Source organism: Achromobacter sp. MFA1 R4, assembly GCF_900156745.1.
Taxonomy (GTDB): Bacteria; Pseudomonadota; Gammaproteobacteria; order Burkholderiales; family Burkholderiaceae_B; genus Achromobacter.
The window spans coordinates 451,833-508,114 of sequence record NZ_LT707065.1 but is presented as its reverse complement, the minus strand read 5'-3'; the positions used below and the strand labels follow the sequence as shown (position 1 = coordinate 508,114).

Genomic DNA, 56,282 nt, shown 5'->3' with positions numbered 1-56,282 from the left:
TGCTGGGCGGCATGTCGGTCGTCGTGTTCGGCCTGATCGCCATCGCCGGGGCCCGCATCTGGGTGGTCAACCAGGTCGATTTCACCGACAACCGCAACCTCATCGTGGCCGCGGTCACCCTGGTGCTGGGCGCGGGAGACTTCACCGTCAAGCTGGGCGACTTCACGCTGGGCGGCATCGGCACCGCCACCTTTGGCGCCATCATCCTGTACGCGCTCCTGCGCCGCAAGACGTAGCGGCGCGCAAGCCCCGGGTTTTCGCCGCTTCGCTTTCGCGTGACCAAATAACGGGTTTACGCGGGTTACAGCGGTGAAATCCGCCGAAAAGGCCGTTTTCTCCGGTGGCTTGCAATTCCCGTTGAGTTTGACCACAATAGGGTCTTGATTGCCCCGGTTCCGACCCGAGCCGGGGTTTTGTTTTGGTCGCCCGCGCCGCTTGCCCGTTGTTCACGTATCAGACGGCACGCGCGCCGGTCCTGCGACCTTCACCGAGAACGCTCCTTCGGGGCGTTTTTCTACTTTTGTTTGGGAAACGACATGTCTGCCATTCCTTTGACCGTGCGCGGGGCCGAGCGCTTGCAAGAAGAGCTCCAGCGGCTGAAAACCGTGGAACGTCCTGCCGTGATTAACGCAATCGCCGAAGCTCGCGCGCAGGGTGATCTGTCGGAAAATGCCGAATACGACGCAGCTCGCGAGCGCCAGGGTTTTATCGAGGGCCGGATTGCCGAGCTTGAAGGCACGCTTTCCAATGCCCACATCATCGATCCGTCGGCGCTAGAGGCCGAAGGCCGCGCTGTGTTTGGCGCGACCGTCGACATCGAAGACCTGGATTCGGGCGACCGCGTCACCTACCAGATCGTCGGCGACGTCGAGGCCGATATCAAGTCGAACCTGATTTCCGTGTCCAGCCCCGTGGCGCGCGCACTGATCGGAAAGAGCGAAGGCGACGTCGTCGAGGTCATGGCCCCGGCTGGCGTGCGCGAATATGAAGTCCTGGGCGTGCGTTACATCTGACGCAAACGTCACTAGCAGTAAAAAGTCAAACCACCTAGGCCCGGACGCAACGTTCGTCTGAATTCCGCGGTACATTGCGGATCGCTATGGTGGACCGGGCGCGCGTAGCGCCCGTTTTTGTGCCTGGATCTACCTTTTGGGCGTCCTGCGGCTGGTGCCGCTGCGAGCGCCGGCGCGCAGGCTGAGCGCGCTGCCAGTACGGCGCGGAATGCCGGAGCCTGCGGCAGCGGGGCGCTTGTTGGAGGGGCGCATGGGCTTGCCCTTCTTGTTGAGTTCGTCCTGGGGGACGTAACGCTTCTTGGCGGGCTGGGGCTCTTCGGTTTCGGAGCGGCGCGGACGCTTGGCAAGGGTGCGGCCCTCTGCGGCCAGCTTCTTGGGCGTGTACGGCTCCGAAGCGCGGCGCTTGGGCGCCGGCTGGGGTTCCTGGGCGGCCAGCGCGGCGGGCTTGATGTTGCCAGGCAGCGGACGGAACAGAATCAGGGTCTTGCCCAAGTGATGCACGGGGGCGCAGGACAGCGTGTCGCAGATCGTCGCCAGCATGGCGTCGCGGGCTTCACGGTCGTCGCCGCCGGCGCGCACCTTGATCAGGCCATGCGAAGTCAGCGCCAGGTCGATTTCCTTGAGCACGGCGTCGGTCAGGCCGTTGTCGCCGATCAGGACGACAGGGCGCAGAGGGTGAGCGGCGGACCGCAGGTCGCTGCGCTCACGAGAGGTAAGTTCTAATATAGGCATGCGTGGAATTGTACGGTAATGGCCAAGAATAAATTCTCTAAAGACTGGATTCACCAGCACATCAACGATCCCTATGTGAAGCTGGCGCAACAGAAGGGCTACCGCGCCCGCGCCGCCTTCAAACTGATCGAGATTCTCGACACCGAAAAGCTGATGCGCCGGGGGGATCTGGTCGTCGACCTGGGGTCCGCCCCGGGCAGCTGGTCGCAGGTGGCGCGCGAACGGCTCGCGGGGCCAGGCGGCGTCGTGGACGGCCGCATCATCGCGCTGGACATCCTGCCGATGGAGCCGGTGGCGGGGGTGGAATTCATCCAGGGCGACTTCCGCGAAGAAGAAGTTCTGAAACAATTGGAAGACATGGTCGGATCCCGCGCGGTGGACCTTGTTATTTCCGACATGGCCCCCAACTTGTCAGGCGTGGGTATTGCCGATTCCGCGCGCATCCAGCATGTTTGCGAACTGGCAATGGAATTTTCCTGCGCCCATTTGAAGCCCAACGGGGCGCTGATCGTCAAGGCTTTCCATGGCACCGGTTTTTCGCAGATCGTGGAATCCTTCAAGAAGCGCTTCAAGCGGGTGGTCGAACGCAAACCGAAGGCGTCTCGGGATAAATCCTCAGAAACCTTTCTGGTGGCGCGCGATCTGAAGTAACAACATCCGCATTCCACATCCGGGGCGCGCGCCCCGGCCAAGAAAACTCCGTCCCGCCGAGACAACGACCAGAAAACTCAAGAATCAAATGTAATTAAATGGGCCCCACGGCTGCCAGGACGCAACCTCGTCCGTCAGGGTAGAATGGGCTATTGACATACTTGTGACTGTGCCATACGCGGGTGCACAGTCGCCGGTCGGAATCGAAAGCAGGAGATCGACCTTGAACAATTCATTTTCCAAAGTCGCTGTCTGGATGGTGATAGCCCTGGTGCTGTTCACCGTCTTCAAACAGTTCGACGGACGCGCCCAGACGCAGGACGGCGTGACCTACACCCAGTTCATGGACGACGCCAAGGCGGGACGTATCCGCAAGGTCGACGTCCAGGGTGATGTGCTGTACGTCACGCCTGACGCGGGTCGCGCCTACACGCTGACTTCCCCCGGCGATCTCTGGATGGTCTCCGATCTGCTGAAGTACGGCGTGCAGGTCTCGGGCAAGCCGCGTGAAGAGCAGTCGCTCCTGATGAGCATCTTCGTGTCGTGGTTCCCCATGCTGCTCCTGATCGGCGTCTGGGTGTTCTTCATGCGCCAGATGCAGGGCGGGGGCAGGGGCGGCGCATTCAGCTTCGGCAAGTCGCGCGCCCGGATGCTCGACGAGAACACCAACCAGATCACCTTCGCCGACGTCGCGGGCTGCGACGAAGCCAAGGAAGACGTCCAGGAACTGGTCGACTTCCTGCGCGACCCCAGCAAGTTCCAGAAGCTGGGCGGCCGCATTCCGCGCGGCGTGCTGATGGTGGGCTCGCCCGGTACCGGCAAGACGCTGCTGGCCAAGGCCATCGCCGGCGAAGCCAAGGTGCCGTTCTTCAGCATCTCCGGCTCGGACTTCGTTGAAATGTTCGTCGGCGTGGGCGCGGCCCGTGTCCGCGACATGTTCGAAAACGCCAAGAAGCACGCCCCCTGCATCATCTTCATCGACGAAATCGATGCGGTCGGCCGCCAGCGCGGTGCCGGCCTGGGCGGCGGCAACGACGAACGCGAACAGACCCTGAACCAGATGCTGGTTGAAATGGACGGCTTCGAATCCGGCCAGGGCGTCATCGTGATCGCTGCGACCAACCGTCCCGACGTGCTGGATCCGGCGCTGCTGCGTCCGGGCCGCTTCGACCGCCAAGTGGTCGTGCCGCTGCCCGATATCCGCGGCCGCGAGCAGATCCTGAAGGTCCACATGCGCAAGGTGCCGCTGTCGCCCAACGTCGACGCGACCATCCTGGCGCGCGGTTGCCCGGGCTTCTCCGGCGCTGACCTCGCCAACCTGGTCAACGAAGCCGCGCTGTTCGCCGCGCGCCGCAACGGCCGCACGGTGGATATGTCCGACTTCGAAAAGGCGAAGGACAAGATCATCATGGGCGCGGAACGCCGCTCCATCGTGATGCCCGAAGAAGAACGCAAGAACACCGCGTACCACGAATCCGGCCACGCGATCGTCGCGCGCATGCTGCCCAAGACCGATCCGGTCCACAAGGTCACCATCATCCCGCGCGGCCGCGCGCTGGGCGTGACGATGCAGTTGCCGGAAACCGACCGCTACAGCATGGACAAGGGCCGTCTGCTGTCCACGATCGCCGTGCTGTTCGGCGGTCGCATCGCCGAAGAGATCTTCATGGACCAGATGACGACGGGCGCCTCGAACGACTTCGAACGCGCCACCGCCATCGCCCGCGACATCGTCACGCGCTACGGCATGACCGACGAACTGGGCCCCATGGTCTACGCCGAGAACGAAGGCGAAGTCTTCCTGGGCCGCAGCGTCACCAAGACCACGCACATGTCGGAAGCCACCATGCAGAAGGTGGACACCGAGATCCGCCGCATCATCGATGAGCAGTACGGTGTTGCGCGCAAGATCCTGGAAGACAATCGCGACAAGGTCGAAGTCATGACTTCCGCGCTGCTCGAATGGGAAACCATCGACGCCGACCAGATCAACGACATCATGGAAGGCCGCCCGCCGCGTCCTCCGAAGACGCCGCAAGGCCCGTCGGACACGTCCGACACGCCGCCGACCGGCCTGGCTGCAGGTGGTAACACGGCAGCCGCAGTCTGAGGTTCGTCGTTCTGGTTTATGGCAAATAACTTCCTTTGCGGGCGCTTCGAGTTCGAACTCGAGCGCCCGCTTGTCATGGGCATCGTCAATGTCACACCGGATTCGTTTTCCGATGGCGGCCAGCACGACGATACCGATTCCGCCGTGGCGCATGCGCGCCAGTTGATCAGCGAAGGCGCCCAGATCCTGGATCTGGGGGGCGAATCCACCCGGCCGGGGGCCGACCCCGTTTCTGTCGCCGATGAATTGGACCGCCTGCTGCCGGTCGTGGAGGCATTGCGCGACTGCGGCGTGCCGCTGTCCATCGACACCTTCAAGCCCGAAGTCATGCGGGCAACGCTGGATGCCGGCGCGGACATGATCAATGACATCTACGGCTTCAGGCAGCCCGGCGCGATCGAGGCCGTGTCGCAATCGCGCTGCGGCCTGTGTGTCATGCACATGAAGGGCGAGCCCCGCACCATGCAGGCCTCGCCGCCCGAGTACACCGACCTGATCGGTGAAATCGGCCTGTTCCTGGGGGCGCGCGCGCAAAAGCTGCGCGCGGCCTGGATCGATCCTCGCCGCATCGTGCTGGACCCGGGCTTCGGGTTCGGCAAGACGGCAGACCAGAACTTTCAACTGCTGCGCCGGCTGTCCAGCCTGCGCAGCACCGGTTATCCATTGCTGATCGGCCTGTCGCGCAAGAACATGATCGGCCAGGCCACCGGCCGGCCCGTCGGCGACCGGCTGCCCGGCAGCATTGCCGCCGCGCTTGCCTGCGTCGCGCGTGGCGCCTCCATCGTGCGCGTGCACGATGTTGCGGCCACGGTGGATGCGCTTAAGGTATGGCAGGCGGCTGAACAAGGAGCAATCAGTTCATGATTCGACGTAAATATTTCGGTACCGATGGCGTGCGCGGCGAAGTCGGCGGCCCGGTGATCAACGCCGAGTTCGCGCTGCGGTTGGGCTACGCGGCTGGCCGCGTGCTGGCGCGCGAGCACGCCGTGCGTGGCGCGAGCCGTCCCCAGGTCGTCATCGGCAAGGACACTCGCATTTCCGGCTACATGCTGGAATCCGCCCTGGAAGCGGGCCTGTCCGCCGCCGGCATCGACGTGCTGCTGGCCGGCCCGATCCCCACGCCTGCCGTGGCGTACCTGACGCGCGCCCTGCGCCTGGTGGCCGGCATCGTGATCAGCGCATCGCATAATCCCTACCAGGACAACGGCATCAAGTTCTTCTCGGCGCAGGGCATGAAGCTGCCCGACGACATCGAGGCCGACATCGAGGCCGCGCTGGACGAACCCCTGGGTTGCGTCAGCTCGGAAGGACTGGGGCGCGCGCGCCGCATGGGCGACGCCCAGGGCCGTTACATCGAGTTCTGCAAGAGCACGTTCCCCAACGACCTGGACCTGAACGGCATGACGATCGTGGTCGACGCCGCCCACGGCGCCGCCTACAACATCGCCCCGCACGTCTTCCGCGAACTGGGCGCCGAGGTCCACGCGATCGGCGTGCATCCCGACGGCTTCAACATCAACAAGGGCGTGGGCGCGCTGCACCCGGAACTGCTGGCCAAGGAAGTGAAGGCCCGTGGCGCCCAGCTGGGCATCGCGCTGGACGGCGACGCCGACCGCCTGCAGATGGTGGACGGCGAGGGCCGCATCTACAACGGCGACGAGCTCATGTACGCCATCGTGCGCGAGCGCATGCAGCGCGGCAAGGTCGAAGGCGTGGTTGGCACCCTGATGACCAACTTCGGCTTCGAGCGCGAAATGAAGCGCCTGGGCGTGGGTTTTGACCGCGCCAACGTGGGCGACCGCTACGTGCTGGAACAGATGCAGTCCCGCGGCTGGCTGTACGGCGGCGAAAGCTCCGGCCACCTGCTGTGCCTGGACTGCCACTCCACCGGCGACGGCATCGTGGCCGCCCTGCAGGTGCTGACGGCGCTGCGCCGCAATTCGGTCAAGCTGGCCGACTGGGTCAGCGACCTGCGCATGTATCCGCAGAAGATGATCAACGTGCCGCTGACGCCGGGCCTGGACTGGAAGACCCACGCCGGCCTGACCGCGGCGCGCCAGTCCGTCGAAGCCGAACTGGATGGCCGGGGCCGGATCCTGATCCGCGCATCGGGCACCGAACCCAAGCTGCGCCTCATGGTGGAAGCCGAGGATGAGGCCCTGGCGAACGTTTCCGCGGAGAAGCTTGCGGCAAGCCTGGGGTAAACCCTGAGTTTTCGTTTTAATATGTGGGCCACGCGTCGTTAACGATGCGTGGCCTTCGTTTTTTGGCGGTGTCCAGAATTTGTTTGTTGAGACGGGCTTGCGTCGGCGGAATTAGAAAAATTTCCGGTCCGCCCTAAGCTTCATAGTCACGTAACATATCGGTCAAGTCTTTGACATACAGGGCGTCCACACTGGCTGGACTCTCTAGGAGCTTCGCGCAATGCTGGAACTAGCACGCATCAATCCGAGCCGTAATGCCGCAGAACCCTGGACGGGGGGCGCCCCGAAGGTCCTGGCGGTCGGCCTGGCGCGCACCACGGAAGAGATAGAGCAGATACAACGTCTGCGCTATGACGTCTTCACCGAGGATATGGGCGCGGTCTTCCCGGACGCGCACGATGGCATCGAACAGGACCGCTTCGATCCCTTTTGCGAACATCTCATGGTCCGGGAAATCGACACCGACCGGGTCGTCGGCACCTACCGGATCCTGACCCCGGAAAAAGCGCGCGAAGCGGGCGGCTATTACTCGCAGTCCGAGTTCGACCTGTCCGGCCTGGGCGCCATCCGCGACGAAATCGTCGAGGTCGGCCGCTCGTGCACGCACGCGGACTACCGCGGGGGCGCGGTCATCATGTTGCTGTGGTCCGGCCTGGCCGAATACCTGCGCCGCGGCGGCCACGAATACGTGCTCGGTTGCGCCAGCGTGAGCCTGCGCGACGACGGCGTCACGGCGGCCGAAGTGTGGCGCACCGTGGCCAAGTACATGCCGCAAGGCGACGATCCGCGCGTCACGCCCTTGCACCGTTACCCCGTCGAAAAGCTCAACAGCACCTTGCCGGCGCGGGTTCCGCCCTTGATCAAGGGCTACCTGAAGCTGGGCGCCAAGGTCTGCGGCGAACCGGCATGGGATCCGGACTTCAATGCCGCGGATTTCCCGGTGCTCTTGAAGATGGAGCGCATGGACGAGCGCTACCGCCGCCACTTCGGCCTGGACCAGCCGGTCGTCGTGAATACCCAGCGTTAGAGCCAGAGACCATGCGCCGCCTATTCCGCCGGATGACGATCAGACTGATACGGCGGGCCACCCGGCCGCTGCGCATGGAACTGCGGCGACTCGATCGCGAAACCGATCTGTCGCCCTTTTGAACGGCCGGGCGGCCGCGCCGCCCCGGCCTTTCAGAACTCCAGCAGTTCGAACGAAAACCCGACCTTGTTCCACTCGGCTTCTTCCGCGCGCAGCGTGAAGTCGCTCAAGGGGTGTTCGGCCAGCCATTCGCGGTTGACCCGCACCACGATGGAGTTGTCGCGCACCGAGGCCGTCAGCGGCAGGGGCTCGATTTCGCCACGGCGGCGGAACAGCAGCACGGCCAGGCGCAGCGCAAGAATGGCTTTCCATTGCGGGCGCGTGCGCACCAGCGGCTCCACCTTGCCGAGCTTGCCCTGGTGTCCCAGCGCCAGCAGGGCCAGCAATTGCTGGTCGGCGCGCGAAAAACCCGGCATGTCGGCGTTTTCCAGCACGTAGGCAGTGTGCTTGTGATACGCGTTGTGGGCGATCGACAGGCCCACTTCGTGCAGGTCGGCCGCCCACCCCAGCGCGGGCCGCAGTTCGGCACGCTCCGGGCCCTCGGGGAACATCGCGTCGAACAGGTTCAGGGCGGCGTTGCGCACGCGGCGCGCCTGGTTCACATCGACGTGGTAACGCTTCATGAACTGGCGCACCGATTCATCGCGCTTGTCGTGTTCGTCGTCGCGGCCCAGCAGGTCGTACAGCACGCCCAGGCGCAGTGCGCCGTCGCCCGTGTGCATGACGTCGATGCCCAGTTCGTCAAAGAGCGCGCTCATGATGGCCAGGCCGCCAGGCAGCACGTCGGCCCGCTCGATCTTGATGCCGGGCAGTTCGGACGGAATGACGCGGCCCGAACGCACGATGCGGTCCTTCAGCTTGGTCAGGCCCGCCCGCGTTATGCCGCGGTCGGAATAGCCGCCCTCGGTCAGGATGGCAAACAGCGCCTTGGCGGTGCCCGACGAGCCATAAGCCTCTTTCCAGCCCGTCTTGCGGTATTGCTTGGAGATGACTTCGATTTCGCGGCGGGCGGCCAGTTCGGCCTGCTTCATCTGGTGCGCGTCCACCACGCCGTCCGAAAAGAACTGGCGGCTGTAGCTGACGCAGCCCATGTAAAGCGAGGACATCAGGCCCGGTTCATGGCTCTTGCCGATGATGACTTCGGTGGAACCGCCGCCGATGTCGATGACCAGGCGCTTGTTGGGGGAGGGGGGCAGGGTGTGAACGACGCCCGTGAAGATCAGGCGTGCCTCTTCGCGTCCGGCAATGACTTCGATCGGGAAGCCCAGTGCGGCTTCCGCCCGGGGCAGGAAATCGCGGGTGTTGCGGGCGACGCGGAACGTGTTGGTCGCCACCGCGCGAACGCGGTTGGGATGGAAACTGCGCAGTCGTTCGCCGAACCGCTCCAGGACGGCGATGGCGCGGTCGATGGCGTCGTCGCCAAGCCGCTTGTCCGCGTCCAGGCCAGCGGCGAGTCGGACGGTTTCCTTGAGGCGGTCGATTTGATAGATCTGGGGCGTACCGTCCTGCTGAACGATGCGTCCGATGGAAAGGCGAAAGCTGTTGGACCCGAGGTCCACCGCGGCCAGAAGTTGATCCATGCGGCTCGTAAATATTGGCTGTAAGGTGGACCGATTATAGAGATCCCATGTGACAACGCCTTCGGTTCAGCGTTTTCGCTTACGTAACAAGGGTTTGGGAGCATTGCGGTGGTGTGCCATACGTCCCGCATTTGGCGTACGCTAACGATTTGCATTGTCATGGAAGCGTCACGATTTTGCAGTAAAACTGCACGCTCCTCTTTCCCATGGAATCCGGTATGCCCTCACGCCCGCCTGGCGAGCCTCTGCTCATGAATCGCGAATTGTCGCTGCTCAAGTTCAATGAACGGGTGCTGGCGATGGCGGAAAACCCCAAGACGCCGCTGCTGGAAAGGCTGCGCTACGTGTGCATCGTCAGTTCCAACCTGGACGAATTCTTCGAAATCCGGATTTCCAGCCTCAAGGAACAGCAGCTTCAGTCGCCCAACCTGGTCGGCCCGGACGGCATGACGCCGGACCAGGCATTCGACTGTGTGCAGCAGGCCGTGCACGAGCTGGTCGGCCGCCAGTACAACCTGCTCAACGACGAGATCCTGCCGGCCATGCATGCCGAGGGGATCGCCCTGCATCATGCTTCCGAGTGGAATCCGCAGCAGCAGGAGTGGGCGCGCGAGGTCTTTCACCGCGACGTGATGCCGCTCCTGACCCCGATCGGCCTGGATCCCGCGCACCCGTTTCCCCGGGTCTACAACAAGAGCCTGAATTTCATCGTGTCGTTGTCCGGGGCCGACGCTTTCGGCCGCCAGGCCTCCATCGCCATCGTCCAGGCGCCCCGCGCGCTGCCGCGCCTGATCAAGATGCCCCAAGAGCTTTCCGGCCAGCCGGAAGGCTACATCCTGCTCACCTCCCTGTTGCGGGCCTTCGTTGGCGAGCTGTTCCCGGGCCTGGAAATGCTGGGGTGCTATCAGTGGCGCGTCACGCGCAACAGCGACCTCTTCGTGGACGAGGAAGAAGTCACCAACCTGCGCCACGCGCTGCAGGGGGAATTGTCGCAGCGCAACTTCGGCGCGGCGGTGCGGCTGGAGATCGACAAGCTGACGCCGGTCGAGCTGGAAAACTTCCTGCAGCGCGAATTCTCGCTCAAGCCGGACGACACCTACCGCGTGCCCGGCCCGGTGAACCTGTCGCGGCTGATGCAGCTCTGCAATTCGGCAGCCCGGCCGGACCTGCTGTTTCCCGAGTATCGCGCGCCCGTTCCGGCCCCCTTCGACAAGGTGGGCGACAAGCCTGCCGAGCTTTTCGAGGCGGTGGCCGAGCGCGACCGGCTGCTGCATCACCCTTACCAGTCATTCCAGCCGGTCATCGACTTCCTGACCGCCGCGGCGCTGGACCCCGACGTGATGGCCATCAAGCAGACCATCTACCGTACCGGCGAGGACTCCGAACTGATGAAGATCCTGCTGGCCGCGGCGCGGGCCGGCAAGGAAGTGACGGTGGTCGTGGAGCTGATGGCGCGCTTTGACGAGCAGACCAACATCAACTGGGCCTCCAAGCTGGAAGAGGTGGGGGCGCACGTGGTCTACGGCGTGGTGGCGCACAAGACGCACGCCAAGATGGCCGTCGTGCTGCGCCGGGAAAAAGGCCGTTTGCGGCGCTATGCCCACCTCGGCACGGGCAACTACCACCCGCGGACGGCGCGCCTCTATACCGATTTCGGGCTGCTGACCGCGGATCCCAAGCTGTGCGAGGACATGGACATGGTGTTCGCGCAGCTCACGGGGCTGGGCGCGCGCCGTGCGCTCAAGTCGCTGATGCAGTCCCCGTTTACCCTGCACGAAGGCATGGTCGCGCTGATCCGCGCGGAGGCGCGCGCCGCCAAGGCCGGCAAGCGTGCGCGCATCATGGCCAAGATGAACTCCCTGCTCGAAGAGCAGATCATCGAGGAACTCTACAAGGCCAGCCAGGCGGGCGTGAAGATCGACCTGATCGTGCGCGGCGTCTGCGCGCTGCGCGCCGGCGTCCCGGGGTTGTCCGAGAACATCCGCGTGCGCTCCATCGTGGGCCGCTTCCTGGAGCACTCCCGCGTCTTCTACTTCTATGCCGACGGGGAAGAGACGGTATACCTGTCATCCGCCGACTGGATGGACCGCAACTTCTTCCGCCGGGTCGAGATCGCGTTTCCCGTCTATGACAAGACGCTCAAGAAGCGCGTCATCGACGAAGCCTTCACCTACGCGCTGCGCGACAATCAGCTCGCCTGGCAGCAGCAGCCCGACGGCGACTACGCCCGCGTCAAGAGCCGCGGCCAGCCCTATAACCTGCACCAGTTCCTGATGCAGAAGCTGGGGGTCTGACCCTTCGCCTCGTAAAAAGGGGTTTGTCCCTGGATTGACACGGCCGCCTGGCAGATGCCCGGCGGCCGTGTCATTTTCGCGGCAATCGCGACGCTTCATGAACAGTATGTGACTGTCATGGTCTTGTCACGTTGGGCTCCTAAGATGCGAGGGTCGCTGAAAGACAGGCAGTACCAAAGCCTGCCAGACTCCTCCAACGAGCACAGAAGGAACCCAGATGTTCAAACGTGTCTTCAAGCAAGTTTCCGTCGGTGTCGCCCTGAGCGCCGCCGTGTTTGCCGTCCAGGCCGCCAACGTCACCGGCGCCGGCGCATCGTTCCCGTACCCGGTCTACGCCAAGTGGGCGTCCGACTACAAGGCTGCGACCAACAACGCGGTCAACTACCAGTCCATCGGTTCGGGCGGCGGCCAGCAGCAAATCATTGCCAAGACCGTCGACTTTGGCGCCTCGGATGATCCGATGAAGGCTGCCGACCTGGAAAAGCATGGCCTGCTGCAGTTCCCCGCCGTAATCGGCGGCACCGTGGCTGTCGTCAACGTCGACGGCATCAAGCCGGGCCAACTGAAGCTGTCGGGCAAGGTCCTGGCCGACATCTTCCTGGGCAAGATCAAGAAGTGGGACGACGCCGCCATCAAGGCGCTGAACCCCGACGTCAAGCTGCCGGCCGCCGACATCATCGTCGTGCACCGTTCGGACGGCTCGGGCACCACCTTCGGCTGGACGAACTACCTGTCCAAGGTGTCGCCGGAGTGGAAGTCGCAAGTCGGTGAAGGCAAGGCCGTCAAGTGGCCCACCGGCCAGGGCGGCAAGGGTAACGAAGGCGTCGCCGCCTACGTCGGCCAGCTGAAGAACTCGATCGGCTACGTCGAATACGCCTACGCCAAGCAGAACAAGCTGGCCTGGACCCAACTGCAGAACAAGGACGGCAAGTTTGTCCAACCCGAGCAGAAGGCGTTTGCCGCCGCGGCCGCCAACGCTGACTGGAAGAGCGCGCCGGGCATGGGCGTGGTCCTGACCGACGAGCCGGGCGCCGATTCGTGGCCCGTCACCGCCGCCACCTTCATCCTGGTCCACAAGTCGCAAGACAAGCCGGCCCAGGGCAAGGCTGTGCTGGACTTCTTCGACTGGGCGTTCAAGAACGGCGCCAAGTCGGCTGAAGCCATGGACTACGTGCCGCTGCCGGAAGCCGTGACCAAGGAAATCCGCGCCGCCTGGGGCGAAGTGAAGTCCGCGGACGGCAAGGCTGTCTGGAAGTAAAGCAGTAACGCGCGGCCCCGACGCCCCTGAGGCGGGCGGGGCCGCCGCCTGTCAGCAAGCCGATCTACCTGCTGTTCCTCCCCCCCAGGTTTCCTAAGGAAAGTCCATCCATGAGCGCGGTAATGGATAATAGTGTGCCGCTTCCGCCCAGCGTGGCGGATTCCGTGACTACCGGCACGCCTTCGCCTATGAAGCAAACAAAAAACGCGCTGATGGATGCGCTGTTCAAGAATCTGACCCGCCTGTTCGCCTTCCTGGTGTTCATCCTGCTGGCGGCGATCCTGATTTCCCTGATCTACGGCAGCCGCGAGTCGCTGGCCAAGTATGGCCTGTCGTTCCTGTGGCTCAATGACTGGGATCCGGTCAACTCCAACTATGGCGCCGTGGTGCCGATCATCGGCACGCTGCTCACTTCCGCGATCGCGCTGATCATCGCCGTGCCGGTGTCCTTCGGCATCGCCATCTTCCTGACCGAACTCTCGCCGACCTGGCTGCGCCGTCCGCTGGGCACCGCCATCGAAATGCTGGCGGCCATCCCGTCCATCATCTATGGCATGTGGGGCCTGTTCGTCTTCGTGCCCGTGTTCCAGCAGTACGTGCAGCCCTTCCTGATCGCCACGCTCGGCAGCCTGCCCGTCATTGGGGGACTGTTCGCCGGCCCGCCCTTCGGCATCGGCATCTTCACGGCCGGCCTGATCCTGTCGATCATGATCATCCCGTTCATCGCGGCCGTCATGCGCGACGTGTTCGAACTGGTGCCCGCGATGCTCAAGGAATCGGCCTACGGCCTGGGCAGCACGACCTGGGAAGTGATGTGGCGCGTGGTGCTGCCCTTCACCAAGTCGGGCGTCATCGGCGGCATCATGCTCGGCCTGGGCCGGGCCCTCGGTGAGACCATGGCCGTCACGTTCGTCATCGGCAACGCGTTCAAGTGGTCGGGCTCGCTGTTCTCGCCGGGCAACTCCATCGCCTCGGCGCTCGCCAACGAATTCAACGAGGCGGGCGGCATTCAAAAGGCCGCGTTGCTGGAACTGGGCCTGATCCTGTTCCTCATCACGACCATCGTGCTGGCCCTGGCCAAGGCGTTGCTGGTTCGCCTGTCCGCGGGCGAAGGCAAGAAAACCTGACACGCCCGGAGCACAAGGAAAAAAACATGGCTGAATCCGTACTCAACATGCAGAACGGCATCTATCGCCGGCGCCGCGTCGTCAACCGCGTCATGCTCGCCGTGTCGATGACGACGCTGGTGTTCGGGCTGTTCTGGCTGTTCTGGATCATCATGACGCTGCTGTTGAAGGGAGCGCCCGCGCTGTCCTACACGCTCTTCACCGAGATCACGCCGCCGCCGGGCCAATCGGGCGGCCTGCTCAACGCGATCCTGGGCAGCGTGATGATGGCGGGCGTGGGCACGCTGATCGGCACGCCGGTCGGCATCCTGGCCGGCACCTACCTCGCCGAATACGGCCAGCGCGGCTGGCTGGCGCCCGCCACGCGGTTCCTGAACGACGTGCTGCTGTCCGCGCCGTCCATCATCATCGGCCTCTTCATCTACGCCGTGTACGTGGCGCAGGTCGGGCATTACTCGGGTTGGGCCGGCGCCGTCGCGCTGTCCATCCTGGTGATTCCCGTCGTGGTCCGCACCACCGACAACATGCTGCTGCTGGTGCCCAACAGCCTGCGCGAAGCCACCGCCGCGCTGGGTTGCCCCAAGTGGCGCATGATCACCATGGTGTGCTATCGCGCCGCCAAGTCCGGCATCATCACCGGCGTGCTGCTCGCCATCGCCCGCATCTCCGGCGAAACCGCGCCGCTCTTGTTCACCGCGCTGTCCAACCAGTTCATGTCGCTGAACATGAACGGCCCGATGGCCAACCTGCCGGTCGTCATCTACCAATACGCCGCCAGCCCCTTCAAGGACTGGAACAACCTGGCCTGGGCCGGCGCCACGCTGATCACGCTGCTGGTGCTGGGCATCAACATCATCGCCCGCAACATGTTCCGCAAGTAAAGATCGCTTTGCCGGCGCGCTGGTCGCGCCGCAGCCTAGGGAAACCCAATGGAAAACACCGCTACCGCAGTCAAGAACAAGCTCGAGGTCAAGGACCTGAACTTCTACTACGGCAAGTTCCACGCGATTCGCAACGTGAACATGTCGATCCAGGAAAAGAAGGTCACCGCCTTCATCGGTCCGTCGGGCTGCGGCAAATCGACGCTGCTGCGCACCTTCAACCGCATGTTCGAGCTGTACCCCGGCCAGCGCGCCGAGGGCGAAATCCTCCTGGACGGCGAAAACCTGCTGACGGCCAAGACCGACATCTCGCTGATCCGCGCCAAGATCGGCATGGTCTTCCAGAAGCCCACGCCGTTCCCCATGAGCATCTACGACAACATCGCCTTCGGCGTGCGCCTGTTCGAACGCCTTTCCAAAGGCGAAATGGACGAGCGCGTGGAGTGGGCGCTGAGCAAGGCCGCCCTGTGGAACGAGGTCAAGGACAAACTGCACCAGAGCGGCAACAGCCTGTCCGGCGGCCAGCAGCAGCGCCTGTGCATCGCGCGCGGCGTCGCCATCAAGCCGGAAGTCCTGCTCCTGGACGAACCGTGCTCGGCGCTGGATCCCATTTCCACCGCCAAGATCGAAGAGCTGATCGCCGAGCTGAAGAACGACTACACCGTCGTGATCGTGACGCACAACATGCAGCAGGCCGCGCGGTGTTCGGATTACACGGCCTACATGTACCTGGGCGAGCTCATGGAATTCGGCCAGACCGACCAGATCTTCGTGAAGCCCTCGCGCAAGGAAACGGAAGACTACATCACGGGCCGCTTCGGCTGATCCGTCGCCTTTGTGCATTGAGCCCGTTTCGGCGGGGCATTGTTACGGCGCTAACAGCCAGCGCGCGTCCGTAAAAGAGCGGTTTCTGTTATAGTTGCCACCCTTCGGGGCGTAGCGCAGCCTGGTAGCGCATCTGCTTTGGGAGCAGAGGGTCGTGAGTTCGAATCCCACCGCCCCGACCAATAAAATCAAAGGGTTAGCTCAATGTTGTTGAGCTAACCCTTTTTCTTTGCTTGGCTTATGGGACAACATATGGGACAACAAAGCCAAAGCTGAGTGGAGCCGCAATTCAGACGCGCTCCAGGCGCGACGTTGTGCCACCTAGGAGACTCGCGCGGCGAAGCGTTTCGCTTGTTGCTGGAGATGGGCGCGAAAGGGCAGGGATGAAGGAATTCGACGAAAAAAAGCCGAGCATAGTGCTCGGCTTTTTGTGCTGTTCGAAGAATGGTGCAGCTACGTCGGCTGGCTTCGAAAATACTGGGTGCCTACTGATCCGCTGATGCGCGCATCCAGACGCCGGGACTATGCGTGCTGCACACTCCGGTTGTAGCTGAGGGGGCGTTCCCTGGGGGCGGCAGTGGTGCGGGCATTCTTTTGTTCGCGGACCCACGCCTGGACCTCCGATGCGGGCCATCGCGATGCGCGCCCCACCTTCGCAGGCGCCGGGAACGTCCCGTCCTTGATTCCCTCGTAAATCTTGGTCTTTTTGATGCCCGTGGCCTTGATGACCGCTGGCAATTCTAGAAGTTGCTCGCTCGGTTCCTGAGCGAATTCGTTGGTGTCGATCTCGCGCGCATCCATATGCCGTCCTTTGCTTCTGCCCGAGGTAAGAGAGGCGAGTTCGTCGCCTCCGACGCGGCGACGTGTGGCGTCGACCCGGCTAGTAGGTTGGCATAAAGATAAGTGGTGCTTTATTAAGTGTCAAGTGTTGATTAAATTTCGGAGGTCATGCGAGTCGCTCGGCCCAGGTGAAAGGAACGCGTGCGACCACCTGAACGAAATCATCCAGGTCCTGAACTGGCACATCGATCGGGGCGACCTTTGTGCTCTCGGTAGATAGCCGAAGCCCCCCGCCTGGAAGACGTTGGACGAAGCGAAGGTCAACCTGCTCTCCCTGCCGGATGAGATACAGGCCGTCCGCATTGACTTCCTTCACATCGCTTTGCACGAACGCGATATCGCCCTGACGGAACGTAGGTTCCATGAACGCCCCTTCTATGTACACAAACCCCACATTAGTTAGGTTCGCGTCCAGAGGAAGGCGACCGTTGAGCCAGGCCCGGCTAACCCGCAGGTGTCGGATTGCGCATGCCGTTGGCGGCAACATAGTTCCGTAATGCAGCCGCGCTCCAAGGAAAGGAATGTCGATGGTCTCTGCGTCCGATCCCGCGAGGGCCGAAAGGTCAGTAGGGGCGGCGACGGGAATCTCGGGAGAGAGCCAATAAGCGATGGAGGTACCAAAGACTTGGGCTAGAGCCACCGCATGTTCGCGGTCGAACCGGCCATTGTTTCTCCATCCATAGACGGCAGGCGTGCTGACGCCTAGCCGTTCGGCTAATGCGGCGGCTGAGACGCCATTCGACTGCATCTGAAAATCCAGCTTTGCGACAAAGTCGCGTTGCATCTGTGACAGCTGCGGAGACGTGGAGCCTTCAGGCCTCTTTGTCTTTTGTGTCATCGGGGTTTACCTTCCATAAAGTATCGCTTAATATTCGCAAACCTTTACTTAACCGAATTCGCGCCCATGGCTACTTCCAATAAGCTCGCGACCTCGACAAGAGCAACAATAGTCGAAGCCGACCGAATCAACTCTTCCGTCGCTATCGGCGGGCGGACGGCTGGCATAGTCGCAGCGCTGGCGCGGCTTGCTGAGGTAACCCCGCCCCAATCCAGCCTTTGGTTAAAGGGAGACACGGCGATGCCTCTTCGGCGAGGCATTTTAGTGGAGATAAATAGCGAGAGTCGCGTTTCTTTGGAGGGGCTCATTCAGGAAGGCCTCATCTCAGAGCGTGACGCGCTCATCGTCCGATACATTCAAAACCCGGCTGAGTTCGCCGGCGCGGAGCGACGAGCCGCGCTACTCGACGCGCTGCGTGCTCGCCCATGAAATGCCATCTTCTGCAATCCGTGCCGCTCAATGTCTGACCGGACAAGACTGCGATGCACTTCTACCCCCATAACATCGGCGACCACGTCAAGGACACGCGGCACCTGACTCTTTTGGAAGAAGGGGCGTACCGCCGTTTGCTTGACCACTACTACACCATCGAGAAGGCGCTGCCTTTAGACGAGGCCGACCTCTGCCGCAAACTGCTCGCGCGGAGTGACGACGAGCGCAAGGCCGTGGGTGTGGTGCTGAGGGAGTTTTTCGTTCAGACGGAAAGCGGGTGGTGGCACAAGCGCTGCGAGGAAGAGATCGCCGCGGGCAATAAGCGGCGACAGCAGTCCCGCGAGAACGGGAAAAAGGGTGGCCGTCCGCGAAAGTCGGTGCCGCCTCAGGAGCTACCTGGAGGCGACGGAAGACCCGATACGGGAAACCCGGACGAAACCCAGCGGGTTATTGGCGGGTTAGCGCTAGGTTCTGGCTCTCGTCCGGGCGATGGCTTGGAATCTGCGCAGGTTGAGGGACTGCCGCCGTGCCCCCACGAGCGGCTCGTAGAGATCTATCACGACCGAATGCCCCTCAACCCCAGGATCAAAGTGCTTGATGACAGTCGCCGAAAGCTCCTCGCAGCACGCTGGAAGCAGGCTGCGAGGCTGGACGTGCCTCCGTTTGGCTATCACACAATGCAGCAGGGCCTGGACGCATGGCACACATTCTTCGAGATATGCAGCGAGTCCGATTTCTTGACGGGGCAGGCGCCACCGTCAGATCCGGGACGACCACCATTCGTCGCCAGTCTGGACTTTCTCATCTCCCCCGACGGATTTCGGAAGTGCGTCGAAAACCACTATCACCGCGAGTAGATTTTACAAAACGGCGCCAAATTTGTTACGACGGCAATGTTTGGCCACGAAGTTACACACATAGCAAGAAATAATTACGAAACTTTGTCACCTTCTGCAATAAAGCAGCGGGTCAGCAAAGGAGATCAAGTGATGTTGTCTAACGAGCTGCGGCGCCTGTTGTTTCAGGGTGAAAGTGGCCAGAAGCACGATGCAGAGCCGCTTCCATGCCTATCCGGCGACGAGGTGCTGGCGAAGGCGCACGTACCCACAAGGTACAAGTCTTGCACCTTCGATACCTTTCACGCGTACAGCGAAGAACATAAAGCGAGAAAACTGGCTTGCGAGAGTTACAGCAAGCATTTCAACGTCGCGCGCTACGACGGCGTTTCCATGGTGTTGGGGGGGCCTCAGAAGGGCAAAACGCACCTGGCGACGGCGATGCTGTTTGCGGTTATCGCAAGCGGTAGCACCGGCCGGCTTATACGCGCCCGTCGGGCTATCGCTGCCGTCGTCGAGTACGGGGAGGATGCCCTCGCCGAACTAGCCAATCCCGACCTACTCGTGTTGGATGGGCTGCTCTCGCACCCCTGGGATGAGGCGGGTCGACATGCGATCTTTGAACTCATCGAACGCCGCTTCGAAGAGGTAAAGCCCACAGTCATCACCACTCACCTTAGAAAAGCCACTTTTTTGCGTGCCGTCGGCGATCGTATTGCGTCGCGGCTGCGTGAGAACGGCGGCAAGTTTGTTTCGTTCGAGTAGTTCCAGAAGAAATGCGCCGCACAATTCCGGAGGGTGATAGCCCACTGCACGCTCGGGCTGGCACGGCGGAGCGAGCTTTGCTCGGAGCCCTGCTTGTTAACAATGACACCTTCGACCGCATCGCGCCGGTGAGGATTGGCGCTTCGCACTTTGGCGCCCATGGCAATGCCCTGATCTTCAGTGCAATCGCTTCCCTGATTTGTCGGGGGCAATTGGCTGACGTGATCACCGTGCACGATCTCTTGTGCGAGCGCAACGAAGCACCCCGCGCCGGCGGGCTACCCTATCTCAACTCGCTTGCCGCGGAGTGCGCCAGCGCCACAAACGCAATTCGGTACGCCGAGATTGTGGTCGAACAGGCCCTGCTCCGACAGCTGATCTTCGTGACGTCGGAGATCCAAGCTTCTGTATCCGAACCAGCTGGCCGGAACGTTCACCAACTCCTCGACCATGCACAGAAATTGATCGGCGGTCTGGGGGAGCAAACGGTCAAGCGGGACGCTGTGCCCATCGCTGCCGCAGCGGCACGCTTCATTGAACAGCTGGACCAGAGAATTTCGGGAGGCATAGCCCGAGACGTCGTCTCTACAGGGCTGACCGATCTGGACAAGGCGCTGCACGGCGGACTGTTGCCGGGGCGGTTGTACGTCCTGGGCGGTCGCCCGGCAATGGGGAAATCGGCATTGGCCGGCACGGTTGGAAGTCACCTGGCTGCCGAGCAAGTCCCGACGGCGTATCTGTCGCAAGAAATGCCCGAAGAGGAGCTCACCGGGCGTACCTTGGCTCAATGGTCCGATATTTCGATCGATGCGCTCCAGGCGGACAATCCAGAAGCAGTGCAAAGTGACTTCTGGGCGAGACTCGTCACAGCGGGACAGCTTGCGGCCACAGCCACGCTGTTCATCGACGAAACCTCAGGCTTGACGCTTCTCGATGTAGCGTCCAAGGCGAGAACTTTGAAGCGCAAATCAGGCCTGCGCGTCTTGATCGTCGATTACCTCCAGCTTATGGTCGGGGCTGAAGAGAAGCGCCACAGCCAGATTGAAACTATCACGCGCGGTCTCAAGAGCCTCGCAAAGGAGCTTGGCATATCTATCTTGCTCCTGTCCCAGTTGAACCGCGAAATCGATCGAAGAACCAACAAACGTCCACTGCTCGCCGACTTTAAGGACTCAGGTTCCATCGAGGCGGATGCTGACGTTGTGATGGGGATATACAGACCCGAGCAAGATGACCCGGATACTCCGTATCCGGGTTGTGCAGAGCTCCATATCCTGAAGCATAGAGGCGGAAAGCTGGCAAAGGTGCTGCTGGCTTACAAGGGGATGGCGACGAAGTTTCACGATTACCACGGTGCGCCGCCCCTAGATTCTGCCGTTGAATCCCGCGGGCAGCGTGCGCGGAAAGGCTTCGACAGGCTGCCTCACAGGCATGCAGACACATAGGACGCAAAAAAGCCAACCACAAACCAAAAAATATACATTGTTAGGTATGAAATAAAAAGCGCCATAAATATAATCCAAGCATAGACAATGGAGATGTCATGCTATTCAAGGCGTTTTTCGGCACCGCCGTATTTCTCGGGACAATCGCTTGGCTGGGCTACTCGCTGGTGGCGACCGAGCCGTGCGAGCGGATGGACCGGCTAGCACTACCGATTCGGGTGACGATGGACGCGACGCGCTTTATCGCCAGCAACCTGTTTGCTGGACCGGAGCACACCGAGCTTCGTCTATCGCTCCTGGAGCTGAGCATAAAGGTGGACTCCGGCGCGCAAACCTACGCAAGCGCCGTGCTCTACGGGCCCAGTCTTACGTGCAAGAACTTCCTATAAGGCGGACGAAGCGATGAGTAGACTCGGCCGTCAGCGCGATCAATTTATCTACATGGGCCCGGAAGACAAGCCGGCCGCCGACTTCCTGAACGAACTCTTTCGTCGAGCGGCATTGGAGGGCATGACCGACATCCAACTTCGCTTCGTCCATGGCGCCATGCGCCCGGTTGAAGTTGCTGACTCGGGGGTTCGTCTAATCAGCTGGCTTGAGCCGGAGTACGAAGGAGATCTTGTCAAGCATGTCGAGGAAAAGCTTCGCGCACGTGCAAGCATGGACTTGTCCGAACAGTTCATACCGATGGATGGCGCGATTCATCTTCGCTATCCGGAAGATGGGCTCAAACTGAGTCTCCGTGCCAGCTTCCTTCACACCATCGTCGGCTCAACAGCCGTATTTCGGCTCGCTCGGGAACAAGCACAACGGCTTGCCTACCGTGACATATACATGCCCTTAGCAGTCCGACGCGTAATCGACCAGGCACTCGCGGTACGCGCGGGAACGGTAGTGGTGTCGGGCCCCATGGGAAGCGGCAAAACGACGCAGCTCATGGCATACATGGTCGAGTTGCGCGACAGGGGAGAGAACGTCAAGACGGCAGAAGAACCTGTGGAGATACCTACGCCTGGGATAGACCAATGTGAGCTGGTGCCGGGAAAGGTCACGTATCCCATGCTAGCCAGGGCATTCCTTCGACAGCGTGCCCACCGCATCATGATCGGTGAGACTCGGGACGAAGAGACCGCTGAGGCGTTGGGCCGTAACGCGAACACCGGGTGCCAGCTCTGGACAACCACGCATTCGGATACGAGTGCGCTGGTGATTGAGCGTTTGCTCGAACTGAAGATGCCCCGGGACTTGATTGCGAAGACGCTGCGACTCATTATTGCGCCTCGCCTCGTTAGGACCATCCCCGCCGAGGCGACGGTCGAATGGGTTGCACCCAACGAATCCAGCAAAGCGTGGTTGAAGGCCGTCGGAGCCTATCACCCGGACGACAAGTTTCCGGTCATTGTGAGCGACCACGACATGTCGGAAACCAAGATGCCGATCTTTGAGGTTATCCAGATCGATGATCGCGTGCGACGGGTGATTCTGGCCGGCGGAGACGCCAAAGAACTGTACGAAGCGGCGAGCTATCAACCTCAATTCGAAACTCTCGCGGAGGCGGGCGTCCGGCTCGCGCGGGAAGGGAAAACCACGCTCAGCGCCATTCAGTCCCTCCTGAACCCGGCGCTGTGGCCTACGTTTGAGCGGCAGAGGCTCGACAAGAGATTGATCGCTTCCGGTGTGATAACTCCCGCGCAGGCGTATCAAGCTGTGGAGACGATGGCTCGCGCGGCCATTGAAGAACATCGCATCCTTGAACTGTGGGAAGCGCTCATTTCGACTGGAGCGGCGACGCGCCTCCAGGTCATCGAATGCTTAGGCCGAACAAAGGAAGCGGTGGACCTCCTCGGATACTTCATAGACAACGGGATCCTGGCAGAACAACCAGTACAACAGGTGATCGAAGAGTGGAAACGAGGCGAGCGACGGCAATCCCTTTTCGCTATGTGCATTGACCAAGGACTACTAAGCAATGAGCAAATTCAAGATGAGGCGTTCCTGCATTACCGCCGTGCTGGCATTAGCCACAACTAGCGCCCTGCACGTGGTGGCGAAGGCTCAACCCTCCATGGCAATGGGTGGTGACGGAAAGGGACAGCCATATACCCCGCCAATGCCATACCGAGAGGTTGCCGAGGTTGAGGCGGACCAGCGAGTGGTGCGCATCTTTTTCTCATTTAGCTGCCCCTTTTGCCGCACATTCCACACGCCACTGCGTCAGTGGGCCAAGAGTCTCCCAGCCCCTTGGCGATATGAGTTCGTACCGATTCTGCTTGCCGATGGCACGGGAATTCATGAAGCCGCAGGGTATTTGGCCGCGCAAAAGGCGTTGGGGCCTGCGGTCGCGAGATTCGAAGATGCAGCCTACCGCGCGATCCAAGGCGAAGGCCGCTCGCCGCGAGCTCCTGAGACCTGGCGTGGCATCGTGAACGCGGCGGGGGGGAGCGTGCTGGCGTTCGAGGAGGCCTGGGAGAGTCTGTCGCCGGCGGAGGTCGCAGAGCTTCCCCGGTCGATGATCGCATACGCCGTGGACGCAACGCCAACAGTCGCTATCGCCGGGAAGTTCGTTCTGACGCCTGACGGAGTGCAAGGCGACGAAGCCTTGTTTCTCCAACTGTGCAGCGGACTGGTGTCGCGGGCGATGGGGCACGCATGAGAACCGCGGCCTCGCTATTGCTATTGTCATTGATGGTCGTCTCGCCGACCTCGATGTCGAGCCCAATTGCGAAGGGCACGCTTTGCTTTCGAGAGGCAGCGGAACGCTACGGGGTCAGTGAAATCATGTTGCGTGCGATAGCGTGGCATGAGTCAAGGTGGAAAGCGAACGCCTTGAACGACACCTTGAACCGAGACGGCAGCGAAGACGTCGGGGTGATGCAAATAAACAGCTGGTGGATCGAGAAACGGCTGCCTCGCTACGGAATCACGCGTGAGCACCTTTGGGAGCCATGCTTGAACATCCACATTGGCGCGTGGATCTACGCAGACGAAATTGCACGCCATGGCAACACATGGAAGGCTGTCGGCCACTATGGGTCCCCCAATGAGAAAGGCCAACAGTGGTACATCGCTAGGGTCAAGAAGGCGCTGGAAGAGGTGCTCGCTGGAGAACCGGAATCCACCCGAAGGAAAGCGGCGATGCTACGGCCAAGTGGAGCGCTGACGGCAAAGCAGATTGTCATTCACATACAGAACTGAGGGAGAGAATTATGCGAAACGAACACGCCTTGGAGGATCGTATCAAGCGGGTGAACCGACAGCTCGACGATCTGCGAGCTCAGAAGCGGGCCGTGGTTATCCGCCAGATTCTGGCCCAACTCAAAAAAAACGGGATCACCCTGAAGGACCTGAAGGAAGCGCGCGCAGCCGGCATTAAGTCACAGTCCAAGTCGGCTCCGGGCAAAAGAATGGTGGCGCCCAAGTATCGCCACCCTGACACTGGTGAAACCTGGTCGGGGCGAGGGCGGGCTCCGCGCTGGCTCGTCGCCGCCGAACTCGGCGGTGCCTCTCGAAACGACTACCTCATTCCCGCCTGAGGTTCTCGCGCTCAATAAAATAGGCCCGTACAGGGCCTTTTCTTCGTCGCTCTCGCCGTAGCACCACGTCCGCCGGGCACGCAGCCCACCTCTGACGATCGTTCGACAACTAGTCGTCACCATGGGAAAAGATCGGACCAGCTGCTGTCCCGCCTTCCTTTTGCCGAGGGGTTGCGTCCGGTGAGATACCAGTTGTCTCCCTGTTGGGATGCGAGAGAAGCCTCATCGAGCCTTTCAAGTGCGGCGCACTCGTCCTGATCTCGCACGGCGTCCAACGTCATAATGCCCGGCTGCTGCCATATCCGCTCAGCCACGTTCACTGCGGCGCGGCCGCCGCGCATGCGAATGGAGTCTGCAACCTCCTCCGGCAAAGAAAATAGACCAAGTTGAATAGGCTCTGAAAATACGTGCCACCGCTTCCACAGTTCGAATTGCAGACGTAGCTGTACGACGCCCGGTCGGGCCCCGTGAACGCGGCAGCAGTTCTCGAACGAGAGAGGACCATCATCGAATCCCAGGAGCCAACGGCCGGCGTTCATGATGTCCCGATCTTTCGCACGACTGTTCAACAGAAGCTGTACGGCCGTTTTGATTGCCAGAAGCGCCCATCGTTCCGGACCTTCCTCAAAGTCATCGACCGTCAGCTTGGCTATGACTTCTCGACTGGGTGCTTCCTTCTTGCAGATAGGGAAGGGAAGATCGCGGAGTGTGGCTTCAGCAAATTCTGGATGATCACCCAATGGTCCAGCCAAATTGTCTTGAGCAAGTAGGCGATCCAAAGTAGAACTGGCTTCGCCACCGCCGTCAGGCCAGGTGATACCAGATCCGTAAACAGGTAGATCAAAATCGCCCTCGTCCAGCTCGCCAGAAGTAGGCCAAGCACTATCACGAGAGCTATCAAGCCCCAAAATTGAATTTGTTCGACCATAACCTTTGTTGTCCATAGCGTGCATAGCGGTGATAGAGGTTCGGGCGTGCTTCAAGCTCTGGCAGCCTTTGCTGCGGTCAGATACCGGTCCGCATTCTTGAAATAGTCGCAGCCTTTTACTTGTTTACGTTTGGTGCGATTGACGCGGATAGGAACTGCCTTGGACGATAGCCATTTCGAGATCGTGATGTTTGGTATCCGCAGGTTGAATAGCTCGCACCCTTGATAGAGCATGATGCACTCACCACGGTCGACCTTCTTCAGGTCATCTTCAGTGACGCGGTACTGCTCCTCCTCTGACTCTGCGATCGCGTATCCCGCATCAGTGCTGAGCCCGCCTTCCGGCGCGGGCGTGATTTTTGGCGTCGACTCGGACGCACGGCTGGTGGCGCTGATGGTCGTCTTGGAGAATGTCCCTTTGCCGATCATCTTGGCTGCCTCCTCAGTTGTCTTCGGGCTCGCGAGCTTGAAGAACAGCTTTGTATCGGTGTTTTCTTCCAGCATGTCGCGAAAATCTGGTGACACGGCATCGAGGTTGGCGATACTTTGGAACATCGCCCACACCGAGATTCCGGCACTTCTTGCCTGCTCAAATACTCGATTCATCGCCATCAGCGCGTAGGCGCCGAACTCGTCCAGCAGGGCGAGATATGGGATACGCGATCGGTGCGACTTCGGTAGCTGCTGTATCCGCGCGATAGCGGATCGAAGATCTGCCAGGAGCATCTTCGCAAAATTTCGGGCGGATTCGTCCTTCCCCATCGTTGGCAAAGAGACGTATGTAATCTTGTTCGACATCATGCTGTCGAACAGACGCACGTCCGGGCTGTACGACGACCCGACTTCGCCGAAGGTCCCAGTGCCGAACGCATGCAACCGCCCGGCGATGCCGCCTAGGGTCTCTTTCAGACGCTTCATGTTGATCCTGGCTGAGGCCGGTCCCGTGTCGTTCCCGAAACCACCTCGGTACTGCTCAATCCAAAGCGAAAGATTCTTCGTTGCGGGATGGTGAGGCAGCACGGAGCGAAGGCGCTCCTCTAGCTCGGATAGTGCGCGCTCGTTGTGTAGCAGTATGGAGAGATCAATGCAGTTGTATGCCAGTCCAAGCGCCTGGACTCCTCCGACGATCGCCCCGAGTGCCTGCTTTGCGGACTGACGATAGTGCTCCGCGGCCGGGGCCACTTCTGGAGCGGGGAGGCTCGTCAATATTCTGTCGGCGACCTCGTCCGGGTCGCCTTCAAGAACGGAGTTGTAGCTGTTGCTGTTGGCGGGATCTCCGAGGTTTATGAACTGCATGTCTTGGTATCGTCCGGCCCAGCGGGCGACTTGCGCAACCCACGACATGTCGTCGCTGTCGAGCTTGGCGTCGATCATGAGCAACCCGCCACCTCGGATGATCTGTTGCAGCATCATCAGCCGGGCAAAAGTCGTTTTTCCATAGCCGCTTCGACCCGCGACCATGCCGTGGTACGGCAGCGCTTCGTCTGGGAGCCGAACGGCACGCCCGCGATCAGTCGTATACCCGATCAGCATGCCATCGTTTGAGAGCAGGTCGCTGGAACGGATATTGAGCTTTGAGCGGAATAGATGCATGCCAGCCAAGCCGTGCATGCAGCGTCCGGCCACCCATGCAGCACCTAGCCCAGCAAGAGCGTATGAGGGCACAGTAGGCAGGCCGCTGAAGAACGGGGACGTGGTCAACACTGACGACGAAATTGCCGCTAAGGCTAGGGTGTCGGCCGCCCCGCCCAAGCGATTTCCAAAAAAGCCTATTCCTTTCATTTCCTCCTAGCTCCCTGGGGCGCGTGGCCCGACGCCCAAAAAATCAACATTCACAGGTTGAGATATAAACATTCATCGCTAAAATACCACGCAATGCAAATAGTGGGAGGCGTCCGAATGCGGCGTTTTATTGGCTTGGTAGGAAGTGCTCTTGTTGTGACGTCGAGCATGGCGGCTGCACCTGAGGGCCAGGGTCAGTTCGATATGCGCGAGTGGATCGTGCCCGAGACGTCCGCCCTCGTAACCGTCCCTGAGCACTCTGAGCATGCGGTCGCGACACCGAAACGGGTGGGACCAGAGAAGCTCAAACCGGTGTGGTCGGTTCAAGGGCCGTCTACGTACCGTCCCGGAACGTGGATCGATACGAGTTACCGGAAGGATCCGAGACTCATATTGAGCCAAGTCGTTCGATTCGATTTCGATTTGTCGGAGTCGGCGTCCACGAACGCTGCGGCGCTGGTTGCCGCGCAAGTTGCAGGGCAGGGCGTCTCGTATCTGGTGGTGGGGCATGCGGACGAGCGTGGTACCGACGCCTACAACCTCGCCCTGTCGAAGCGCAGGGCGGAGGGGGTGAAACGCGCGCTGGAGGTCGCTGGTGTGCCCGCCAAATCAATCGAAGCGCGCTGGTACGGAAAGAGGCTACCGGTGAGCTTCGCGGATCAGAGTCTGAACCGCCGGGTGGAGATCTTGGTCAGCGGCGATCGTCCGGCTCAACTTAGGCGCGGAGCTAAGGCGGTGGGAGCTACGCCGCGTAGCAATCCGGGCATCGCGGAATCCGCGGCCCGTCAACCACAACCATCCCCTGGGGCCGTCTCGCCAGGATCTGCCGCATGCCACGTGCCTGGAGCGCAAGTCGTGGGCGGAAGGATTGTTCCTGCTTCGAACAACAAGGAGTGCAACCAATGATCGACGAAATTGATATTCCTGCGCACACGGACGACATGCCTTCATTTCTTCTATGGGAAATGGACGAGTTCCTGGTCTTGATGCTGTGCTTCCTGGGCGGCTACATCGCTCGCGGCATGTGGCCGTTCGTTGGCGCCGCCATCGGACTTTGGTTCACGGCGCGGATGCGCCGCTGGAAGCAGAACGAGATGATGGGAGCTATCCCACACATCGTATTTGCAGCAGGTTGGGCGGGTATCAACAAGCTGTATCGGAACGCGAAGCATGGGGTGCTGTGGTCATGAAGCTCAACTTTCTGACGAAGTCCTGGCGAAGCGCCGAGCGAAGCGTCCAGTTTTTGCTCGTGATTCTTCTGATTGAGAGCGTGGTCACCTTGGGAGCGCTGTACGGCTGGCTGAAGAAGGACGTCGTGACTCGCCTGGTGCCGCCTCGCATGACAGTAGAGGCAGAGATCAGTGCGGATAGTGCGTCCAAGGACTACCTGATCAGCGTTGCATTAACTGCGGCGACCCTTACGGGGAACGTGAGCCCCAAGAACGTGACGTTTGTGGCAGACGCGATGGGGCTCATCACGTCGCCGGCGATTTATCCGGAAGTCAGGCGCCGACTCTTCGCGCTTGCGATGGATCCTGTGTTCAAGGACCGCGGAGGCAGCGTGACGTTCACTGCGACCGGAATGGACTACGAGGCGCGCACCAAGACGGTATTCATCAAGGGCGAGCTCCAGTCTACGACTACGGCCGGCCCGATCGGGAAAGGAACTCCGTACGTTTACGAAATCCAAGTCGCCATCGAGAACGGCTGGCCGCAGATCTCCAAGTTCGATCACTACCCAGGCAAGCAAGAGAAAAGCCAGCATTGGCAATCAAGAAACCGTCGCGCGTTGGAGCGCGAGGCGGCTGAGCACGCGGCGGATCAACGTGCGGAAGACGCCGCAAAGGATCCTTGGTTCGACGACGCTGTTCGCTTCGGCGCGGCCGGCGGCAGCGTCGAAACCAGAGATCTGATGAGCGACGAGCGGCGTCAGAACAATGAGCAAGGAGAGAGTAAGTGAAGCGAGTCGTTTATAGCCTACTTCTGGCGTCATGCGCCGCGTCGAACGCCTTCGCGGTGGACCAGTACAAGTTGCCCCCCCCAGGACAGACTCCCGTGCAACGCCAGGCGATGCCTGGTGTCGGCACCATGCCTGGCGAAGCCGTCCAGCGGAGCAACGTGGTCCCTGTGACGGGGGAGGAGACCGTGCCTGTCGACATCTCGGCCACGTACATGAACCGCATCGCGACGCCTTTTGCGCGAGCGAAGGTAATCGACGCTACGAGCGGCGAAGACAAAAAGCCTCAACTTGGGGAGATGGTTATCACGGCCAACGGCTCGTCTGTGTACGTGCACGCCAATGGTGCGACTGATGCGCAGGCGATTTACATCACGGGCGACCAGCCGGGGGATCCCGTCATCTCGCTTCTCCTCATTCCGAAATCGATACCCAACCAGGTGATTCCTCTTCAGTTGAACGGCGGGTCTAACGCTGGTGGTTCATCGACGTCCGGATTCGATGCGCGTGCAAAGTCTGATGTGTACACCGATCAACTTGTCTACGCGTTGCGGACCCTTGCGTCGGGAGGGCGATTGCAGGGCTACGCTGAGGGATACATGCCTTCTGCGGTTGCAGCTATCGGTGAGGTGAGCATCCGGCCCCTGTCGCGGCATTCTGGGGCGCACTACGACATCTACCGGTACCGGGTATCTGGACCGGCTGATCGGACGGTGGAGTTGCAAGAGCCCTCCTTCTGGGCGGAAGGTGTTCGCGGGGTTGCATTCTTCCCAACCTCCGTCGTGGGAGGTGGAGCGGAGACCGATCTCTTCGTGGTCGCGGACAAGTCCGCCACGGGGCAGGGAGGAGCGCAATGAGCGAGAAGAAAGGTCTGAAGGACTGGTGGAACGAGCAAGGCTCGGGTGTTCGTCTGGGGATCGTCGGCGTCAGCTTCATCGTCGTCGTGGTGCTGCTCTTCATTCTTCTGAAGCCCGCGCCCAAGAAGCGCGTCCCGAAGAATCCCGAGCCCCCGGTGTCGGCAAACATGCTGCTGCCAAAGCCGAAGGATCGCACGGTCGAGATGCTCGCTGGCGACCTTACGGCGCAATCAAAGCAGTTGAAGGATCTTGGAGACCAGATCAAGCAGGAGCGAGAGGCCCGGAAGCAAATCCTCGGTCGTTTGGAGGACGCGATTGACAAGATCAAATCGGCGCCAGGCGCGGACGGCGTGTCCAAGGACATTCTTTCTGAGGTCCAGAAGCTGAGCACACGCCTGGACTCGCTGGAAGGGAAGAAGGAGTTGGGTGCGGGATATCAGCTTCCGAATGCCCCAGCCTCTTCTTTGCCTTCCGGAGCTCCGATGGCCGCACCCACGGCCAGTCCGGAGGTGAAGGCCATTCGCATCCGGGTTACCGAGAACGCCACGCCAAAGCCCGAAGAGCCACGGACAGATTCCGAGGCTCCTGGTGAATACGTCCCGATGACCACGGTGTTTGAAGGGCACCTCATCACGGGTATGGACGCTCCGACTGACCAGTCCGCCAAGGCAAAAGTGAACGCGGTACCCGGAATCCTCCGCGTTAAGGGCATTTCGTCAATGCCCAATGGACATACGTCGCAGTCGCTGAATGATTGCCGCGTGCTGGTCGCAGGCTACGGGGGACTTTCCGACGAGCGTGCCCAGCTGCGCACCGAGAGTATCGCTTGCATCATTCCCAATGACGATCCGACCAAAGAGCCTCGCGTCGTAGAGGCTCCGCTGGATGGGTTTGTGCTAGGCGAAGACGGGCGCGTGGGTGTGCGGGGACGGCTCGTTTCCAAGCAGGGGCAGCTGATCGCAAAGACGTTGATGGCCGGCGTGCTGTCCGGATTCGGCGACGCGTTAAAGCCGACCCGCGTACAGGGCTTGGATCTCAACCCTTCGGGAAGCGTCCAGACTCAGTCCGTCGACGCCAGCACGATCGGAAAGACCGGGCTTGCAACAGGCCTCTCCGACGCCGCCAAGAGCGTGAGCGAGTACTACCTGAAGTTGGCAGATCAAATGATGCCGGTGCTCGAAGTTGACGCCGGCAGGAAGGTGACCGTGGCACTTAAGAAAGGATTTGTACTGAAATGAAGAAGCTCCTATTGGTGTGTTCGTTAACCGTGGCCCTCAGCGGTTGCGCGTCGATCTTGGATCCCGCGGGCGGCCGCTCTTCGTTCACGTGCATGGATCCGAACAATCCGGATTCGCTGCAAGACGGAATTACGTGCAAAACGCCGATGGCCGTCATCAAGTCGACCGATCAACCGATGCCTCTGAGGGAGAGCGATTTGCCCTTCGGGGTGACCATGAAGGACGTTGAATCCGGGGCGGTCGCGGGCAATGTGCAGATCGGAAGCTTTCCGGCTGGCAAGAGCGATCGGCAGCGGACGCAAGGAGCTACGGTTGCAGGCTCCTATGACCTGGTCACGGCCGTCGGTGCCGGGGCTGGCCCGGGCGCTGGAAGCGACATCTACGGTAAGCCCGTTCGCGAGCCCGCCGTGGTGATGCGCATTTGGGTGGCACCGTGGATCGACGCACGTGACGACCTGCATTACCCCTCGTACGTCTTCACCGAAGTCCAGCCCCGCCGCTGGGCTATGGGGGCGGCTGGTTTCGTTAATCGAGGAATTCTGGCGCCGGCGAAGATGGTGCGGCCGGCGGGTGCGAAGGCTGTCGGTTCGCCGCGTGTGCCGCGCTCCGGCGGATCTCAGGAACCCGCCGAATCCTCTGCAACAAGCACCAGGGAAAACAGCATTAAGGACATGGGAGGAATGCCACAAATCACCAACCCGTAGCGAACGAAAATCTCACCAACCAAGGATAGAAACTAAAGGAATAAAACATGGAAATCTCCCTCAAGCCGATGGCTTCCGGTTCCAGCGAGAGTGCGATTCAGAACCCTCCGAAATGGCTGCTCATGGTCGCCGCCTTCATCATTATCGCCATTGTGTCGCTGGCATCAGCACATGCTGGTGGCGGCGGCGACGCGTTGACCGAATTCAACGACTTCCTGGAAGACGAGTACAACGGCTCGCTTGGCCTGGCCATTGGCCTCGTATCGGTCCTGTTCGGGCTTGTGGCCACGGCGGTCATGATGACTTTCAAGCCCGCCGCGATCGGTGTGGGCGTGGCGTTCCTTATCGGTCCGTTCGTCGATGCTGTCGTGAAGGCGCGTGCGTCCGGGTTGCCCGAGGTCGTCGCGCACGTCGTAACTACCGGGATTCCCGGCCTCACCCTCTAGGGGTGCCTGCGCAGAGGCGAACTGATCCCTCTATCTGCTCTACCAAGTAGCAAATGCAGGAAGGCAGCGACGTCCGGCTCGATGCCCGGACCCGCTGCCTTAGTTTTACTGTGCACCCTTCGCTGAGCTTGGCATGCCCGCTAGTCGGCAGCCTCGCGATCGCAATCATCCCCACCCCGGACGCCAGATAATGAGCAAGCTCAAGAAAAACCATCCCGCCGAGAACATCACGGTCACTGCGTGGGATGACTCCTCCAATATCCTCTACTTCGAATCCAAACGGTTGAAGGAGCGTTTCATTGGCGCGGTGGGTGTCACCTCGCCGGTGGTGGGAACCGACAACCAGTTCGTTGAGCGCCTTTCAGTATCCTTGTCTGCGAACCTTCCCGCGGGGTCCATCATTCATTGGGGTATCCTCGCCGATCCCGACATCGATGCCATTGTGGAGGGCTACCTCTCAGGGAAGGCCGGTGCTGGCGGCATATTGGCCTCGATGGCTCGCGAGCATGCCGAATACATAGCGTCAGGGACCACGCAGCCGCTCATTCCGACGAATGGAGTCCGGGTCCACAAAAAACGGCTTTTTGTGGGAATTAAAGTGCCAGTGACCGCGGCTGACGTCGCGGCCGACGATCTCGCACCCGCGACCGAGCACGTCACAGGGCTGTTTGACCGCCTGAAGACCGCGGGCTTTCATTTTCGTCTGCTCGACGAGGCGGGGTATCGGCGAATCGTTAAGAAGGTCCACAACCCCTGGGCTTCAGACGATGATTGTGTGGCCCCGTTGGACGAAGAACGTCCACTCAACGAGCAGATTCTTCCCAACTCGTTCTCGGTCGACTATTCCCAAGATCACGCGTCGATATCGTTCAATGACGGGCAGCATTTCGCCAAGGTGCTCAGCGTGAACAACTTCCCCCAGCGTGCGCACTCATGGATCATGAATGAGGTGATAGGCGACGCCAAGGGGCTCACCAATCAGATCCAGGAGCCCTTCTACCTGTCCTTCGTCATGCTTTACCCCGATCAGCAGGCGCTTAAGCGTAAGGTCGGCTTGATGTCGACGGTGATCAACAACCAGGCGTACGGGCCGACGATCAAGCTCTGGCCCGTTATTGGCTATAAGAAAAAGCGTATCGACACGCTCGTCCACGCGTTGAACGGCCGCGGTGAAATTGGCGTGCAAGTGTCCATGGCGCTTGTCATCTATTCGAAGAGCAAGGACCGACTTCGCTCATACAGCGAAAGCTTGTGCACTTACTACCGTGCGATCGGCGGTAAAGGAAAGAAGTTCGATATCCGAGAGGACAAGCGAATCCTGCGCACCGTATTCGAGCAGGCCCTCCCATTGAATGGGAGTGAAGGCGGGTTGCACCGTTCCTTCCGCCTGCGCTCCATGTCAGTTCCGCAAGCCGTGCGATTTTTGCCGATCTATGGCGACGGAACGGGGAGTCGGACCTCGTCAGGAACCCTAGTTCTAACACGACGTGGCGAAGCCGCGATGATAGACCCGCTGGCTACACCCGGTAATGCAAACGGCCTCGTGTATGCCGAATCTGGCAGTGGGAAGTCCTTTTGGGTGCAGGCGGTCGTCTCCGACATGCTGGCCTCAGGGGTGAAGGTGTGGATTATCGATGACGGCCGATCCTACGAGAAGCTTGGTCGGTCGCTGGGCCCCGATAAATGCCAGGTCATCACCTTCTCCAAGGAAAGCTTTCTGTCGCTCAATCCTTTCACATCAATTCCATTGGGGGGCTTCAAGAAGAGATGTCGCTGCTCTCGACGATCTTCACGAAGATGGCCGCGCCAAATGATGGGCTGGACGACGTGAAGCGGCCGATTCTGGAGCGCGCGATTACGGCTGCGTACATGAACAACACGAACGAGGCTATTCCCGAGGATGTCGCCAATTTTCTGTTGACGCAGCCTGACGAGTTGTCGCGGACGATTGGTAAGCAGCTATACCCGTTTGCCTCGGGCCAGTTTGCCCATTGGTTCAACAAGCCCTTCAACATCAACATGGACGCCCAACTCATCATTCTGGAGATGGGTGACCTGAAGCTTCTTCCTCATCTGCGGGACGTGGTTGTGCTTCAGATGTTTGCCGCGATCGCGCGCAGCCGACAGAAGTTGAAAACCCAGGGCATTCGAAATCTCTTGCTGGTGGAAGAGGCGAAACAATGGCTGCTGAATCCGATCATGGCGGAGGGCATTGACGAGTCCTACGCCCGCGCGCGTAAAGACCTTGGCGCAATCGCTTGCGTGACCCAGGGTCTGCTGGATATCGGCAAATCTCCCCGCGGAGACTCGATCCTCCAGAACACGGCGTGGCATGCGATTCTCAAGCAGAAGCCGGATCAGGTGCAGAAGGCACTTAATCAAGACCACTTTTCAATCGACGCCTATGGCGCGGAGCAGATCAACTCGATTCACAAAGTGGACAACGTCTACTCCGAGTTCATGTTCAAAGTCGACTCCGCATACGAGATCTACCGACTCGTGCGAAGCCGCTATTCGAATGTGATGTTCTCCACCAGCGGAAGGGAACGGACGGAGATCCTTCGCATGATCGATCAGGGTGTTTCGGCTGACGCTGCTATCCGCAGATTCCTCGACGAAGAGGCGCGCGGTGTGGTTTCCCGTCACGAACCCACTCTCACTATGGGCTGAGCCAAGACAACTCTTCTTTTGCAAGGTGATCGGAATGAATTTGTTCTCGTTTTTGTACGTGGCCGCCGGCGCGGCGTTGCTGTGTTTATTGGGATTGTGGCTGGTGCGGCCTAAGGCCATAAAGCCGGAATTCGCGATCGCGGTGTTCGTCGCGGTGGTAATTGCGTCAACTCTTGCGGCATGGAACCTTGACTCGGACGGCCCGCTGAGTGCTGAGACGGATTCCCCGCAAAGGACACGATCGACCGCTACGTCTCAAGAAATGGGCGGTGGCACGCCCGTCGTAGTGCTCGATGCGGCAGGGTTAGCTGAGCGATTCTATGAGAGGGCGTCGCTTGCCGGGGAGGTGAACTCTCCGGTCGATGTCGCTCAAGATTTCGCGGCGCAACTAGCTCGCGTCCTTCGCGACTACGAAGGTGCAGGAATTCTTGTGCTGAACAAAAATGCTGCACTCGCTGTCCCGCCCCTGGGGGATGTCACCACAGTCGTCGCCGAACGCCTGGGCTTGGGGGCAGAGAAGTAGATGACTTACCTGCAAAGCTCCTGGCGAAGAATCGCGGCCAACTGCCGCCAGCTGAGCAAGAACCGGACGGCAATATTGTTAACGCTGGTGGGCGCCGTGCTGGCGCTCTCGGCCCGTCCGGTAATCACCGACGCATTGCGCCAGAAGATGCACTTTGCTCTGGACGTGCAGGTGGAGGAGAACCGCTGCCTACCTCACACCTTCTACTTTGTAAGGCTTGGGCGTCCCGAAGGCGGGCTTACTCGCGGCATGTACGTCGAGTACATCGCCAATGGTGGACTGATGGGCCATGCCTTGGATGGACAGCGGATCATTAAGATCGTGGCCGCGCTGCCAGGTGATAGGGTTCGCGTGGACGATTCGGGCATCTCCATCAACGGGAAATTCTGGGGCCCGCTAGGCCTGTCCAGTCGGCTCGACGTAAGTGGGTTACGCATGCAGGGAGATGCAACGGTTCCAGGGGGCAAGGCGCTGCTGCTCGGCACCATGCCCGGATCCTACGATGGCCGGTACTGGGGATTCCTGGACCAAGACCAAATTATTGGACAGGCATGGCCCCTTTTTTAAATCAAAAAAGTATGATTTAAATAAATCATTTGTGGGACACCGTTAGATGTGTGCAAATCCGATTCTCAAGATATTTGCCGGGCTGTGGTTGTGCGCTGCGATCTTGCCGACCGCGGCGGCTGCACAAAACACAAGCTTTTATGACCGCAAGGGCGAAGGTTGGTTTTGGTACCAAGATCCGGAGTTGGAGCCCGAACCTGTAGACGAGAACCAGGTAAAGCAGCAGGCAACCACGCCACCAGCCGATCCCAAATCGCCCAAGGCTGTTGAGCCTCCATCCTACAGGCGGCAGGAGGTGGAGCCTTTTTCCGTAGAGTGGTTACAGAAGCAGATGCCGGTGCTTCTAGGTCGAGCAATTGACGACCCAACAAAGGAAAACGTGGAGGCATATCTATACGCTCAACGGGTGGCGATGGACAAAGCGCAACGGTATGCAAACCAGGTTCAGATGGTTGTGGCAAACGATCCGTATCTAGACGAAAACAATCGCGTTCCACTGTCCAGCTTTGCGAAGAAAGATTTCCTGCGATATCGAGGGGAAGGCCAAACCGAGGCGATGGAGCATCTCAGCAAGATCGGTGGCCTCTGGGTGTTCTTCGACTCGACGTGCGCCTTTTGTCCGCCGCAGGTCTCGGCTGTGAGGGATCTTGCCCGCGAATTCGGTTTCCTAACCAAATTCATTTCGATGAACGGCGAGGCGGTCCCCGGGCTTGGACAGGATGAGTTTGTCCCGAATGGTGGCCAGGCGCAGCGGCTAGGTCTGCGGCTCACTCCCACTACGGTGTTCGTGGTCCCACCGGACAACTACTACATCCTGTCGCAAGGGATGATGTCTCAGGATCAGCTTCGTGACCGTCTCATCGTCGCTGCCGACTACAACGGGCTGCTACCAGAAGAAATCCTGAAGAAGCTACGCGTGTTCGATCGCGGTGTGCTCAGTACCGAGGACATGAAGGCGGGAGCGGGCGACGACCCAGGTGAGTGGGTGCGCTATTTGAAAGAGCGGCTGTCGGGCCAGTACTAAAAGGAAAACACTATGAGGTTGAGACTTCACATGCGAAGGTCCGTCGTTCTTACGGCACTAGCCGTCGCTTTAAGCATGTCACCGGAGCTAAAGGCGGCCTCGCTGAGCTCTGAGCTGGATGGCATGTTTGCGAATGCGACCGCACCTGGGTCGTTTAACAGCCAGCTACGCAATGGCTTTGTCGGTGGGGGAATCGGTGTGCGCACTCCGGTTCGTCCGATAAACCTTATCGCGTTTGACCCGCCGAGGCTCGCTGCTGGATGTGGTGGCATAGATCTCTATGGTGGCTCGTTCTCGTTCATCAATAGCGAACAGCTGCAAGCCCTTCTTCGGCAAATCGCGGCGAACGCAATCGGCGTGGCATTCAAGGCGGCGATCGACTATATCAACCCTGCGCTCGGCAAGATCATGGGCGACTTTCAGTCGATATTGCAAAGCTTGATGCAGAACCTTCGCAATACCTGCGCTCTTGCCCACACCGTCGTGAACTGGGGAAAGCAGGCGTTGTTTGCTTCAGAGGAGTCGCTCTCCGCGGAAAACTCGGAAGGAAGCGGAGGCTTTGTCGACCGGGTGGCGAGCATCACCGATTCGGTCAAAGGCTTTTTCAGCAGCGCGAATCGCCAGTCGAAGGAGGCCGCGGACAAGAACGCCATTACGGAGACCGGAAATCTCGTGTGGAAAGCGCTGGGTAACTCTGGCGCGGCAGACGAGTTCGGCAATCTGTTGACGGGCGAGTCCACGCGAAAGGCGTCGAAGGAATTCGTCATGTCGCTTTCCGGTACTGTCGTTGTCGGAGCAGACTCCTCTGACAGCGATAGCGCAAAATCCATTGGCCAGGTTCGGGCGGGCACCGTCGACCTTTACAACATCCGTGATGGAGCCAAGGAGGGCCAAGCGAGCCGGCTGGAAATGCTGCGTTGTCCAGCTAGTGGATACAACGACAGCACGGCTGACCGGGTTCCAGATGGGCCGTGCACCACGGTGACGCTTGAAGCGGTTCCATCGTCTTTCACGGGAGTGAAAGAACACGTCGCGAAGCTGCTGTACGGTTCAACGCTTGGCGCGAAGGACCAAGTGTATGCGGATTCCATTATCGCGAAGATCAACAGTTGCGAAAGCACGCGGAACGAGTGCGGATTCACGGCGCAGCAGCGAGCTCTACTGAACGCGGTATCGGCGCCTCTCCTAGGCCTTCTGGTCGCAACCCAACAGAACACGGCATCAATGACTCAAGTCGCAAAGCAACTTGAGCCATTGATCGTGAACGAAATAACGATTTCGTATGGGGACGCTGCGTTGCGCGCCATCCGCCAAGCATTCTCGGGTAAGGACCAAACGACAATGCCGCCAGTGATCGAGGCTCGCGAACGGTTACTGAGCGACCAAGTCCGTCAGATGCGCGAGGAAAATGCTATCCAGTGGGACCGAGTGATGAAGGCGAAGGAGTACTCGGACATCCTGGTCAAGTTCAATCCGGCCATTTTCAGGAACTATCGATGATCCCGCGGAATTCCCTCGATATCGCCGTGAACGCGCCGGCGACAAGCGATTGGCTGATTCGGGTGCTGACAGTCGTACTCCCGCCAGTGCCCGGCGTCATTGCTGTCGCGACGTGCATCTTTTGCTGCGTAATGTTCGCTCTTTCCGGAGGAAAGGTAGGCGTATTGCCGTGGGCGGGCTTCGCTGGCTTTATCGCACTGGCCGTCTGGCTCATTGTGTACACGTCGCTTTCAACTGTGCTCGTCGCGTCGCTCTTGTTCCGGCGGCTGAGGTTTGGGGCATCAGTGAAGCGCGCCGTTTCGAAGAACGACGTCCAAGCGGATTGAGAACTATGGCGACCTTTACTACCTACCTGACCGGCCCGCTCGATATGTTCTATGCCACGCTCAATGGCGTGGCCATGGCGTTCAACGATACAGGCCTCATTACCGGCGCAGCGGTGCTTGGCGGGTTGCTCGCGATCGCCTCTGGTGCCCGGTTCCACATGAACCAGTACATGCCAAGCACTGTCAATCGAGGGCACAGCATCTTCGAGAGCGCTGTGATCATCGTGTTGGCGCTAACCGCTGCCGGATTGCCGATCCGCAACCAGCTGGTAAATGTGTATGACGGCAGTATTCGTGCGGTTGATAACGTGCCCGCGGTGCTTGGCATTCCGGCGGCACTCTACAGTCAGCTTAGCTACGGCGTCCTGGAGACCGTGGATACCTCGTTCTCGACGGTGAGCGGTAGCTACATGACTGTGGCGCAGAATGGCTTCGTTACCCCGCTTGCGCTGCTCTTCACCATGCGTGGCGGTTTGGAGAAGGCCGACCCGGCGATGGTCGCGACCTGGAAGAATTTCGTGCTTTATTGTTCGCCAAACTCTGCCGTCAACAGCACAGAGACGGAGCAGGTTCCCGACTATTTCAACTATCTCTTGGACAACTCCAAACGTGGTGGCGTGCTGATCGGATACATCAACTACGACGGCACTGGAAATATCGAAGCTGGCGTTGCAATGTCGTGCATTGAGGCGGCAGAAGCACTGCGATCGCGCGTCGATTTGCTTTTCGCCAATGCCAATCTATCCACGTCTCCTCTGAACACCCTCATTAATCAGAACATGAAGACTGCCAAGGTCGGTTTGGGAGCGGGCGGGCAATCTTCGTATACGGTTGCGGACGTGGAGAACAGCTACAACGCCCTGATGCAGCTTGGGGCAGGATGGGGCCAATCGGCGCAACAGTTTATGCTGAACGCGCTGCTTCGCAATGCAACCGCAGACACATATCGATGCCGCCTTGCTGCCACAAGCCCATCTGCATTCAATGAGTGCACCATGATGCAAAGCGACGCCATGGAGAAGTACAAGGTGGACGCGACGGCGGCTGGTAGCGGCTTTCAGAAGACGATGTTCACCGGCATGACGTATATGCAGATGCTGTACTACGCGTTCGGTGTCATTGTTTTCCTGTACGGCTTGATTGCGGGCGCCCGTTGTTTTGGAGCAATGGCGAAGTTCATGCAGTTCGGTGCATGGGTCTTCAGCTGGCTACCGTTCGCGGCCGTGATTAATGGGTTCATCCAGCTCACCGTGGTCGAGAAGATGGGCCAGTACGCGCTCAACGCGTTAACGTTGCAGAATTTCGATGCGGTGATGTACGACACGTTGAGCACCAACCTTGCATATGCCTCCGATCTAATGGCGGCTGTTCCGTTGCTGACGATGGCGATCATCTATGGCTCCCCGTATGCAATGGCCGGTATGGCCCAACGCATGTCCGGGCGGGACTACGTGTCCGAGGATAAGGTTGCGCCCGACTCCGTTAAGAACTCCGCTCCCATTCAAGTGACGCCGGCGTACACACAGAATATGCACGCCGGCGGCGCTTCGTCCTATGCGGCGGACCGACAGATTCAGGTCGGTAACGACCTTTCGGCCATGCAGCAGAGTACGTGGCAGCAGACTCAGCAGGCGCAAGCGTCAGTTGCTGATGCGATGGCCCAGGTCCACTCGACTGCTTTCGGGCTCAAGTCAGGCAGCAGTACATCGACTGCTGTACGGGACACAGTTGCCACGGGTGAGGAAAGCGCACAGATGGCCGCTCAGCAGACGTTCAAGCAGCGACTCATCGAGAGCGGGATGACGGAGCAGAAGGCAGATGCGATCTTCCGTGAGCAAAGCAAGAGCATTGGAACCAGCGTGGACGGAAAGCTGGGATTCAGCGCTCCGATGGTTGGCGGTGTGAGCGCAGGTCGATCGGTCAGCTGGACCGATTCGGATGGGAAGCGGCACACCGAGACTATCACGCAGCAAGAGTCGGAGAAAATAAACCGCGCGGCCATGGCCGCAAATTCATCCGCCACGACGATACGAATGGGAGCATTGTCGGACGCGGCTCATCAAGTGCAAAGAAGCGACGGCTGGGAATCAAGCGATGTGAGGTCGGCCACCGGATCGGTGACTGAGACCGTGTCACGCGCGCGCTCTGAAATGGAGACTTATGCGCGCACGGAGTCCGCTGGCAGTCGAATCGGTGCGGGCTTCACGTTGAGCCTCAGCCAGAACGGGCATTTGCTGGAGAGGAACGATTCGTATGCCCCGGTCAAGTCAACTATCGATGACCTGCATAACAAGCTGGTTGAGGCTCGTCCAGAGCTTCAGTCGGTGACCAACACCACCTATAGGCAACTCACCGACCAGGCTGGTTCCAATCGTGCCGGCTCCGAGGAATGGGCAAAGCTGGAGACGCTGCGGCAGTATGACCAGGGCGGGTACGTCCGCGCGGTCGACGTGATTGCAGGTGCGACTGGGATCGGCGCTGGTTTCGATGCCGGTGCGTTGCGAGGCGTCTCAGGTGACGTGCAGGCGCTCGCCCCGCCTGACGTAACCGGCCGCGTTGGGCCTGGCGGCGACGCCAGCTACCGGAGCGCCGGAGTGCCTGACACGATGACCGGGGACCAGTTGCGACAACAGCTGCAAAGTTCGAATCAAGGATCGACTATCGTGAGACGCGGTGAGACGCTGGAGGAAGCTAACCACGCTCGGTATGAAGGCCAGAACGCGGCGCCCGGGTCTCGTGCAGCGGATGTTGACCTGACGGGGCGGGTCATTGAAACTCTTTCGGGGGTTCCTGCTTCCGATCCAGTCGCACGAGCTCAAGCATACCTTTCGGGCCGGGCATTCGCTGATGCGCCGCCAGTGGACGGCCAGCTTCGTGGGGACGCCACGCCTATCGCGGGTGATCGTCAGAATGGTCCGTCCAGCGCCAGTCCCGTTCAGATGCCGGTAGCGGTGCCGGTGGCCGATGGGCAGCTTCGTGGAGACGCTGCGCCTATCGCGGGTGATCGTCAGAATGGTCCGTCCAGCGCCAGTCCCGTTCAGATGCCGGTAGCGGTGCCGGTGGCCGATGGGCAGCTTCGTGGGGACGCTGCGCCTATCGCGGGTGATCGTCAGAATGGTCCGTCCAGCGCCAGTCCCGTTCAGATGCCGGTAGCGGTGCCGGTGGCCGATGGGCAGCTTCGTGGGGACGCTGCGCCTATCGCGGGTGATCGTCAGAATGGTCCGTCCAGCGCCAGTCCCGTTCAGATGCCGGTAGCGGTGCCGGTGGCCGATGGGCAGCTTCGTGGGGACGCTGCGCCCATCGCGGGTGATCGTCAGAATGGTCCGTCCAGCGCCAGTCCCGCACAGACGCCGGCAGCGGTGCCGGTGGCCGATGGGCAGCTTCGTGGGGACGCTGCGCCTATCGCGGGTGATCGTCCGACTGCTCCAGCCAGCGCCACTCCAATTCAGACGACGACAATGGGACCATCGTCGGCCTACGAAGGGGGGGGAGGCCAAGTGCCCATGGCACGTAATCTCACTGCCGGAACAGAAATCGGTGGTGGGCTGGGCGCTGGCGCGGCCGCTGCGGCGCCTCGATCGTTCGAAAGAAGCGAGGTTGTCTGGTCCTCTGATCCGCAGGATGCCGAAGGTAGCTCGCCCAGTAGACAGGATGCGCCTGGAGGCCGGCTGTTTGACGGTCAGCAAGGTCGTAATATTCGACCCAAACGCGACTGACCCACCGCGGCAAGCATGCCCCGCAAACTGCGGGGCTTTTTTTTGCCTCCGTTGCGTTCACTTCGAGAGCGTGGGTAAAAAAAAAACCGACATCCAGGGGATGTCGGTATGTGCTGCTTATTGCCTCATGCGTTTAGCAAGATCCTCTTGAAATGCCTTTCGGCTGTCTTGCGCGTCGCTTCGAAACTGACCAGTCTTGGCTGCGATATCTTTGTCGCGGCCAAGCGCGGTGGTGACGAGAATGACAAGAAAAACTGCGACAAGCACGAGTCCTACTACCATGCCAAACTTCTTTTGCAAGGTATCGACCTTCGTGTTCGCGGTCTCTGCATGTAACCGCTGTGCATCAGCGTGCAGCCTTTGGGTCTCCGCGGCGATGCGTGGAACTTCTGCTACAAGACGAGATGCGTCTGCGCGGTGCTTCTGGCCTTCCTCGACCAGTTTGTTCGCCTCGGCGGTGTACTTCTTAGCAAGGGACGACCTGGCTTCGTCGACGAGGTCTTCTCGGGCGCGGGCCCGAGCGAGTGCGCTCTCGTCATCCTCCGGTTCTTTTGACGCCCGCGTTGATGCACGCGCCTTGCCGCCAAACGCAGACTCCGCGCCCACTTCAGTCACTGAACCGTGATGGAATCCCTCGGCTTCGGACGAAGCGAAGGATCCGTCCAAGGCAAACTCCCGCTGGGGGTCGATCTCTCGCTCTATGCTCACGTCCTTTGTCGCGCTCATTGGGCTCTCCTGTATTGTCGAATGTTACATCGGCGATATCCTAGTGGTCCTATGTGATCGGCATCTGAAGGTGGCAGCGGGGTTACAGTTGTTGGTGTGCCCAGCGGCCAGCAAGGTCTACAATCGGTGAAAATTCTGTTAGGAGGCCCATGTGGCTACCGTGCTGAAATACGTCGTGCGGAACGGTGCGACGTCGGAGGGTGTCGCGCGCGAGGTGCACCGATTGGTGGCTGACCTTGAAAGCCGGCACGCGACTGTATCAGTCGTCCCCCTTCCGAACAGTGACCTGGGAACTGGCGAAGTAGGCTACCTCATCATTGGAGCAGGGGATGCCGCAGCTCGTGCGCCTGAGTCTGATCGAGCGGAGGGGCTTCTTCCTCCTGACTTGCGTCACATGACGGGCGACAAGCTCGTTGACGACCTTATCGCTGCCGATATTTTCAGGTAAGTTTGCTCGTAGTTCCTTTGTGGTCCGGTACGGACAAAAAAATGCCTACTGACAAGTGTCAGTAGGCATTTGCCATTTAGGCGAGCTGATATACGCCGAGGGAGACGCGGACGAAAAACCGTTCGTCCTGGAGAACTTGGCGCACCTTCGCCTTCCAGTGGACATTCTGGCGGGACATCGCATAGGGCTCCATGGCCGCGTAGATCTGATCCAGTGGGACGGGCGAGCGACCGTGGAGCGCGCGCCGGACCGCGGATCGCCACGTCGCAGCAACGATGTTGTCGACCCGTCGTTGAATACGGACGAGCATACTGAACGCACGGCCGCCGGCTTTCCTAAACACCAACAGTTTTTCGTGGCCGATCCGCACGAAGGAATTCGCGTAGTGTATTCGGTCGCTGCTGCATTGGTGCTGGAGCTTAATGATCTCGTCCACTAGCCGGCCTGGTGCGATGCGTTCAACGAGCGAGGATAGGTTGTAGTAGCGTCCCTCTCGCCGTAGATTTCCCATCAGCACGCCGTAGTGTCCATTTGGAGCGCATGCGTCGTGGATGTTCATCAACGATACCGCCAGGGCTTCGGTGAAATCCGGCAAAGTCATTCGGCTCATATCGCTCGGGTGTGGCACATTCCCCCACTGCGAGCCGCTGTAGTGGATCATGTCCCAGTACGGAGGATGCCACCACACTGCTGCCGCATCTTCGCCCAGAAAGGCGCGGAAGTCGTCCCGGAGCAGATCAAAGCCTTGATGCAGGTCGGTGCCCTTGAAGCGCACGCGCAACTCGGCAGCCACGTGCGCGCTCGTGCCGCTGCCGATGCTCGGATCGGCAAACAGTCCGTCCAGCCTTGGAAGGTAAGTTTCAACGAAATCCTTGATGACGTGTCCTGAGCAGTTTCCGCGATAACGGCTATTGCCGTAGCTTCCTCTGTCCGGATAAGAGCAAACGGACGTTTTGAACATGAGTGATACCTCGACAAAATGGGTTGGGTTGGAATCCGATCCCAGCCAAGTCGAAGACATCTCGCGGTGGAGCGTCTGAGTTCCCTAGAGCGCCGCTCTCGGGGCGCCAAGCGCAGTGGCCCGAGAGCGGGAGTTTCGGGCGTAATCATGGCGTCGTTGACCCCGGGGGGGGACCCCGTCCCGCCGGTGAAGCAGGAGGGGGTGACACCCCTTTGGCGGTGTTGACCGTCGGGTTCTGCTGAGGCCGAGTCATAATGTGACGATCACATTGGCCAATGGTCATTAGTCATACTGCAATGGGAATTTCCTGCGGCAAATTCGCGGCCGGAATTTCGGGTCCGGGGGTTCCCAACACCCCGGTGAGGATGGCTAAATATTGCTTGGGAAAGGTCCTAGTACGGGAACGAGGGGGTCACAGTTTGCTTAACCTAGTAGGGACCCGAGGGTCCGTCAGATGAATACGTACCGAACAGCCGCCGACAACGCTGCGCAGCGGGTCGAAGACATGAGACAAGTGATCGTCCGCATAGATGATGCCCTGCGCAGGCTGGACCAACTGCTGGACGCCTTGCAGCCGGCGTTGCCCGGGAAGCTTCGCGTCGAATGGCGACTCGTGGGTGTCAGGGGGGAGGGCGAGGATAGAAGGACGTTGACGCCCCAGGTTGTTAAATGGCTGCGCAAGAACAACGAGAGCGTTTGGTGGTCGGTCGCGTTGCGGAAAGGGACTGCTTCCCGAAGCCGGCGCCGGTCCAAGGACTTCGAGGCCAATTCAGAAGCGGTGTCCAAGGTATGTCAGGAGGTCGATCGATTGCTCGACAAGCGCGCGAGGATAGGAACATTGCTGCAACGCTTCTCCTCTGGGGTTGGCGGGTTGTTGCCAGCCACATTGCATTGGCTCGACGAAATGGAGTCCATGCTGGATAAGATCCAGCGTCCCGCAGCAAATCCCCAGTCAAAGGGCGAGGTCTGAGGCGATGCCAACGGTGCATCAGTAGCCGGTCGGGCCTGCCCTCGTCGTGCTGGTCAACGGCGCCTGAGTTCTCTCCAGCTTTCACCACTTCAAATCCCCTAGCAAATTCCCTGGCAAATGCCCGCCTCTGCGAGGCGGTCAAAGGGCCTTTGCTCTTATGGGCGATTCTTCAGTGGTCTCTGCCGCGGAGAGCATGCGCACGTACGGATGCCTGGCTACGCTGACTCCCAACTACGCGACGTCCATACAAACAGGGCAGGCATTCTCTACCCATATGCTGATCGCTAGAGCTACCCATACCCCCACACAAAGGCACCACTCAGCGGCGCAGCGCTTTGATGGGGGTAGGCAGGTGCAGGCGGACACCGCTGCTTGGCCACAGCCTACTGTCACGGCTCTGCTGGCCTAGCCAAGGGCCTTGGCTTCCCCTTCAGCTTGGCGGCCCTATACGTTATGCTGTGCCAGCAGTCATCTGGCTATCCACCATTGATCACTGTCGTCTGTTAACGGCTTTCAGGCGGCTAGGCGTCACAGTGGCATCCCAGGGCATGCGTCCCGCTGCACGTGGGATACGCTGTTGCTGGATTGGATCGTGCCTCGGCAGTGGCGATACCTTCCGCCCCTTGCTCCTCTCCCGTCTTCCCTAGAAGTTCCCATTTTGGATTGCACATTCCAAAAGCTGGTTCTTGCCTGCTCGTCTTGGCCTCATAGGGATAATAGGTTATACCTACCCCGGCCCAACCTCCTTCTTTGTGCAAATGTGCTTCTTGGCGTCCTGTAGTCAGGTTTCCCTTGCCCGGCAAGGGGAAAAGATTTCTCTCGGCCCTGGACCTGCTTTTTTTGCCCGGTGCTCCCTGTTTTGCACTTGCGCGGGTTGGCGACAATTGTTTGTGCATCGAAATCGATTTAAGGCGTCGTCGGGGAAGGGGGTATGCAACCCCCTTGGGCGTGCGCGGAACGCCCCGCCAGGCTTGCGATATCCGCTTTGGCGGGCGTTTGAGCGGGGGGGCTCGGGGTGTGGCGGTCCACCAGCATCACGGGCACGTCGACGGCGCGAAGCGGCGTTGACACTGGCGTAGCCAGTCAAGATATGGGATTGGGATTGGTAATGGGATTGGGAGCTTTGCCTCGGGTTCGAGCTCGGATTTCAGCAAAAACCCGGATTGAACCTGCCGCTATCCCAGGACAAACCGGCTGGGTTTTTGCTGGGTTTTTGATCGGGTATTTGAAGCGGGAAGAGGCATGGATGAGGGCGCTTGATCGGCCTCTGGCGCATTCGTGAAAGCCGCTGGGATAGTTTTCGAAACCCACTGGGTTTTTTACGCAAGGCTGGAGGAGGTAGTGATTGGAATGCGGGAAGCCGGTGTTCCTGCGGGTTTGGAGTAGGTATCCAGACGGATACCCGGGTGAAACCCAAACAAAACCCATCGGGTTTTTTACGAGGGGGCGCGCGTAGCGCCTGAAGGATCGGACGTGGGCGAGGCGGCCCATTTGGACATCAAAACAACCCAGCAATAACCCGCCGGGTTTACAGGAGGCAATGTTGATTTGGTTGGAACTCAGCGCAGCTGCGCTTGCCCTTGTGGCTATTTGCGCCGGGGGCGCGTACTTCTGGAAGGATCGCACCCGGAAAGAGCCTCAGCGGGTCGAAAAGCGAACTGCGCCGCGAGCGCAACCTTTGGCGGGGAGTTTGGGAGGGGAGCGGGGCGCACAGTCGCCTACGCCGATCGTCGCTCCTGTGGTGCCTCCTCCTCCTCCTCCTCCGCCACCCCCGAGCTTGTTGGCAGCCGAAAGGCAGCGCGAAATACGGGCTGAACTCAGTCACCGACTCGAACGAGCAGGCCGAGCCCTCCCCTCGGATGAGCAATGGAAGATGATCCTTGCGCCATCGACATGCGTGCGCGTGGCGGCCGGGGCTGGCTCTGGGAAGTCGACGACGCTTGCGCTACGCGTCATCGTGCTTCGCTATTACCTGGGGGCGGCCTGGGACGAGATCACGGTCGTCACGTTCACGAACAAGTCGCGAGACGATTTCATCAAAAAGCTGCTTTCTAATGCCCAGCTTTTTGAGCCAACCATCAGCAAGCGGCTGATCGAAGCGAGGGTACGCACCTTTCACTCGCTCGCGTTCCGCCAAGCGCGGGCGGCAGGGCTGAACGTCAACACCGCGGACCGGATACCGAAAAAATCCCCTGTCAAAGACCCGCACATGCTGGACGGCGCCGGCGAACCGGGGGCGCCAACTGATGATGATGAAGAGGACTCGCCAGATACGCCGTTCGCGCCCATCGCCAAGCTCGATGAGCTGCCGGTTTTGCCCGAGATTTTGCGTGAGGTGGGCGGCAAGTTGCTGGGTGCCGACCCGGCCTTCAAACAGGCGGTCATCGGGCTTGAAAGGGCCTTTCTGTTCGCACAGCCCAGAGCCGGGGACGCTGAAAAGCGGGTGCCGCGTGTCAAGCTCAACCAAGCGCGCGATGAGGCCCGGACGCAAGAAATTTACGAACTATGGTGCGAGAAATACCGGTCCGAGCTCGATGCAAGCGGAATTGCGTTCAAGGTCGAACCGTTTTACTTGGGTAGCAACCCAGCATATGCCCGAGCAAATCCGGCCGCCGGCCCGTGGTATTCCAACGCGACTGTGCCCAGCCTGGCGGCCCCAGGCCAGCCGGCCCCGCGCGTAATTCTCGGGATACCACGAGAAGTGGCCGAGCTTAAGCCGCCCCGACGATTCTCAACCGGGGGCGACACGATGGCCATGGCCGTGACTTCCGCTTTTAAGGTTGGATATCTGCAAGATATCCCGGCGACGATGCCCATAATCTGGATCTCAGAGCCCGCTCAGCTGGCGCACCTTGCCGAGCAAGTCCGATACTCCTTAGGAGCGTTCCACGGCTTCCCACAGTTTCAGGTGCAGCTTGAAGGGGAGTTCCAACCTCGCTGGGTGTTGGAGGCATTCTGGGCAGAGGCTCAGTTCATTCAATGCCTCGGGCTCGATGTCGCAAAGACCTGCGTCAAAATCGCGCCCGCGCTCAAAGGCGTGGACAGGCTGTTCGTGGACGGGCTGGCCCGTTTCTGGCCCGCGTTTACGGAGGAAGTTCATGCGAACGGCATGACGACGACGGGCGAGGTGTTTGCGCAGCTTGGGGGCGCCGCAGGCATGGCGCGGCTGCCAGCGGACGCCTTGCGTAACTCCCGTCATCTTTTGATCGACGAGTTTCAGGACATCTCCTTGAATTTCGTGAAGTGGATCCGCGCTCTCCGCGATCGACAGCTGGCGGCCGACCGGAGTTCGAATCCGAAGCTGCCCAGCTCGTTTATGGTCGTGGGCGATGACTACCAATCGATTTATGGCTGGCGTGGAGCGTCGCCCAACTTCTTCATCGACTTCGCAAAGTACTTCTCGCCAGGGTTCGAGCCGAGCCAGCTTGTCTTGTTGGCGAACTATCGTTCATCCTCTGAAATCGTTCAGACTGCCGAGATGATGCTTGAGCGCGTTGCTTACAAACTTCGCAAGCCGCCGGCGGTCGCCAAAGGCCCGGCCAAAGACTTTGGCATGCCCGTGAGCATGACAAAGGTCGACGACGCCGCGGATTATCGCGCTCTCGCTGGACTGGGTGCGGACGGTATGGTGATGGCGAGAACGAACACAGTCCTCGATGAAGTCAAGCCCCGCACCCCACGTTGCCAGTACCTCACCATTCATGGCGCCAAGGGCCTGGAGGCCGAGCATGCCGCGATACTGGGCGACGTTTCCGCTCCTGCTCCGCATCCCATTCGCACCCAGTTGTACAAGCTGGCGGGATTGGGTGACTACGATCAATCGCAGCGAGACGAAGCGCGTAGGCTGGTCTACGTTGCGATCACGCGTGCCATGCACACGGTGAACTGGGCGGTCGCTAATCCGCGCCAGGGCAGCCTGTTTGAGGAGCTCGACGGGCTCCTTCAAGCCCGTTCCAAAGCCCCGATCAAATCCTCTGCTTCAAACCCCGGGCAAACGCTCGATCAAGCGAGTGCTAGCCTGGCGCAGGCTCGCGCCCATCTCGAACGAGCGGGCGTCAATACTGGAAATGGAGGGCATTGATGAGCGCGACGACAGCACAGGAGACGGAAGGCTTCGTGCGCATCAAGTACCAGCGCACAGCTGCGGTGGCCGCAGGGGGCGGCAGCGCTGGCACCAGGCCAAGCTTTGTGTCCATGGACAAACTGCTTTTTGACGTTCTTGTCCGCTTAGTTGGCACCGAGGCCGCGGCGAGAGCGAAGATCAAGGCCTGGGCAAAAGAAGAGTCTGGTCGATTCGCGCCGGGGGGCGCTTCGGTGTCCAGGATGGTCCAGCAGAGGGTATATGCCCTCATGCTCACGCGTCTCCCCGCGCGAGGGGCGTAGTTACAAGCGCTGGCGGACAATGGCCATGAGGATCCTCATAATAGGCAATAGTTGCCTATATGTAGCGAGGGTGTTTTCATGGCCAATATCAGGTATTTCTACGACCACGGCGCAGATACTGTCGCGTTGCAAGGACGCGGAATGTTCGGCATGCCCAATGCCGAGTTCGCTGCCAAGTTTCCGGGCGTCAAGGGAATCCGTTATGACGGCTTTTCGATGCGGGTTGCATATGCCGTCGCCGGGGGCGGTGACCCGCTGCCGGTAACCCGCATGATCGAATACAAGGCTTTCCCGTCGCGCCATGAGTGCGATGCGCGGTGCATGACCGCCCGAGGAAAGGTCATGCGCTGCGAGTGCTCATGCGGTGGGAAGAATCATGGCAAAGGCATGTTCTCTCGATGACGCGCGGGTGGAGGCGCTGCGCGTGCGCCGCCACATTCTCAGTACGGGCACCCAGCTGGCCTACATCGTGCAATGCGCCGGGCGCTCGTATGCATTCGACGTGACCGATGAATGCGTCTGCCGACCGCGTGAAGTGTCGCCTCCCTATGCCACCCGGTTCGCGCGGGACATGGCGAAGGCGATCGCGGCTCGTATGAACGACGGACGAAACCATCGCGGCATTGCCGTCAACGCAGTGGAAGCGCTGGATGCATTCCTATCCCGGCCTTAGTGCATAGCGGCGGGCCTATTCACAGCGCAAACCGACATGCGCTTTGCGCTATGCACATTGCCCAAGCGCAGCGAAACAAACGAGTATCCAGGTAGGCAACCATTGCCTATATCATTTCACTGTACCGGCGTGCTACGCCGAACAGATGCAACTCACCTGGAGGTCATATGTCGCAATTGGGTTTTGATCTTGGTGCTGCCGAAGAAGTCTTTCGCGCAGCCGCTCCCGGAACGTGGCTGGGGGAAGTTCTGCCCCTGGAAGACGCGATTGTCCGGCTGGAGCAGGTCGTCGCGCAGGGGTTCGATGACATTCCTCAGGCGGTCCGCGCAATGTACGCAGAAGGGGTGGAATGCCTGCTAAGCGAGCTTCGCCGCGAAGACGCTGTGTTCGGCCTCCTGTGCCGTGATCGCTCGCCCGCAATTCCCCTGGACGCGGCAGAAGATGCGATAGCCACCTTCGAAGAGCATTGTCGCGCGGTGATGGCGCAGCCGGGAGCGCACCCCCGCCAGTGCGCGAAAAGCCGCTTTGCAAGGCACTACAGCACCACGGCGTTGCATTGCGACGGATTCGGCAGCCTTGTGCTGACCCGCTGGGGCGAGACTCGCCATGAACTGGTGTTCCACATGGGGCGCTCTTTGGTCTTCCTTGATAGCTACCGCGACCACCTGCAACGCCACAAAGTGCCCATGCAGATATGGGCCCCCGCGTATAGCGCGGACAAGATCGCCTACAGCCCTAAGGGGCCGGCGGGCGTGGCGACCTTCAATTACGGCGGGCGAGGGTACGTCAACGACGGGATGTTCCACTGCGGGGAATACAGCGAATGCGAGGGATGGTCCTTCGTGCCGCTGTCGCAATGGCAAGGCGAGACCTTCACCTATGAGGAGCAATGCCGTGCCTGGGATTCTGGGGCGCTGGAGCGGGGAGACCGGCGGGGCCTTGTCGTCAGCGTAAGGGGCGTCAAATGCGTTCTCGACGGAGCTTTGGTCTTCTTTGACGACACCGGCTCCTACAGCCTTGCGCGTGCTATCGCCGAGAGCGCATCCGACGAGGACGACGGTGAGGACTATCCGGACGACGATGAAGAGGGCGACTTCGACGAGGAGGAAGAGGATTCTCCGCGCCAAGGGGAGGATGCCACGCGCGAGGATTGCGCAGCGCCGCGCAAGGAAGAAGAGCAAAACTCTGATCTCTTGCTCTGCTTGATGTGATGGCGCGGGGGCGGAGGTGCCCCCGACCGAGCCTGCCGCCGTCGACCCCTTTTCCTCTTGCCCGGTGGGTACGTGTGCGCCCTAACGTGCCCACGAGCAAATTCGCCCCATGGTCGCCACGGGTACGGCACCGCGCAAAAGGAAAGGCAGCGGCCAGCTGCGACCGCGTGCCGGGGTAAGTAACACTTTGCGGTCATGGTAGGCAATAGATGCCCATATAATGTTTGGGAGGTTTAAATAAACCATCGTCAAATGTTAATTTTTCGGGGGGTTGCCTGTAGGTCGCCCGCTGGCATCCCGCCCACAGGAGCATCCGCCATGATCCTTATCTCGACACTTCGAAAGATGCGAAACAAGCCCGTGTTTGTGGTGACCGTCCCGGCGCATACCCGCCAGGTCGGCAGCCTCCCGCCGGTCAATGTTGCAAAGGTCCGCGATGGTTTCGCTACGAAGAGCCAAGCCGATAAGTTCGCTTCGGATAACGACCCGCGCCAGGGGGGGGCGGCTGAGTTTCCAGTGGTCGCGCGCATGCCGGCTCATGAATACGCTGCCAGCTGCGGCTTGCCGCTCCCAGGAGCCGCCATGGGCGGCGGCTTGGACGCCGCGCTGGCCGAGCTGATCGAGCGTGTGGCAAGCGGGGAAGAGTTTCCGGACGCATGCGGTCGTGCCGCGTCCCGGTTCGCTGTTTGCTACGACGCGCTGCGCGCAGCCTACGACGAACGAGAGGAAGCCTGATGGACCGGAACGCAGAAGTCCAGAAGATGGCGTCGCAGTTTGGCCTCGATGCGAACGCCCTTCATCACCTTGTGGCTTTCCTCCGCGCAAGTCACGCTCGCCATAGGGAAAGCGGAGAGATCCCGGACGCGATGAGCGCTGCGGAGCAAGAGGCGTACATCCGTGCGGGCGTGGTCGCGTGGCGAGATCACACCAGCGCGCTCCTAGAGGAGCTGCACGACGGCCAGAGCGATCGCGCCAAGGCTTTCCGCGCCGAGCTCGTCGTCGGGGTCTATGACTCCATTCGCAGCAACATCCGAAATCCGCAGGGCTGACTATGAACTCAGACAAAGCCGAAGGCCGCGCCGTCACGGCGCGCAAGAAGGCGGCCTTAGTCGCTGCCAAGAAGCTCGATGCGGCGGCGGATGCGGTCAGTGCTTTCGCGCTGGCGTGCGCGATGTGCGCCGATGCGTCCTCGCCCCGTGGAGACGACGACGGCCGTCGTCTGCTCGCGCAGAACATGCGCGAGTACGCGGGCCACCTGAGTAGCGCTTACGACAAATAGCACGGCCTTCGGGTGCCAAGGTGTTTGTGATCGCTTCTAGCGGTATTGGCAGAAAGGAAAAATCATGGTGATTGAAAAAGGCAGTAACGGTCGCTGGTTCGTCGATGGGGAGCCGGTAGTGGTACAGACCACCCGTTATCCAGACGGACTGATGTACCAAAGCGCAAACATCCCGGACGAGGATGTAGAGGCGCTCATCAAAATGCACACCTTCGTGGGCGTCCAGAATCAGCATGGCGAGCGCGTGGAGCTTTCGTTTGACATGGACGGCTGGTCATTGTTGGTAGAGGACGTAGGTGAGCAGCAGGACGATGGAGGGAGCAGGATCGAGACCGAGGACCGTATAGGCGGCACCTACCGCGAGGACGTGCCCGGCGGGATGTTCGGCGACCGTCTCAATCGCGATCGCCGGTATTGGCTGGCATGGGCGACAGTGTCCCGGGAAACTCAAGGCGATTGTCTGCCCGGGATCATGGACGACTTCGGCTCGCTCGTGCCCGTCCCGTCGCCTCGTCGTCAAGCTCAGCTTTAAAGGAAAGGCCGTGTCTACCGCATACGAGCTCTTGATGTCCTGCCCCGACGACCAGATCACGCGAATGAAGTTGGTATGGAAGGCCGTCGCGGCCGGTGAATGGAAAGAAGCGGCTCATCATCTGCGCAATGCTGCCAGCGAAGGCGAGTCTTCCTGGCACGGCCATTGTGGCGAGTTGGCCGGACAGTACGACTGCAAGGTTTCCATGCAAAGGGTCCCCGGCCTGGACAACCAGGCCTGACAGAGAAGGAATGACCATGGACGTAAAAGTTGGGCGCACCTACCGCGCAAAGCGGCCCGCCGAAAGTGGCGGACTGGTAAACGATCGCACGGTTCAGTGGATCGGATCCGTTGGGCAAGTGCAGTACGACGGGCCTGCCGTGCGGCGCGGCAGTCGATACCCCATCGTCAGCCGCGCGGCGTTCGAGGCGTGGGCCGATCGCGACGTCACCAATGAGTTGCCCACCGGCGAGTATCAGGATTGGGCCGACTATCGCGCTTCCCAGCCTTCGGCTTAGCTCAGGAGCTTCGTGCATGAACAAGATCAAACCATATACCTGGATCGTCCGTTTTGATGTGGCCCCCGAATGAGTTGCGGACGGGTTCAACCTCACCGACGAACGAGCGCTCCTGTTGCTCGCTGGTGACCTGCGGCATGCCGACAGCAGCTTCGAGCTCGCAGCGCGCGTGCTGGCTGCGCCTGCCCCCCTGCGAATTGCACGCGAACAAGGCTATGGACCGAAGCACAACGGTGCAGGAGGGGCAGTGGCCGAGATTATGAGCGGTGCGCCTCACGCGTATTCGGATGTCCGGAATCGCTCTGATGTAACGGTGGACAACGCCATAAGCGCAGCTATCGATTTGCTCAATAGCGTTGCCTTTGTGCGTGATGAGAACGACAACACTGGGGCGATCCTTGCAAAGCTGCGGGACGCGCGGGCTCTACTGCGCGGAGACGATCCGATCTCGGAAATCCAATGGCGCCCTGTGCAGGACTAGCCGCGTAAAGCTGGGATGCCGGAGAACTGGGGGCGCTTCGCCGCCTTTCGGAATCAACACTTTGGGAGAGCGATTTGCAAACGAGTTTGGATAGTTCGATGTCTGCGCTTCGGCGGCGTCTGGCGCAGGCGGAACTGAAGCTAGCCATAGCAAAGAAGGAAGCGACACAAGCCCAGCGGAAAGAGGATCGAGCGAGCGAGGTGGTTCGTGCGTTGCAGGAAGAAATCGCGTGGGTGCAGCTGCGGCAATGGGGCAGTACGCCGGATCTGGCCGAGCTTATGAGGTCGGATGGAACAGGCGGCATGGTCTTCTACAAGCCACTCAGCGCCATCGCAGAGTCGTGGGGACTACATGTCTTCGGGACTTGGAGTGACACAAAACAACTCGTCCTTAGCTTCGGGCTGAACCGTGCAGAGCAAGGGGCCATTGAGCGCGTGGAACAGGCTATCAATTACTTCGCGCCCGCCATGAAGCGCATAAAGGGAGGATGGGTGCGATTCTCGGTGAGCCACCCGCAGCCCGAGGCGTGCGCGTGGGAACTGCGTTATGCGCCGAAGAGCGGGTGTGCGCGGCTTGCCCGTCTCGTGTATGGAGCTGATGACAGCGTTCTGGATTTCGCTTCGCTACGTGGAGCGCTGGAGTACGTTGAACAGAACCTCTGGCTGGAGGACATCATCGATGCACCACCGACAGCTGCCCTGGAGTACGTCATAGCTGCGGAAGGGGATGGAGGGCGGCATGGATGACCGCAAGTTGGGCCCGGTTCACTTCGCGGGGGCGCTCACCAATGGCTGGCTGCGCCACACCTGCCGGTTCAAGGTCGTCGACCTTGGTCCGGGTGGTACCCAGAGCCGCGAAGTGGTCTACAGGGCCGATTTTCTTGAACAGGCTCAGGAGGCGTATATCGCGACCTGCGAGGCGGCCGGGATTGTGCATGGCACCTTGCGCATCTTCCGGTGTGCTGATTGGGCCGCATACGCGTAAACGATTTCGGTACACAGTCCTCGCGATGACCCTATTGCCGCGCGATGCCTGTTACAGGCTATGGTCTTGGTAGGCAATTGTTGCCTATATAATTACAGGGTGATTTAAATAAAGGCACGAAGAATGTAAAGTCTGTGCCGCGACCCTGGAGAAAGTAATGCTTGAATCCGGAACGACCATCCCTGCTTGCCTAGATTCCCTGCTGAACGTGCAGCGCCAATGGGTGAACGATCAACTCTGCAATAACGACGTTTCGAGCGACGAGGAGATGTCGCAGTTCTTGCAGGCCGAGGTGGGCTTGAACACCGACCAAGTGAAGTCTGTCATGGCCTATCGCGACAGTGCCTTGGCGGACCCCTTTTTTCAGCTGTTTCCGTTCGAGAAGGTGACCGAGTTCGCGGGTTGTGCGGCGCGAATTGGCGAGCCG

Annotated in this window: 58 protein-coding genes and 1 tRNA gene (2 of these 59 cut by a window edge); 51 read left to right on the top strand and 8 right to left on the bottom strand. The window is 60.3% G+C overall.

Annotated features, from left to right (window positions below; translation table 11 throughout):
- Positions 1-236, top strand: partial view of a solute carrier family 23 protein gene (locus BXA00_RS02320; RefSeq protein ID WP_076515847.1) — the end only. 1,075 nt of this gene lie to the left of the window's left edge; the window shows 236 of its 1,311 coding nt (coding positions 1,076-1,311); its start codon lies off the left edge, out of view; the stop codon is at positions 234-236.
- Positions 237-536: 300 nt separating this feature from the next.
- Positions 537-1,013: a transcription elongation factor GreA gene (gene greA / locus BXA00_RS02315; protein ID WP_076515845.1), complete on the top strand. Its 477-nt coding sequence runs from the start codon at positions 537-539 to the stop codon at positions 1,011-1,013.
- A 129-nt stretch (positions 1,014-1,142) separates the two neighbouring features.
- Here greA and BXA00_RS02310 read toward each other — a convergent pair whose 3' ends face one another.
- Positions 1,143-1,745, bottom strand: coding sequence for a YhbY family RNA-binding protein (locus BXA00_RS02310; protein WP_076515843.1), 603 nt, complete (start codon positions 1,743-1,745; stop codon positions 1,143-1,145).
- Between the two features lie 18 nt (positions 1,746-1,763).
- Between BXA00_RS02310 and BXA00_RS02305 the strand changes: the two genes are divergently transcribed.
- The 5 genes from BXA00_RS02305 (at position 1,764) to BXA00_RS02285 (ending at position 7,737) form a co-directional block, all read left to right on the top strand.
- Complete coding sequence (locus BXA00_RS02305; protein WP_076515841.1) at positions 1,764-2,396, top strand: RlmE family RNA methyltransferase; 633 nt, start codon at positions 1,764-1,766, stop codon at positions 2,394-2,396.
- 223 nt (positions 2,397-2,619) lie between these two features.
- Complete coding sequence (ftsH, locus tag BXA00_RS02300; protein ID WP_076515839.1) at positions 2,620-4,506, top strand: ATP-dependent zinc metalloprotease FtsH; 1,887 nt, start codon at positions 2,620-2,622, stop codon at positions 4,504-4,506.
- Between the two features lie 18 nt (positions 4,507-4,524).
- Positions 4,525-5,370, top strand: a complete 846-nt coding sequence (folP, locus tag BXA00_RS02295; protein ID WP_076515838.1) for a dihydropteroate synthase — start codon at positions 4,525-4,527, stop codon at positions 5,368-5,370.
- Positions 5,367-6,710 (top strand): phosphoglucosamine mutase, encoded by a 1,344-nt coding sequence (glmM, locus tag BXA00_RS02290; RefSeq protein ID WP_076515836.1) that lies wholly within the window; start codon positions 5,367-5,369, stop codon positions 6,708-6,710. Before folP ends, glmM begins: the two co-directional genes overlap by 4 nt.
- Before the next feature lie 220 nt (positions 6,711-6,930).
- Positions 6,931-7,737, top strand: coding sequence for a GNAT family N-acetyltransferase (locus BXA00_RS02285; RefSeq protein WP_076515834.1), 807 nt, complete (start codon positions 6,931-6,933; stop codon positions 7,735-7,737).
- Positions 7,738-7,889: 152 nt separating this feature from the next.
- Here the strand turns inward: BXA00_RS02285 and ppx are convergent, their stop codons facing one another.
- Positions 7,890-9,377 (bottom strand): exopolyphosphatase, encoded by a 1,488-nt coding sequence (ppx, locus tag BXA00_RS02280; RefSeq protein WP_076515832.1) that lies wholly within the window; start codon positions 9,375-9,377, stop codon positions 7,890-7,892.
- 218 nt (positions 9,378-9,595) lie between these two features.
- Here ppx and ppk1 point away from each other — a divergent pair, with 218 nt between their 5' ends.
- The 6 genes from ppk1 (at position 9,596) to BXA00_RS02250 (ending at position 15,944) form a co-directional block, all read left to right on the top strand.
- A complete protein-coding gene (gene ppk1 / locus BXA00_RS02275) occupies positions 9,596-11,671 on the top strand; it encodes a polyphosphate kinase 1 (RefSeq protein ID WP_076515830.1) in 2,076 nt (691 codons plus the stop codon).
- 217 nt (positions 11,672-11,888) lie between these two features.
- Entirely contained in the window at positions 11,889-12,929 is a 1,041-nt protein-coding gene (pstS, locus tag BXA00_RS02270) for a phosphate ABC transporter substrate-binding protein PstS (RefSeq protein ID WP_076515829.1), read from the top strand.
- A gap of 110 nt (positions 12,930-13,039) precedes the next feature.
- Complete coding sequence (pstC, locus tag BXA00_RS02265; protein ID WP_063953135.1) at positions 13,040-14,056, top strand: phosphate ABC transporter permease subunit PstC; 1,017 nt, start codon at positions 13,040-13,042, stop codon at positions 14,054-14,056.
- 26 nt (positions 14,057-14,082) lie between these two features.
- A complete protein-coding gene (gene pstA / locus BXA00_RS02260) occupies positions 14,083-14,937 on the top strand; it encodes a phosphate ABC transporter permease PstA (RefSeq protein WP_076515827.1) in 855 nt (284 codons plus the stop codon).
- Between the two features lie 48 nt (positions 14,938-14,985).
- A complete protein-coding gene (gene pstB, locus BXA00_RS02255; protein ID WP_056570717.1) occupies positions 14,986-15,762 on the top strand; it encodes a phosphate ABC transporter ATP-binding protein PstB in 777 nt (258 codons plus the stop codon).
- 105 nt (positions 15,763-15,867) lie between these two features.
- Positions 15,868-15,944: transfer RNA gene (locus BXA00_RS02250), tRNA-Pro, on the top strand.
- Between the two features lie 340 nt (positions 15,945-16,284).
- On the opposite strand, the gene BXA00_RS02245 is transcribed toward BXA00_RS02250, so the two are convergent.
- Together BXA00_RS02245 and BXA00_RS02240 are read right to left on the bottom strand one after the other, a co-directional pair.
- A complete protein-coding gene (locus BXA00_RS02245) occupies positions 16,285-16,563 on the bottom strand; it encodes an AlpA family transcriptional regulator (protein WP_054470914.1) in 279 nt (92 codons plus the stop codon).
- 145 nt (positions 16,564-16,708) lie between these two features.
- Positions 16,709-17,386 carry a S24 family peptidase gene (locus BXA00_RS02240; protein ID WP_054470915.1) on the bottom strand — a complete coding sequence of 226 codons (678 nt, stop codon included), beginning with the start codon at positions 17,384-17,386 and terminating at the stop codon, positions 16,709-16,711.
- A 536-nt stretch (positions 17,387-17,922) separates the two neighbouring features.
- On the opposite strand from BXA00_RS02240, the gene BXA00_RS02235 reads away from it, so the two are divergent.
- The 8 genes from BXA00_RS02235 to BXA00_RS02200 all read left to right on the top strand — a co-directional run bounded on the left by BXA00_RS02235 (position 17,923) and on the right by BXA00_RS02200 (position 24,451).
- A complete protein-coding gene (locus tag BXA00_RS02235; protein WP_076515825.1) occupies positions 17,923-18,729 on the top strand; it encodes a YdaU family protein in 807 nt (268 codons plus the stop codon).
- 132 nt (positions 18,730-18,861) lie between these two features.
- A complete protein-coding gene (locus BXA00_RS02230; RefSeq protein WP_054470917.1) occupies positions 18,862-19,473 on the top strand; it encodes an ATP-binding protein in 612 nt (203 codons plus the stop codon).
- 11 nt (positions 19,474-19,484) lie between these two features.
- Positions 19,485-20,918 (top strand): replicative DNA helicase, encoded by a 1,434-nt coding sequence (locus BXA00_RS02225; protein WP_076515823.1) that lies wholly within the window; start codon positions 19,485-19,487, stop codon positions 20,916-20,918.
- A 98-nt stretch (positions 20,919-21,016) separates the two neighbouring features.
- Positions 21,017-21,307, top strand: coding sequence for a hypothetical protein (locus BXA00_RS02220; RefSeq protein ID WP_076515821.1), 291 nt, complete (start codon positions 21,017-21,019; stop codon positions 21,305-21,307).
- Positions 21,308-21,320: 13 nt separating this feature from the next.
- Entirely contained in the window at positions 21,321-22,949 is a 1,629-nt protein-coding gene (locus BXA00_RS02215; RefSeq protein WP_054470920.1) for an ATPase, T2SS/T4P/T4SS family, read from the top strand.
- Positions 22,888-23,571: a hypothetical protein gene (locus tag BXA00_RS02210; RefSeq protein WP_131727037.1), complete on the top strand. Its 684-nt coding sequence runs from the start codon at positions 22,888-22,890 to the stop codon at positions 23,569-23,571. The genes BXA00_RS02215 and BXA00_RS02210 overlap by 62 nt, the downstream gene beginning before the upstream one ends.
- Positions 23,568-24,113: a lytic transglycosylase domain-containing protein gene (locus BXA00_RS02205; RefSeq protein WP_083714147.1), complete on the top strand. Its 546-nt coding sequence runs from the start codon at positions 23,568-23,570 to the stop codon at positions 24,111-24,113. Before BXA00_RS02210 ends, BXA00_RS02205 begins: the two co-directional genes overlap by 4 nt.
- An 11-nt stretch (positions 24,114-24,124) precedes the next feature.
- Positions 24,125-24,451, top strand: a complete 327-nt coding sequence (locus tag BXA00_RS02200; RefSeq protein ID WP_076515819.1) for an H-NS family nucleoid-associated regulatory protein — start codon at positions 24,125-24,127, stop codon at positions 24,449-24,451.
- A gap of 116 nt (positions 24,452-24,567) precedes the next feature.
- Here the strand turns inward: BXA00_RS02200 and BXA00_RS28670 are convergent, their stop codons facing one another.
- On the bottom strand, positions 24,568-25,434 hold the full coding sequence (locus BXA00_RS28670) for a hypothetical protein (RefSeq protein WP_139208510.1): 867 nt from the start codon (positions 25,432-25,434) through the stop codon (positions 24,568-24,570).
- Positions 25,431-26,990 (bottom strand): type IV secretory system conjugative DNA transfer family protein, encoded by a 1,560-nt coding sequence (locus tag BXA00_RS02190; RefSeq protein WP_172805844.1) that lies wholly within the window; start codon positions 26,988-26,990, stop codon positions 25,431-25,433. The genes BXA00_RS28670 and BXA00_RS02190 overlap by 4 nt, the downstream gene beginning before the upstream one ends.
- 264 nt (positions 26,991-27,254) lie before the next feature.
- Between BXA00_RS02190 and BXA00_RS29475 the strand changes: the two genes are divergently transcribed.
- The 15 genes from BXA00_RS29475 (at position 27,255) to BXA00_RS02115 (ending at position 42,689) form a co-directional block, all read left to right on the top strand.
- Positions 27,255-28,067, top strand: coding sequence for an OmpA family protein (locus BXA00_RS29475; RefSeq protein ID WP_083714146.1), 813 nt, complete (start codon positions 27,255-27,257; stop codon positions 28,065-28,067).
- A complete protein-coding gene (traL, locus tag BXA00_RS02180; RefSeq protein WP_054470926.1) occupies positions 28,064-28,351 on the top strand; it encodes a type IV conjugative transfer system protein TraL in 288 nt (95 codons plus the stop codon). Before BXA00_RS29475 ends, traL begins: the two co-directional genes overlap by 4 nt.
- Positions 28,348-29,121, top strand: coding sequence for a TraE/TraK family type IV conjugative transfer system protein (locus tag BXA00_RS02175; RefSeq protein ID WP_054470927.1), 774 nt, complete (start codon positions 28,348-28,350; stop codon positions 29,119-29,121). The genes traL and BXA00_RS02175 overlap by 4 nt, the downstream gene beginning before the upstream one ends.
- A complete protein-coding gene (locus BXA00_RS02170; RefSeq protein WP_054470928.1) occupies positions 29,118-29,975 on the top strand; it encodes a type-F conjugative transfer system secretin TraK in 858 nt (285 codons plus the stop codon). Before BXA00_RS02175 ends, BXA00_RS02170 begins: the two co-directional genes overlap by 4 nt.
- Positions 29,972-31,213, top strand: a complete 1,242-nt coding sequence (locus BXA00_RS02165; RefSeq protein ID WP_054470929.1) for a TraB/VirB10 family protein — start codon at positions 29,972-29,974, stop codon at positions 31,211-31,213. The genes BXA00_RS02170 and BXA00_RS02165 overlap by 4 nt, the downstream gene beginning before the upstream one ends.
- The gene (locus tag BXA00_RS02160) at positions 31,210-31,917 is read left to right on the top strand and encodes a TraV family lipoprotein (protein ID WP_054470930.1); all 708 of its coding nucleotides are present in this window, start codon (positions 31,210-31,212) and stop codon (positions 31,915-31,917) included. Before BXA00_RS02165 ends, BXA00_RS02160 begins: the two co-directional genes overlap by 4 nt.
- Positions 31,918-31,964: 47 nt before the next feature.
- Positions 31,965-32,363, top strand: coding sequence for a hypothetical protein (locus BXA00_RS02155; RefSeq protein ID WP_054470931.1), 399 nt, complete (start codon positions 31,965-31,967; stop codon positions 32,361-32,363).
- 190 nt (positions 32,364-32,553) lie between these two features.
- Positions 32,554-34,194: a TraC family protein gene (locus BXA00_RS02150; RefSeq protein ID WP_076515813.1), complete on the top strand. Its 1,641-nt coding sequence runs from the start codon at positions 32,554-32,556 to the stop codon at positions 34,192-34,194.
- Positions 34,131-35,033, top strand: a complete 903-nt coding sequence (locus tag BXA00_RS02145; RefSeq protein WP_156902723.1) for a hypothetical protein — start codon at positions 34,131-34,133, stop codon at positions 35,031-35,033. Before BXA00_RS02150 ends, BXA00_RS02145 begins: the two co-directional genes overlap by 64 nt.
- Positions 35,034-35,067: 34 nt before the next feature.
- Positions 35,068-35,556, top strand: coding sequence for a hypothetical protein (locus BXA00_RS02140; RefSeq protein WP_054470933.1), 489 nt, complete (start codon positions 35,068-35,070; stop codon positions 35,554-35,556).
- Positions 35,557-36,123, top strand: coding sequence for a S26 family signal peptidase (locus BXA00_RS02135; protein ID WP_054470934.1), 567 nt, complete (start codon positions 35,557-35,559; stop codon positions 36,121-36,123).
- Positions 36,124-36,169: 46 nt separating this feature from the next.
- Complete coding sequence (gene traF, locus BXA00_RS02130; RefSeq protein WP_076515809.1) at positions 36,170-37,147, top strand: conjugal transfer protein TraF; 978 nt, start codon at positions 36,170-36,172, stop codon at positions 37,145-37,147.
- Positions 37,148-37,222: 75 nt separating this feature from the next.
- Entirely contained in the window at positions 37,223-38,647 is a 1,425-nt protein-coding gene (locus BXA00_RS02125; protein WP_165601248.1) for a conjugal transfer protein TraH, read from the top strand.
- Positions 38,644-38,973, top strand: a complete 330-nt coding sequence (locus tag BXA00_RS02120) for a hypothetical protein (protein ID WP_076515807.1) — start codon at positions 38,644-38,646, stop codon at positions 38,971-38,973. Before BXA00_RS02125 ends, BXA00_RS02120 begins: the two co-directional genes overlap by 4 nt.
- Before the next feature lie 5 nt (positions 38,974-38,978).
- Entirely contained in the window at positions 38,979-42,689 is a 3,711-nt protein-coding gene (locus tag BXA00_RS02115) for a conjugal transfer protein TraG N-terminal domain-containing protein (RefSeq protein WP_076515805.1), read from the top strand.
- A gap of 117 nt (positions 42,690-42,806) precedes the next feature.
- Here BXA00_RS02115 and BXA00_RS02110 read toward each other — a convergent pair whose 3' ends face one another.
- Complete coding sequence (locus BXA00_RS02110; RefSeq protein WP_054470939.1) at positions 42,807-43,415, bottom strand: hypothetical protein; 609 nt, start codon at positions 43,413-43,415, stop codon at positions 42,807-42,809.
- 524 nt (positions 43,416-43,939) lie between these two features.
- Positions 43,940-44,824: a DNA adenine modification methylase gene (locus tag BXA00_RS02105; RefSeq protein ID WP_076515803.1), complete on the bottom strand. Its 885-nt coding sequence runs from the start codon at positions 44,822-44,824 to the stop codon at positions 43,940-43,942.
- Between the two features lie 454 nt (positions 44,825-45,278).
- Between BXA00_RS02105 and BXA00_RS02100 the strand changes: the two genes are divergently transcribed.
- From BXA00_RS02100 to BXA00_RS02025, 15 genes are all read left to right on the top strand, one after another.
- Positions 45,279-45,794, top strand: coding sequence for a hypothetical protein (locus BXA00_RS02100; protein WP_054470942.1), 516 nt, complete (start codon positions 45,279-45,281; stop codon positions 45,792-45,794).
- Positions 45,795-47,334: 1,540 nt separating this feature from the next.
- Entirely contained in the window at positions 47,335-49,875 is a 2,541-nt protein-coding gene (locus BXA00_RS02095) for a UvrD-helicase domain-containing protein (RefSeq protein ID WP_083714144.1), read from the top strand.
- Positions 49,876-50,255: 380 nt separating this feature from the next.
- A complete protein-coding gene (locus tag BXA00_RS02085; protein ID WP_054470945.1) occupies positions 50,256-50,579 on the top strand; it encodes a hypothetical protein in 324 nt (107 codons plus the stop codon).
- Positions 50,554-50,850: a hypothetical protein gene (locus BXA00_RS02080; protein ID WP_156902722.1), complete on the top strand. Its 297-nt coding sequence runs from the start codon at positions 50,554-50,556 to the stop codon at positions 50,848-50,850. The genes BXA00_RS02085 and BXA00_RS02080 overlap by 26 nt, the downstream gene beginning before the upstream one ends.
- Before the next feature lie 167 nt (positions 50,851-51,017).
- Complete coding sequence (locus BXA00_RS02075; RefSeq protein ID WP_076515799.1) at positions 51,018-52,061, top strand: hypothetical protein; 1,044 nt, start codon at positions 51,018-51,020, stop codon at positions 52,059-52,061.
- A 318-nt stretch (positions 52,062-52,379) separates the two neighbouring features.
- A complete protein-coding gene (locus BXA00_RS02070; RefSeq protein WP_076515797.1) occupies positions 52,380-52,796 on the top strand; it encodes a hypothetical protein in 417 nt (138 codons plus the stop codon).
- Positions 52,796-53,110 carry a hypothetical protein gene (locus BXA00_RS02065; RefSeq protein ID WP_076515795.1) on the top strand — a complete coding sequence of 105 codons (315 nt, stop codon included), beginning with the start codon at positions 52,796-52,798 and terminating at the stop codon, positions 53,108-53,110. Before BXA00_RS02070 ends, BXA00_RS02065 begins: the two co-directional genes overlap by 1 nt.
- 2 nt (positions 53,111-53,112) lie before the next feature.
- Positions 53,113-53,340: a hypothetical protein gene (locus BXA00_RS02060; protein WP_076515793.1), complete on the top strand. Its 228-nt coding sequence runs from the start codon at positions 53,113-53,115 to the stop codon at positions 53,338-53,340.
- Between the two features lie 64 nt (positions 53,341-53,404).
- Positions 53,405-53,872, top strand: coding sequence for a hypothetical protein (locus BXA00_RS02055; protein ID WP_076515791.1), 468 nt, complete (start codon positions 53,405-53,407; stop codon positions 53,870-53,872).
- Positions 53,873-53,882: 10 nt separating this feature from the next.
- A complete protein-coding gene (locus BXA00_RS02050; protein ID WP_076515789.1) occupies positions 53,883-54,113 on the top strand; it encodes a hypothetical protein in 231 nt (76 codons plus the stop codon).
- Positions 54,114-54,123: 10 nt separating this feature from the next.
- Positions 54,124-54,390, top strand: coding sequence for a hypothetical protein (locus tag BXA00_RS02045; protein WP_076515787.1), 267 nt, complete (start codon positions 54,124-54,126; stop codon positions 54,388-54,390).
- Between the two features lie 115 nt (positions 54,391-54,505).
- Positions 54,506-54,871, top strand: a complete 366-nt coding sequence (locus BXA00_RS28665; RefSeq protein WP_156902721.1) for a hypothetical protein — start codon at positions 54,506-54,508, stop codon at positions 54,869-54,871.
- Between the two features lie 98 nt (positions 54,872-54,969).
- On the top strand, positions 54,970-55,617 hold the full coding sequence (locus BXA00_RS02035) for a hypothetical protein (RefSeq protein ID WP_076515783.1): 648 nt from the start codon (positions 54,970-54,972) through the stop codon (positions 55,615-55,617).
- Positions 55,610-55,855 (top strand): hypothetical protein, encoded by a 246-nt coding sequence (locus tag BXA00_RS02030; RefSeq protein ID WP_156902720.1) that lies wholly within the window; start codon positions 55,610-55,612, stop codon positions 55,853-55,855. The genes BXA00_RS02035 and BXA00_RS02030 overlap by 8 nt, the downstream gene beginning before the upstream one ends.
- A 157-nt stretch (positions 55,856-56,012) precedes the next feature.
- Positions 56,013-56,282 carry the 5' portion of a hypothetical protein gene (locus BXA00_RS02025; RefSeq protein WP_076515780.1) on the top strand. The gene runs 135 nt beyond the window's last position, so only the first 270 of its 405 coding nucleotides appear in the window; it begins with the start codon at positions 56,013-56,015; its stop codon lies off the right edge, out of view.

Coding starts and splice junctions, on each gene's coding strand:
- greA (WP_076515845.1), top strand. CDS start 537: ATGTCTGCCATTCCTTTGACCGTGCGCGGGGCCGAGCGCTTGCAAGAA.
- BXA00_RS02310 (WP_076515843.1), bottom strand. CDS start 1,745: ATGCCTATATTAGAACTTACCTCTCGTGAGCGCAGCGACCTGCGGTCC.
- BXA00_RS02305 (WP_076515841.1), top strand. CDS start 1,764: ATGGCCAAGAATAAATTCTCTAAAGACTGGATTCACCAGCACATCAAC.
- folP (WP_076515838.1), top strand. CDS start 4,525: ATGGCAAATAACTTCCTTTGCGGGCGCTTCGAGTTCGAACTCGAGCGC.
- glmM (WP_076515836.1), top strand. CDS start 5,367: ATGATTCGACGTAAATATTTCGGTACCGATGGCGTGCGCGGCGAAGTC.
- BXA00_RS02285 (WP_076515834.1), top strand. CDS start 6,931: ATGCTGGAACTAGCACGCATCAATCCGAGCCGTAATGCCGCAGAACCC.
- ppx (WP_076515832.1), bottom strand. CDS start 9,377: ATGGATCAACTTCTGGCCGCGGTGGACCTCGGGTCCAACAGCTTTCGC.
- ppk1 (WP_076515830.1), top strand. CDS start 9,596: ATGCCCTCACGCCCGCCTGGCGAGCCTCTGCTCATGAATCGCGAATTG.
- pstS (WP_076515829.1), top strand. CDS start 11,889: ATGTTCAAACGTGTCTTCAAGCAAGTTTCCGTCGGTGTCGCCCTGAGC.
- pstC (WP_063953135.1), top strand. CDS start 13,040: ATGAGCGCGGTAATGGATAATAGTGTGCCGCTTCCGCCCAGCGTGGCG.
- pstA (WP_076515827.1), top strand. CDS start 14,083: ATGGCTGAATCCGTACTCAACATGCAGAACGGCATCTATCGCCGGCGC.
- pstB (WP_056570717.1), top strand. CDS start 14,986: ATGGAAAACACCGCTACCGCAGTCAAGAACAAGCTCGAGGTCAAGGAC.
- BXA00_RS02245 (WP_054470914.1), bottom strand. CDS start 16,563: ATGGATGCGCGCGAGATCGACACCAACGAATTCGCTCAGGAACCGAGC.
- BXA00_RS02240 (WP_054470915.1), bottom strand. CDS start 17,386: ATGCAACGCGACTTTGTCGCAAAGCTGGATTTTCAGATGCAGTCGAAT.
- BXA00_RS02235 (WP_076515825.1), top strand. CDS start 17,923: ATGCACTTCTACCCCCATAACATCGGCGACCACGTCAAGGACACGCGG.
- BXA00_RS02230 (WP_054470917.1), top strand. CDS start 18,862: ATGTTGTCTAACGAGCTGCGGCGCCTGTTGTTTCAGGGTGAAAGTGGC.
- BXA00_RS02225 (WP_076515823.1), top strand. CDS start 19,485: ATGCGCCGCACAATTCCGGAGGGTGATAGCCCACTGCACGCTCGGGCT.
- BXA00_RS02220 (WP_076515821.1), top strand. CDS start 21,017: ATGCTATTCAAGGCGTTTTTCGGCACCGCCGTATTTCTCGGGACAATC.
- BXA00_RS02215 (WP_054470920.1), top strand. CDS start 21,321: ATGAGTAGACTCGGCCGTCAGCGCGATCAATTTATCTACATGGGCCCG.
- BXA00_RS02210 (WP_131727037.1), top strand. CDS start 22,888: ATGAGCAAATTCAAGATGAGGCGTTCCTGCATTACCGCCGTGCTGGCA.
- BXA00_RS02205 (WP_083714147.1), top strand. CDS start 23,568: ATGAGAACCGCGGCCTCGCTATTGCTATTGTCATTGATGGTCGTCTCG.
- BXA00_RS02200 (WP_076515819.1), top strand. CDS start 24,125: ATGCGAAACGAACACGCCTTGGAGGATCGTATCAAGCGGGTGAACCGA.
- BXA00_RS02190 (WP_172805844.1), bottom strand. CDS start 26,990: ATGCACGGCTTGGCTGGCATGCATCTATTCCGCTCAAAGCTCAATATC.
- BXA00_RS29475 (WP_083714146.1), top strand. CDS start 27,255: ATGCAAATAGTGGGAGGCGTCCGAATGCGGCGTTTTATTGGCTTGGTA.
- traL (WP_054470926.1), top strand. CDS start 28,064: ATGATCGACGAAATTGATATTCCTGCGCACACGGACGACATGCCTTCA.
- BXA00_RS02175 (WP_054470927.1), top strand. CDS start 28,348: ATGAAGCTCAACTTTCTGACGAAGTCCTGGCGAAGCGCCGAGCGAAGC.
- BXA00_RS02165 (WP_054470929.1), top strand. CDS start 29,972: ATGAGCGAGAAGAAAGGTCTGAAGGACTGGTGGAACGAGCAAGGCTCG.
- BXA00_RS02160 (WP_054470930.1), top strand. CDS start 31,210: ATGAAGAAGCTCCTATTGGTGTGTTCGTTAACCGTGGCCCTCAGCGGT.
- BXA00_RS02155 (WP_054470931.1), top strand. CDS start 31,965: ATGGAAATCTCCCTCAAGCCGATGGCTTCCGGTTCCAGCGAGAGTGCG.
- BXA00_RS02150 (WP_076515813.1), top strand. CDS start 32,554: ATGAGCAAGCTCAAGAAAAACCATCCCGCCGAGAACATCACGGTCACT.
- BXA00_RS02145 (WP_156902723.1), top strand. CDS start 34,131: ATGTCGCTGCTCTCGACGATCTTCACGAAGATGGCCGCGCCAAATGAT.
- BXA00_RS02140 (WP_054470933.1), top strand. CDS start 35,068: ATGAATTTGTTCTCGTTTTTGTACGTGGCCGCCGGCGCGGCGTTGCTG.
- BXA00_RS02135 (WP_054470934.1), top strand. CDS start 35,557: ATGACTTACCTGCAAAGCTCCTGGCGAAGAATCGCGGCCAACTGCCGC.
- traF (WP_076515809.1), top strand. CDS start 36,170: ATGTGTGCAAATCCGATTCTCAAGATATTTGCCGGGCTGTGGTTGTGC.
- BXA00_RS02125 (WP_165601248.1), top strand. CDS start 37,223: ATGTCACCGGAGCTAAAGGCGGCCTCGCTGAGCTCTGAGCTGGATGGC.
- BXA00_RS02120 (WP_076515807.1), top strand. CDS start 38,644: ATGATCCCGCGGAATTCCCTCGATATCGCCGTGAACGCGCCGGCGACA.
- BXA00_RS02115 (WP_076515805.1), top strand. CDS start 38,979: ATGGCGACCTTTACTACCTACCTGACCGGCCCGCTCGATATGTTCTAT.
- BXA00_RS02110 (WP_054470939.1), bottom strand. CDS start 43,415: ATGAGCGCGACAAAGGACGTGAGCATAGAGCGAGAGATCGACCCCCAG.
- BXA00_RS02105 (WP_076515803.1), bottom strand. CDS start 44,824: ATGTTCAAAACGTCCGTTTGCTCTTATCCGGACAGAGGAAGCTACGGC.
- BXA00_RS02100 (WP_054470942.1), top strand. CDS start 45,279: ATGAATACGTACCGAACAGCCGCCGACAACGCTGCGCAGCGGGTCGAA.
- BXA00_RS02095 (WP_083714144.1), top strand. CDS start 47,335: ATGTTGATTTGGTTGGAACTCAGCGCAGCTGCGCTTGCCCTTGTGGCT.
- BXA00_RS02085 (WP_054470945.1), top strand. CDS start 50,256: ATGGCCAATATCAGGTATTTCTACGACCACGGCGCAGATACTGTCGCG.
- BXA00_RS02080 (WP_156902722.1), top strand. CDS start 50,554: ATGGCAAAGGCATGTTCTCTCGATGACGCGCGGGTGGAGGCGCTGCGC.
- BXA00_RS02075 (WP_076515799.1), top strand. CDS start 51,018: ATGTCGCAATTGGGTTTTGATCTTGGTGCTGCCGAAGAAGTCTTTCGC.
- BXA00_RS02070 (WP_076515797.1), top strand. CDS start 52,380: ATGATCCTTATCTCGACACTTCGAAAGATGCGAAACAAGCCCGTGTTT.
- BXA00_RS02065 (WP_076515795.1), top strand. CDS start 52,796: ATGGACCGGAACGCAGAAGTCCAGAAGATGGCGTCGCAGTTTGGCCTC.
- BXA00_RS02060 (WP_076515793.1), top strand. CDS start 53,113: ATGAACTCAGACAAAGCCGAAGGCCGCGCCGTCACGGCGCGCAAGAAG.
- BXA00_RS02055 (WP_076515791.1), top strand. CDS start 53,405: ATGGTGATTGAAAAAGGCAGTAACGGTCGCTGGTTCGTCGATGGGGAG.
- BXA00_RS02045 (WP_076515787.1), top strand. CDS start 54,124: ATGACCATGGACGTAAAAGTTGGGCGCACCTACCGCGCAAAGCGGCCC.
- BXA00_RS02035 (WP_076515783.1), top strand. CDS start 54,970: ATGTCTGCGCTTCGGCGGCGTCTGGCGCAGGCGGAACTGAAGCTAGCC.
- BXA00_RS02030 (WP_156902720.1), top strand. CDS start 55,610: ATGGATGACCGCAAGTTGGGCCCGGTTCACTTCGCGGGGGCGCTCACC.